The sequence below is a fragment of the Bradyrhizobium sp. MI1.11 genome (assembly GCF_055811255.1).
The window spans coordinates 132,317-188,541 of the sequence record NZ_JBVVPM010000011.1 but is presented as its reverse complement, the minus strand read 5'-3'; the positions used below and the strand labels follow the sequence as shown (position 1 = coordinate 188,541).

The following is a 56,225-nucleotide window of genomic DNA, read 5'->3' as shown; positions in this document are numbered from 1 at the left end:
CATCAGGGTGGTGTGGATTCCCCTAAAGCTGTAGCGGGTCGGTGCGGGCAGCCTGACATCGGGATCCGGCGTGAGATCGGCTGAAAACAGCGGCTGCGGCATCCAGGCGCCGGCGCTTGCCGCGAGCATGCACGTCGCGAGCAAAACGAGGCCGCACGCAAACGCCCACCATCGTGCCGGAACTTGCGCCCCGGACCTTGCCGCCCGCATTTCACTCTCCAGGGTATCGCGCGTCCAGGGTCTCGCGCGTGATGTCATTGCGCGATTGCAACCGGCTGCGTCACCGTCGGCGCCGCCTCCGGCAACTAGTCGCGGCGGAAATGGGGCCGGTTCAACGGCGGCGACTAGCGCCGGGCCGATACCTGTCCGCTTTCGACGTCAAAGATCTCGCCCCCGGCGCCGATCTCGGCGAAGGCGGCGGGGTCTGCGCCGGTCAGCCACACCTGCGCGCCGAGCTTGCGCAACTCGTCGAACAGCGCCGCGCGCCTGCCGGGATCGAGATGCGCGACGACCTCGTCGAGCAGCAGCAGCGGCACGATGCCGGTCATCTCGGCGACCAGGCTCGCATGCGCCAGCACCAGCCCGATCAGCAACGCCTTCTGCTCGCCGGTCGAAGCATCGCGCGCCGGCATGTTTTTCGGCGCGTAGATCACCTGGAGATCGGTGAGATGCGGACCATCCGTGGTGCGGCCGGCGATGGCGTCACGCGGACGGTTGTCGCGCAGGATCTGGCGGTAGCGGTCCTCGACCGACGTTGCGGTCTCGTTGAGCAGCGCGTTCTCCATCCAGCCGTCGAGCGCGATTTGCGCCGAGGGGAAGGCGGAGGCCTGCGCGCGTGCATTCAGCATGCCGGTCAGCCGCGCCGCGGTCTGGCCGCGGGTTGCGGCGACCGCGACCGCAAGCTCCGCGGTCTCGCGCTCGATCGCGTCACACCAATGGTCGTCGTAATTGCGCGTCTCGAGCAGGCGGTTGCGCGAGCGCAGCGAACGTTCGAGCGCGGAGATGCGGCTGGAATGGTCACTGTCGATGGCAAGCACCAGGCGGTCGAAGAAGCGCCGCCGCTCGGACGCCGCGCCCATGAACAGCCCGTCCATCGCCGGCGTCAGCCACACCATGCGGATGTGGTCGCCGAACGACGCCGCCGAATTGACCGGTTCGCGGTCGATGCGGCAGCGCCGGCTGACCGGGCTATCTGCGCGCGGCGGATCGATGCCGGTGCCGAGCGTGGCAAGGCCCAGCGCGCCCTCGACCTGTGCCGACACCGCCCAGGAGCCGTCGCCCTGGTTGTCGGCGACGTCGTCCAGCGTCGCGCGCCGCAGGCCGCGTCCCGGCGACAGGAACGAGATCGCCTCGATGCAATTGGTCTTGCCTGCTCCGTTCGGCCCGACCAGCGCCACCATGTCAGCCTTAGCCTCGAGCCCCGCCGCCCGGTAATTACGAAAATGCGTCAGCGTCAGGCGATGAATGCGGGAGGGGGTCATTGTCTTTGTCGTTGCCGGGCATCCACGTTTGGGTCCTCCAAAGACGTGGATGGCCGGGACAAGCCCGGCCATGACGGATGTAGTCGATGCGAAGGAGCGCCGGTAGCCCTCACACCCGCATCGGCATCAGCACGTAGAGCGCGCTCTTGTCGTCGCGGTCTTGCACCAGGGTCGGTGAGCCCGGGTCGGCGAGCCGGAGCGTTGCGACGTCGCCTTCGATCTGGGCGGCGATGTCGAGCAGATAGCGGGAGTTGAAGCCGATATCGAGGGCGTCGGAAGCGTATTCGACTTCGAGCTCTTCGGTCGCACTGCCGGAATCCGGATTGGTCACTGACAGCACCAGCTTGCCCGGCGACAGCGAGAGTTTCACGGCGCGCCCGCGCTCGCTGGAAATCGTCGAGACGCGGTCGACCGCGTTCTCGAAATCCTTCTTGTCGACGACGAGCTCCTTATCGTTGCCCTGCGGGATGACGCGGCCGTAATCGGGGAAGGTGCCGTCGATCAGCTTCGAGGTCAGCACCACATTGCCGATGGTGAAGCGGATCTTGGCCTGCGACAGCTCGATCGTGACCTCGGCCTCGTTGTCCTCGATCAGGCGCTGCACCTCGCCCACCGTCTTGCGCGGCACGATCACGCCGGGCATGCCCTCGGCGCCCTTGGGCTGGACCAGGTCGAGCTGGGCGAGGCGGTGGCCGTCGGTGGCGACGCCGCGCAGGGTGGCGGCTTTGGCGGAGCCCGCGGCATGCAGATAGATGCCGTTGAGATAGTAGCGGGTCTCCTCCGTGGAGATCGCGAACTGGGTGCGGTCGATCAGCCGCTTGACGTCCTTGGCGGCGAGGCTGAACGAATGCGACATGTCGCCGGCGGCGAGATCCGGAAAATCATTCTCCGGCAGGGTCTGCAGGGTGAAGCGGGAGCGGCCGGCGCGGATCGCCAGCACGGCGCGGTCGCCGTCGGCTTCGAGCACAATCTGCGAACCGTCCGGTAGCTTGCGCACGATGTCGTAGAACATGTGCGCCGGCACGGTGGTGGAGCCCGCGGTCGCGGTTTCCGCCGCGAGCGTTTCGGTGACCTCGAGGTCGAGGTCGGTCGCCTTCAGCGACAATTTCGCATTCTCGGCCCTAACAAGCACGTTGCCGAGGATCGGAATCGTGTTGCGGCGCTCGACCACGCGGTGGACGTGGCCCAGCGACTTCAGGAGTTGCGCGCGTTCGACCGTAACCTTCATTGCACTACTCGCCCGATCCCCAAGGAAACACAAATCTGGAAAAGCCGGGCGGCGGGACGCGCGCCACGGCACCGAAGACCCCGGAAAGCCGGATCATCCAGCCGATATGACCAAAGCCGTCAGGGTCGCGCAAGGTGGCGCGTAAAGTCATCCGTTTCAAGGGATTGCGCGATGGTTCCCCACGATTTACCCGCAAAGACGGGGCCCGCCGCCCAGGCAGAGGAAGGCCGCCGCCCAGGCAGGGCCGGGGCGGCGGGAAGGAAGGAGAAGGCCTAGGCGTTTATTCCTGAAGCTGGCGCTTGAGCGATTCGACCTCGTCCGACAGCGCCGTGTCCTTGGAAACCAGGGCCTCGATCTTGCGCACCGCGTGCAGCACCGTGGTGTGGTCGCGCCCGCCGAAGCGGCGGCCGATTTCCGGCAGCGATCGCAGGGTCAGCGTCTTGGCGAGATACATCGCCACCTGGCGCGGACGAACCACGTTGGCGGTCCGGCGCGAGGACAAGAGGTCGGAGCGGCTGACATTATACTGCCGTGCCACCACGCGCTGGATGTCCTCGATCTTGATCCGCTTCGGCTCCTGCGGCCGGATCAGGTCGCGCACCTCGTGCTCCGCCATCTCCAGCGTCACCGGCCGGTTGTTGAGCTTCGAGTGTGCGAGCAGGCGGTTGATCGCGCCTTCGAGATCCCGGCCGTTATGGGTGATGGCGCGGGCCAGATAGGTCAGCACCTCCTCCGGCACCTCGAAGGTCGCATGATGGGCGCGGGCCGCGGCGACGCGCGACTTGAGAATACCGTGCCGCAGCTCCTCGCCAAGCGAGGCCATCTCGACCACGAGGCCGCCGGCCAGCCGCGAGCGCACGCGGTCGTCGAGGCTTTCGAGATCGGACGGCGGACGGTCGGCCGCGATCACGACCTGGCGGCCGGCATCGATCAACGCATTCAGCGTGTGGCAGAACTCGGCCTGGGTCGATTTGCCCTGCAGGAACTGGAGATCGTCGATCACGAGCACGTCGATGCCGCGCAGCGCTTCCTTGAAGGCGAGCGCCGTCTGCGTCTTCAGCGCGGCGACGAAGCCGTACATGAATTTCTCTGCAGTGAGATAAAGCACCTTGCGCTCGTTGCCGGAATTGCCGGCCCAGGTCACCGCCTGCAGGAGATGCGTCTTGCCGAGGCCGACGCCTGCATGAATGTAGAGCGGATTGAACATGACGGGATCGCCGCGACGACCCTCGGCGACCTGACGCGCAGCCGCATGCGCCAGCGTGTTGGAGCGGCCGACGACGAAGCTTGCAAACGTCAGGCGCGGATCGAGCGGCGAGCCGCCGAGCGCATCATGATTGGCGGAGACCGGCGCGGTCGCGGTCGAACGCAGCTCCGGCGCAGGCGAGCGGCGCGTTTCGACCGGCGCGGGCGCTTCCTTCTGCTGCATCACGGGGCGCACGGCCGTGCGAACGGTGAGATCGATGCGATGCACTTCGGGCATCTCGGCCTGCCAGCACGACAGCACGCGCTCGGCATAATGGGCCTGGATCCAGCTCTTCAGGAAGCGGGTCGGCACCGACAGACGCACGCTCTCGTCCTGGACGCCTTCCAGATCCATGCGCGCAAACCAGCTCGTATAGACGTCCTCGCCAACGTTCGAGCGCAGCCGACTCTTCACGCGTGACCAGCGATCCTGTTCCGGGGTTGTCATCATTTGAGAACTTTTCTTGAGAGATAAGGTTGCGTGGTGAGCGCCATGCAGAGTTCCTGCCAGGGATACCTGCCGGGATATTTGCAATGGCGGGACCTCAAGCGATTTCACCTGCAGGCATGGCTCGACCGTTCGGCGGAAACGCCGCGTCCGATCAGCAATGTCTAGAGATGGAGGGGTCGCGAGGTCAGCGCGTACTCGGCGCTCCGTGACACGCGGGAGGCTTGGTGTCCGACGAATCTAAAACGGCATCGCTGGAAGTCGAAATGCTGGAAGTCGAAATGTGTTTCAATACCGCGTTGAGTTCGTAAGACATGATACCTCCCCATCCTGCCGTGATTGCTCGCGACAAGGTCCTGCGTGTCCAAACGACACCCGCGTCTTCATCGGATGCCCGCCCGTGTACTCGTCGTCCGCTCGGCCTCGCCATCATGCCTGTCGGGGCAGCTTTCAAGATGTCTCTTAAGCGCGAGAGAAAGATCCCGCTTGGAGACATTCAGACAAAGAGCTACCGTTCCCACATTGCTGTGGGTTTTGATCCGACAATCGCTTGTTGAAGCGCCGCCTACGTGCACATCGCCGCCGATTTGCACGCTCGCCCCGTTTCCGATACCGCGCTGGTCTCAAGATCGTGGGCGCCGCTGACGCCTTAAGGAATACACTATGCGGAAAGACTCGCAACGGAATTGATTCAGACTTGAGGCATCAAAAATCTTGATCTGCGTTAACGCCACGCGGACTTGTGCACAGGCTTCAGAGCAAGTTTTTGGATTCGTGCACAGAATCGAAGATGCCGCGTTTGATGTGACAATTCTCCGTCACCGCCAAAAATTTTTTACAAAAGCGTCACGCGCGCGACGCGCGGGCGAGTTTTCCAAATGCTTGGCGTCACTATGTCGATAAGTTGTTAGCGAGACATCGTTTTTTGAGTCTCGTTTCACAGGGTAACTCCATTGCGTCTCGCGATCCGGGGAAACTACGGTGTGCAGAACTCGCAGGCGCGCGAATTCAACTTGTGCCCACCTCGCAAGGACTTTTTGCACCGCGGTGGAAGTTTCCGCTGTTGCAAAACCATTCGCAGGTAAAACTACGGGCGCATCATGGTGCAAACGTCGCAATCCTCCGATCGAAGGTCGCTCGCAGCGTGACTACTTGCGTGAATATGACAGGCAACAAAAAAGCCCGGCGCGATGCCGGGCTGTTTGACGTGTGCGATGTGCGGCCGGATCGTCCGATCGAACGACGCGATCGGACGGCGTGCCAGAACGCTCGCGAGCTTACTTGGCGAGCTTGGCGATCTGCGCGGTAAGCCGCGAGACTTTGCGGCTGGCATTGTTCTTATGAATGATGTTTCGCTGCGCGGCGCGCATCAAGGCGGGCTCGGCATTCGCCAGCGCCGTCACGGCAGCGGCGCGGTCGCCGGTCTTGATGGCTTCTTCGACGTTACGCACGGCACCGCGCATCTGGGTGCGGCGCGACTTGTTGACGGCGGTGCGGCGGGCGATCTTGCGCGTCGCTTTCTTGGCGGAAGTGGTATTGGCCATGGTCTCAATGTCCTTTGCGGGTACCGGTCGCGTCTTGGTCGGGTAGCGCCGGCTTGCTTGACCGCGTAATCGACGCTCGGAATTAGGGTGTTCGGTTGCTAGGCTGTTCCCGGAACGTGAGCGACAGCCTTGCGGGCCGTCTCTGAGGCCCAGGGAGCCTCTCAGCCCAAGGAGCCTGCATCTGCTCAAAGAACAGCGGCGGCAGGATTGCGCCCGCCGCCAGTTGGCGCCCTTATAGAGAGGGTCTTTGGCACCGTCAACGCTTTCCCGGGCTGGACAAGCAGCCCCTCAGGCCAGGGATGAGTGCCGTAACGCCCTGAAGAGGTTGAATTTCTGCCGTCTCCCTTGTATTGGCTGGCGGCGTTCCGAGGGTCGTCCGATCGGACGACTATAGAGGGTGAGGCATGATCCGCGGCTTTTTCCGACTGATTGGGCTGTTGCTGCTCGCCGGCGGGTTCATCTTCATGGTCTATGACGGCGCCCGCTGGGTGGCCGACCAGACCCTGCGGTTCACCCGATTCGGCCAGTTCTGGAACGACATCAATCAGGCCAGCCAGACGGCGTTCCGGACCTGGGTCGAGGCCAAGGCGCCCTGGCTCTGGACCTCGGTGATCCGTCTGGTGCTGGATCAGCCGGTTTTCGCCGTCCTCGGCATTCTCGGTATCCTCCTGATGATCCTGTTCCGCCCGCGCAAGCCGTTGATCGGCTATTCCCGGGATTGAGCTTTCAATTCCCGGGATTGAGCTTTCAATTCGCGCGACTGAAGCGGCCGCGCGCGGCGTAACAGGGCTGCCCCTTTGCGCGTAAAGACCTATATTCCCACCTGATCGCGAGCACGCCGCCTGAGCGCTTGGCTCATCGCCTTGTCTCAATAGCTTGTCCTGGGCGACGGACAGCTCGTTCCCGGAGATCCGTCCATGCTGTTCATGCGCAAGACCACCGCATTGCCGAGCGCCAATGAAGCGCTGCCGGGCCGTGCGCAAGCCATTCCGACCGCGACCACCCATTTCGTCAACGGCACGAAGTTGCAGCCGCCTTATCCAGCAGGTCTCGAGCAGGCGGTGTTCGGGCTCGGCTGCTTCTGGGGCGCCGAGCGCAAGTTCTGGGAGCTTGGCGACGGCGTTTACACCACCGCCGTCGGCTATGCCGGCGGCCACACGCCGAACCCGACCTATGAAGAGACCTGCTCGGGCCGCACCGGTCACACCGAAGTGGTGCTGGTCGTGTTCGATCCGACCAAGGTGTCCTACGAGAAGCTGTTGAAGACGTTCTGGGAGAGCCACAACCCGACGCAGGGCATGCGTCAGGGCAACGACGTCGGCACGCAGTACCGAAGCGCGATCTACACCTATTCAGACGCGCAGAAAAAAGCGGCCGATCAATCGAAGGCGCTCTATCAGAAAGCGCTTGCTGCAAAAGGTCTCGGCACCATCACCACCGAGATCGCACCCGCCGGCCAATTCTACTTTGCCGAGGACTATCATCAGCAATATCTGGCCAAGAATCCCGCCGGTTATTGCGGCCTTGGCGGCACCGGCGTGTCCTGCCCGATCGGCGTCGGTGTGAGCGCGTAAGCCAGCCGCGAAGGTGGTGCACCTCTCCCGCTTGCGGGAGAGGTCGGCGCATTTGAGAGCAGTTTCCTGTGGCCCATCCTTCGAGATGCCCGCTTTAGGCGGGCTCCTCAGGATGAGGACGGCGTCTGCGGCAATAGTGCCAGCAGGCACCGATGCCGATTAGCCTCATCCTGAGGAGACCGCGGAGCGGTCGTCTCGAAGGACGAGGCGCTTGTTCAGCTTGGCCCAAAAGGCCATATGCGCTAGCCGCGCCCGCAAGCGAGAGGGAGCGCAATGCGCCGTAGCCGCATCGTCGCGCCGCCCGCCCCCTCAACGCTTTATTAACCATAACCGGTGCATCACTGGATCTGTCTCGTTTCGAGGGATAAGTCCGGTGCCGGTTGCACGCGCGTTTCGATGGTCGATCTTGGCAGCGTCCCTGGCAGCGTCCGCCGCGCTTGGCCTTGGCGGCTGCATGCAGACCGCCGGCCCCGTCGCGGTGATGCAGCCGCGCGCCGATCTCGACTCCATGGCCTATGGCCAGCCCTATTACGCGCCTCAGCCGGTCGTCGTCGGCGACGGTGGCGGCGCCATCGGGGCGTTGCGCAATTCCTTTGCCTCTTCGCCCGCGCCCATGCCGGTCGGTTATGCCGCGCCGATGGCGGCGCCGGTCCGCTACGATTCCTCCTACCATCTCGACGCCGGCGACAGGCTGCGCGTCGTGGTCTACGGCCAGGAAGGTCTCACCAACAGCTACGCGATCGACGCCGGCGGTTCCATCACGATGCCGCTGATCGGCGGCGTGCCGGCACGCGGCCGCACGCCGGCGGGTCTGGCCGGCGAGATCGCCGCACGGCTGCGCAACGGCTACATCCGCGAGCCCTCGGTCGCCGTCGAGATCGAGGCCTATCGCCCGTTCTTCATTCTCGGCGAAGTCTCCGCGCCCGGCCAGTATCCGTACGTGCCGAACATGACGGTCGAAAGCGCCGTGGCAATCGCGGGCGGCTTCTCGCCACGCGCCAAGCGCGATGTGGTCACCGTCACGCATACCGAAGCCGGCGGCGCCATGCGCGCCGTGGTGCCGCTCGGCACCCCACTGGCGCCGGGCGACACCGTATTTGTCGGCGAGCGCTGGTTCTAGAGCGTTTTCGAGCGAAGTGGATACCGGTTCGCGTGAAGAAAACGCGTCAAAAAAGAATCTAGAGCCTCGGTTCTGATGCAATCAGAACCGAAGCTCTAGCTCACCTTCTGAAATCCAGCCGCCCGTTCGGAAAACATCCATCGATGCGCGCGGCATCGACCACGCGCCCGATCCATGGCCGCGTGATCGCGGGATTGGTTAGGTTGATGTATTTCCCGACCAGGCGCGCGCCCTCGCGCGCAGCATCGATCAGCCCGTGCCGTCGGCCGTGATCCCAATCGAAGCGCAGATAGATGCGTCCGCCTGCGACCCGCACCTCCGCGCGCCCGTCTTTCCACGTCTCCGGCGTATCGCCGGCGATGGTCGGATCGGCGCCGCCATTCCAGCGGCTGGCCCACGGGCCTTCCAGAGGATCGGACGGCGCCTGAATGTCTGCCCAATGCGCCGCGTTGACGTCGGCCGCATCGCCCGAAAGTAAGGCGGTTGCGGCATAGTCCATGACCTCGCGATCGTCAGGACCGGGAACGTCCATGGTGCCGAACGGATTGCGGATGACGATGTTCGTATTGGCCTGCTGCATCACGATCTCCCGGCGTGAGTTGGCTTGATCAGCCAGCTCTATCGCCGCCCGGCAGGATGCAGCCACCCGATTCCTGCTCTCCGCCCTCGTCATTCCGGAGCGCGAGCCCGGAATGACGGTGGAGAGATCAGCCGCGCTATCGCAAATGCTTCGCGAAAAATTCCATGCTGCGCGGCCAGGCGATGTCGGCGCTGGCCTTGTCGTAGCTCGCCCGCTCGTCGCAATGGAAGCCGTGCTGCGCGCCCGGATAGACGAAGATTTCCACGTCCGGCCGCTTCGTCTTGATGGTCTCGACGTCGGTCAGGGGAATGCCGGCATCCTTTTCGCCAAAATGCAGCTGTGTCGGAACTTTTGGTGTTTCGTCGGCAAAGCGCACGACGGCGCCGCCGTAATAGCCGATCGCGGCCTTCAGGCCCGACAGCCGCGTCGCCGCGACGAAGGCGACGCTGCCGCCCAGGCAAAAGCCGATGATGCCGACCGGGCCGACGCTCTTCACCGCATCGATCGCGGCTTGCGTGTCGCGCAGCATCGCGTCCCAGTCGGGATTGGCGACGAATTTGCGCGCTTCGGCGATCTCGTCAGGCGTGTAGCCCGACTGGAAGCCCGGCGAGGTCCGGTCGAAGATCGACGGCGCGATCGCGACATAGCCTTCCCCGGCGAGGCGATCGCAGACCGAGCGGATGTGATGGTTGACCCCAAAAATCTCCTGGATCACCACCACCGCGCCCTTCGGGGGGCCTGCGGGATCAGCGCGATAGGCGCCGAGCTGGAAATTATCGGAGGCGGTCAGTCTGATGTCTTGTCCCACGCGGGTTGTCCTTCTTGTTGATCGTCGATCACGAACTCCGCTCTCTCTCCTCATCCTGAGGAGCGCGCTCTTCGCGCGCGTCTCGAAGGATAGAGGCCGAGATGCAGCAGCGGGGCCTTCATCCTTCGAGACGCTTGCTTTGCAAGCTCCTCAGGATGAGGGGAGGCGGTTGCGCGCCCACCTCACTCCCACATCCAGTTCTCGCCGTAATCCTCCTTCCATCCCGCCAGCCGGCCATGACGGAACTGCAGGAACAGGCGGTGACGGTTGGAGGTCAGTCCGCTGCCGCCGATGTTGCGAAGCGCGAGATAGATCTCGTTGCCGGGGCGTCCGCGCACATATTGCAGAGGCTGGCCGAGGGCGCGCGCGGTTTGCCCCGCATCCATGCCGAAGGCGAGCGGTGTGTTGTTCGACAACGTCGCCACGAATGGCAGGCGGATCGGTGTCCCGCCGAATTGCTCGGCCTGCGCGGATACCGACAGCAACACCGCGCCCGCAGCCAACATCGCTCGCTTCATTGCCGTGTTCCCGTCCGATCGTCCTATTCCGGCAAGTTCTTCAGGAAAGGCAGCACCGCGTCAATAAAAGCCTTGGGCTGGTCGATGTTGACGGCGTGTCCGGCGGCGGGGATCACGACCTTTTGTGCGCCGGGAATTTTCGCGGCCATGTAGTCCGACGCGGCGAGGAACGGTGTGTCGTCGGCGCCGACCACGACCAGACTGGGCACCTTGATCTCCGGCAGCAGCTCGATCACCTTCGCATCGCGCTGGGTCAGCATGCCGCGTGCGGCGAGCGCCAATCCCTTGGCATTGCGATGGCTCGCGGTGGCGCGCTCGCGCGTTGCGGCCTTCAGCACGTCGAGCCCTTCGCGATCGAGCTTGTCGGCAGTGGCGAGCGCCCGCGCGTTCCAGGCCTCGCGTGCATCGTCCTTCTTGAATCCCGGTCCGGTGTCGATGATCAGCAGCGCGCGAACGCGCATTGGATGCGCGCGAGCGAAGGCAAGCGACATATAGCCGCCGAGCGACAGCCCGCCGATGATGGCGCGCTCAGTGCCGACCGCATCCAGGATCGCCGCGATGTCGCCGACCGTGAGCGCTTCGCTGTAGGCGGCGGGATCGTCGGGATAATCGGACTGGCCGTGACCGCGCATGTCCCACAAGATCAGCTTGTGGTCCCTGGCAAGCGCCTCGACCTGCCCATGCCACATCGCCGAGGTCGATGAGTAACCGTGAGTCAGCAGCAGCGGCGGGCCTTCGCCATGGATCTCGTAATAGATTCCGACGCCGTCTCGATCGATCCTCGGCATTGTTTCCACCCTTTTTGTTTTCTTATTCTCTCTCACGACGCCGAAGCCGTGAAGGGCGTGATGAAGACGTAAGGCTAGCGTGCTGAACAAGATGATCCGCCGGAGGTCAACCTCCGGCGGATTAGTTTGCATTTTCAGGCGGCCATGACGGAGAAATTCCCCTTTGTCATCAATGGCCCGCCTACTGTGCATGGGGTTGTTTTCGCCCTTTTTGCGCCATTCCTGCCATGGAACCCGAGATCCCTAAAATTGCACTCAATTCCGGAAGGCTCCATTGAGCACGCCTCTTAAGGGCCGGAGAACCTGATCCGGCTTAGGCTTCTGCCCGAAACACGCCCGTGCTCTTGGGGAAGCCATGAACGCCTCAGCCAAACCCGCCGCCAAACGCCGGCTCCTGCTCGCCTCCGACCGGAGCGACGAGAGCAGCGAACTCGCCAGCATCCTCAAGGCCGTCGGCGACGTTGCGACAGTGACGACGCAGGAACTCCCCGAGCAGCCCTCGCGCGATCTCTCCGGCCTCGTGGTCGACATCAATCTGCGCTCGCCCGAGAGCGTGCAGCGGGTGCGCAACAAGCTGCGCGGCGATGCCTATCGTTCGATGCCTCGTCTGTTCGTGCTTGCGGACGCCCTGCATCACGGCACCATGCAGGCCTGGGCGCTGGGCGCCACCGACACCATCTCGCGGCCGCTTCAGCCCGAGGACATCCTGCAGCGCATCCGCGCAGCCTTCCCCGACACCGCCGTCTATGACGCGACCGATCGCGGCAAGACGCTCAACCGCGGCGTCGAGGCCGCGCATGCGGTGCTGAAGAAGATGTTCGAGAAGCTGCCGCTCGGCGTGCCCCTGACCTTCGACGACGTCATCGCCGCCGAGAGCAAGATCCTGAAGGCGATCAAGCACTCCTCGCTGCGCGAGTGGCTCACCACGGTGGGCTGCCACCATGTCGGCAGCTATCGGCACTGCCTGTTCGTGACCGGATTTGCGGTCTCCTTTGCCCAGCATCTCGGCATGCGCGAGGACGACCAGCGCCGGCTGACTCGTGCCGCGCTGCTGCACGACGTCGGCAAGGCCTTCGTTCCCTCCGCGCTGCTCGACAAGCCCGGCAAGCTCACCGACGAGGAGATGGCCGAAGTCCGCCAGCATCCGCGCCGCGGCTATGACGCGCTCGCAGCTCAAGGCGGCTTCCCGCCGGAGATGCTGGACGTTGTGCTGCATCACCACGAATTCCTCGACGGCTCCGGCTATCCCAACAATCTCTCGTCGAACCAGATCAGCGATATCGTGCGGGTCACGACCATCGTCGACATCTACGCGGCACTCGTGGAGAAGCGCGCCTATCGCATGCCCTTCACCCACTCGCGCGCGTTCACGATGATGGAAGGCATGAGCGGCAAGCTGGACCAGCAGCTATTGCAGGCGTTCCGCCCGGTGGCGCTGGGGTCGTTCTGAGCTCCCGTGTCGTAGCCGTAGGGTGGGTTAGCGTAGCGTAACCCACCATGCTTCCACATTTGCCGGACGAAGTTGGTGGGTTACGCCTTCGGCTAACCCACCCTACTTTACGCCTCACCCCACCATCTTCCTCAGCTCCGCCTTCGCCACCTTCTCCAGCGTCGAGCGCGGCATGTCGTCGACAAAGCGGATCTCGCGCGGCACCTTGAAGTCGGCGAGGCTCTTGCGGCAGGCAGCCATCACGTTGTCATGCAGATCGGGCCGCGCAGCGGTGACGCCGCCCTGCGGGATGATGAAGACGACCGGCACCTCGTCCAGCATCGGATGCGTCTTCGCCACGACGGCGGCCTCGCGCACGCCGGGGACGATTGCGATCACCTGCTCGATCTCGGACGCCGCGACGTTCTCGCCGCCGACCTTGAGCATGTCCTTGCTGCGATCCCCGAAGCGGATATAGCCGTTCTCCAGCCGCACCACGCGATCACCGGTGAGGAAGAAGCCGTGCTCGTCAAAGCTCTCGCGCGTCGCCTTCTCGTTGTGCAGATATTCGGCGAACAGCGACAGGCCGACAATGCCCTTGATCGAGAGGTTGCCGGTGTCGCCGACCTCGGTCGCCCGTCCGTCATCGTCGGTGATGCGGATCTGGTATTCGCTCGCGGCGCGGCCGATCGACATCGGGATGTTGGGCTGGTCGATCTCGCCGACGATGCCGTGGGTGATGGTCTCTGTCATGCCCCACCAGCCGATGATCTTGACGCCGAAGGCGGCGAAGGCCGGCGGTTCGTTGATCGCGGTGCCCCACAGGCGGAATTTGTGATCCCTCGGGATCTCCTGCTCGAGCAGCGCCTTCATGCAGAACGGAATCGTCGAGGTCCAGGTCGACCCGTGCTCGCGCGCGGCGCCCCAGAACCGGCTGGCGGAAAAGCGCGGCTGGATCACGCAGGTGGCACCGACCCATAGCGTCGCCAACATCGAATAGGCCAGCGCGTTGGTGTGGAACAGCGGCAGATAGGCCTGGTGCACGTCGCCGGCGTGCAGGTCCTCATGCGCGGCGTTGATCTTGGCGCCCCACAGCGCGTTGGCGTGGGTCCACAGCACCGCCTTGGGGCGCGATGTCGTGCCCGAGGTGTATTGCACGCTGCACGGCGCGAGCGGATCGGTCGCACGCCTGGGACGGTCGGCGCTGTCGGCGAACAGCGATTCGAAACTATCGCCGCGCGAGACCGGTTTTGCGGGCGCCGTGCCGGAATCATGCGAGGTCACCGCCATCCAGCGGATGTTGCGGCAGTTCTGCGCGACGATCTCGGCATAGGCCGGCTGCGTGATCGCGGCGACTGCGCCGCAATGATCGGCAAAATAGTCGAGCTCGGCCGGTGCCGAGCGCGTGTTGGTGGTCACCGCGATCGCGCCCAACTCGACACAGGCGAACCAGGCCAGCAGCGCCTCGATGCAATTGTCGAGATGGATGAGCACATATTCGCCCGGCTTCACGCCGCGCTTCGCCAGTCCCGCCGCGAGCGCGCCGACCCGCTCGTGAAACTCGCCATAGCTCCAGCGCCGCGCGGGCGCGTCGAACGGCGCCCAGATCAGGAACGGATGTGAGCTGCGCACCTCGGCCCCCATCTTCAGCAGCCAGGGCACGTCGAGCCCGTCGAATGGGCCGACGATTCCGGCGGCGGCTTACGAATTCGGCATATGTCCTCCCGTGCAGCCTGCATCTTGCTCGCGGCTGCGTTTTGATGATTGCGTCTTCCTGCTCTTTCGGCCGTCTTGCGAGCGTAGCGAAGCAATCCAGAATCCCTCCCCGGAGAGAGTCTGGATTGCTTCGTCGCAAGGGCTCCTTGCAATGACGGTGCGTGGGGCAGGCGGCTTGGCCTTACCGGCCGCCGTCCTCGTATGACGAAATTTCGATCAGGCTGCCATCCGGATCCCTGCAATAGACCGAGCGCAGCGTGCCGCGGGCGCCCTGCTTGAGAACCGGGCCTTGTTCGATCGCGACGCCATGTGCCTTCAAATGCGTCACCACCTCGTCGGGGCTTGCTGAGGTGAGGAAGCACAGATCCTCGCTGCCGGCGGTCTGGTGGTCCGCGGTGAACCACTCCACCTTGTCGGCATCGCGCGGCCGGACGTTGATCTTCTGGTTACCGAATTGAAGAGAAGTCCGCGGCGCTTTGCCGCCGCCGGGGTCGAACACCTTGACTTCCATGCCGAGAATCTTGCCGTACCACTCGGCGGTCACTGCGACGTCCGCGACATTGATCACGAGATGATCGAGGGCTTCGACCTTGATCGCCATGCCTTATCCTTTCGTCGTGATGCGCCCCGTGCACTTTCCGCCTGCGGCAAGCTTTGTTACAACCGCGCCGACGCCATTTTCAAGCTGTCTGGCTTCAAGAACAACACGTTGGGAGAACCCTTGAAATGATCACTCGCCGTACCGCGCTGAGCCTGCTCGCCGCCAGTCCGCTTGCAGCCAGCCCGCTGTCGAAGGCCCTTGCCGCCGATTACCCGACCCACCCGGTGAAATGGGTGGTCGGCTATCCGCCGGGCGGGGCGACCGACATCCTGGCGCGGCTGATCGGTCAGCGGCTGTCGGAGAAGTTCGGCCAGCAATTCGTGATCGAGAACAAGCCGGGTGCCGGCAACAATATCGCGACCGAATCGGTCGTCAACGCCGAGCCCGACGGCTACACGTTGCAACTGGTCAATCCGGCCAATTACATCAACGCCTCGCTCTACACCAACCTGAAGTTCAACTTCGTGCGCGACATCGCGCCAGTCGCCTCGTTCCAGCGCGTGCCGAACGTGATGACCGTCAACAAGGACGTGCCGGCCAAGACCGTCGCCGAGTTCATCGAATACGTGAAGGCCAATCCCGGCAAGGTCAACATGGCCTCCTCGGGCAACGGCACCTCGGTGCATCTGTCCGGCGAGATGTTCATGGCGCTGACGGGCTGCAAGATGCAGCACGTGCCCTATCGCGGCGCCGCGCCCGCGATCACCGACATGCTCGGCGGCCAGGTGCAGGTGATCTTCGACAACATGCCCTCGATCATCCAGCACATCCGGTCCGGCTCGCTCCGTGCCATCGGCGTCACCACGGCGGAGCGCTCGCCGCAGCTGCCCGACGTGCCGGCGATCGGCGAGACCGTGAAGGATTACGAGGCGAGCGCGCTGTTCGGCATGGGGGCACCGAAGAACACGCCCAAGGAGATCATTGCCAAGCTCAACAGCGAGATCAACACGCTGATAAAGGAGCCGGACATGGCCAAGCGCCTGGTCGAACTCGGCGGCGAGCCGCGGGCGCAGACGCCCGAGGCGTTCGGCGAGGAGATCAAGGCCGAGACCGAGAAATGGAAGAAGGTCGTCGAGTTCGCCGGCCTGAAGGTCGAGTAGCGATCTTGTGATGTCCGAGATCGGAGCCCTGCCCGTTCGGCAGGGCTTTTTTCTTGCGTGTCAATGTTTCTTGCGTGTCAGCGCCCGTCGATCTGGAATAAAACGGCGTGGCGAAACCTGATGTTATATGGCGCGTATCTCGCGCTGTGAGGATAGGAGTTGGGATCATGCGCAAGACGCAATTGGCACTGCTGGGCCTCGGCGCGACACTCCTTGCCGGCTTCTCCGCCGTCACGCCGGCAGCGGCGCACGACTATCCCTGGTGTGCCCAGGGCGGCGGGTACGAGTATCCCGGCGATTGCACCTACAGCACCTATGGACAATGTCAGGCCAGTGTGTCGGGCCGGCTCATGGCCTGCGGGCCCAACCCGCTCGTCGCCTACGGTCAATCGTCCCTGCCGCAACCGCGGCAGTCGCGGCGCACGCGGCCCGTGGCGCCGTATTAAGGAACTCTCGGTTTGACTGGTAGCCCGGATCGCGTTCGCGCCATCCGCGGCCGCGCAGACGCCGCCTGCCTTGCCGCTACCGCTTCGCCTCAGCCTGCTCCGTGCCGTTGCACGAGATCAGCATCGTATAGGGCCGCGCATTGCCGGCGATGTCGGTGGTCTTGATCTCGCCCTTCGGTTCGGCAGTCTGGTAGGGCACCACGGAGTTGTCGAGGAAGTCGCGCAGCGCGCCGGTCTTGATCGCGAAGTTGATGTTCTCGGGGATGTTGCCGGTCGCAGCGGCGACCCGTAACCCGTCCAGCTTTCCTGTGACGACGCCGACGATCTGCCCGGCGGTGTCGAACAGCGGGCCGCCGCTATTGCCGGGCTGCACCGGCGCACTGATTTGCAGGAAACGCGAATCGTTGCGCATGCCGCTGAGCGAGCTGACGATGCCAGTCGTCACGGTGAAATCCGAAGTCAGCAATCCATGGAACGGAAAGCCGATCGCGACGACGGAATCGCCGGAGCGGATCGAGCGGTCGCGGATCCTGGCGAACTCCTTGAACGTGGTCGTCGACGGCGCCTGCAACAGAGCGAGATCGTTGTTGGCATCGCTCGACACGACGCGCAGCACCATCGAGGCGTCGCCGGTGAGATTGCCCTTGATGTCGCCGACGCAGCCATCGATGACATGGTTGTTGGTGACGATGTGTCCGCCGGCGCTCACGACAAAGCCGGTGCCGCTCTTGGCTCTGGCAGGTTTGCTGCCGTTGGCTGGCGGTGCCTGCTTGTCCGGCGTGGCCTGCGGCTTGGCGGCAACCTTTGTGAAATCGCCGGCCTTGCTCAGCCCGTCGGCTTTGACCTTGGTGACGCAATTGGCCAATGCCGCAATCACGGGCCCGGCCGAGGTCAGGTCGAAATTCAGCACGGTGCGGCCGCTCGTCGCGACCATCAGGCTCGCCTTCTGAAACGTTCGGACCACGTTCGCAGGCATGACGGAGCTGAGCATGTTCGTCTGGTTGGCCGTGGCGAACAGTCTGGCCTGCTCCTGTCCGTCAAAGATGACGTCGATCGCGGTGTTCTCGCCCTTGGTGAAGCGGTAGCTGGGACTCGCAAAGCTCAATATCCACGAGCCCCCAGAATTCTGGCCGACGACGAGAATGACTCCGTTGGCATAAGGCGCCGTCGCGGCACAATGCGAGAAGGCTCCCGTTTCGTCGTTGCTGAACGCACCGCCGACCCAGTTGCCGATTTTGACGCTGCCGAACGGCCCGGCCGCATGCGCTGCGATGACGACGCTCAGCTGCAATAAAGACGCAACGATGAATGACTTAAGCCACATACTTTTCCCCCAGAACGCATTCGCGCGCATCTTATCTGCGGGAGGAGGTGTCGCGCAACCGGCAGTTGTCTGGCGAGGGGCCAGTATATTAAGAGACGACGTTCGGGCTTGCCTTTACTTTGCGATCCGATATACTTTGCGGTACAAAGCACCGGCATTGATAGTCCCGGCAAGCATGGGCGGTACGAGGTTTTGGCGTTGCCAATGCGCGATCTCGACAAGGCACTGGCCGACATTGTGGCGATCCGCAGCCAGATTGCGGCCGGCACGGCATTCCGCGGCTACGGCCCGGCGACGATGGCTGCGACCGGCGCGGTCGCGCTTCTCACCGCGATCCTGCAATTCTGGCTGCTCGGCGATCCCACCGGCGAGCCGCTCGACTTCTTCTTCGGCTGGTTCATTGCCGCCGCACTCTCCGGCCTGATCATCGGCATCGAGATGCGCGCGCGTTCGCGCCGCCATCATTCGGGACTCGCCGATGCGATGATCCACCAGGCCGTCGAGCAGTTCCTGCCTGCAGGCGTTGCCGGTGTGCTGCTTGCGGTGGTGATGTGGAAGTTCGCGGGCGAAACGCTGTGGCTGTTGCCAGGCTTGTGGCAGATCCTAGTGTCGCTCGGCATTTTCGCCTCGGTCCGTTCGCTGCCACGCACCGTGGCGCTCGCCGGCGCATGGTATTTCATGTCCGGTTTTGCGGTGGTGGTGCTCGCGAGCCAAACCCATACGCTGTCGCCCTGGACCATGGGCCTGCCGTTCGTAATCGGGCAGTCGGTGATGGCGGGCATTCTGCATTTCGCATCCGGAGACCATGATGTCGAAGACTGACAGCGCACCCTTCTCTTATGAAGGACTGGACCGCGTGATCCACGAGAAGGCGAGGCTCGGACTTCTGACCTCGCTGATGGCGCATCCGAAGGGTCTGGCGTTCGCCGATCTCAAGCAGCTCTGCGGCCTCACCGACGGCAATCTTAGCCGGCATCTCGCCGTGCTCCAGGAAGCCGGCCTCGTCGAGGTGACCAAGGGCTATGAGGGCAATCGCCCGCACACGACCTGCCGCCTGACCAAGGCCGGCCGCCGCCGCTTCCTCGACTATCTCGCCGTGCTCGAACGCCTGGTGCGCGACGCCGCCAAGGCTGCCGGCCGCGAAGCGGCACCGCTCGGCCGCCTCGGTATCGTCTCGACCTGATCCTCCCCCTTTTTTTGACCGGAGACTTTGCAATGCAAAGTGACCTTGTGTCCCGCAACGAGAAGCTTCACGTCGGCATCATCATGGACGGCAACGGCAGATGGGCGACGCGGCGCGGCCTGTCGCGCCTGCGCGGCCATGAGGCCGGCGTCGAGACGATCCGCCGCATCGTCGAAGCCGCGCCCAAGCAGGGCATCGGCACGCTGACGCTCTACGCCTTCTCCACCGACAATTGGCGGAGGCCGAAGGCCGAGGTCGCCGCGCTGATGACGCTTCTGCGCTTCTATCTCGCCAACGAGGTGCAGAGCCTGGTCAAGAACGGCGTTCGCCTCACCGTGATCGGCCGTCGCGACCGCTTGCCCGACGGCATTGCCAATGCGATTTCGCGTGCGGAAGATGCCACCGCGCACGGAAGCTCGCTTCATTTGCGCATCGCCGTCGACTATTCCGCGCGCGATGCCATCCTCAACGCGGCGGCAAAGGCGGCGGCGCTGACGAGTCTCACCCGCGAGGCGTTTTCGCAGCTCGTCACCGGCGAGGCGGGTTTGCGCGACGTCGACCTCATCATCCGCACCTCGGGTGAGAAACGGCTGTCGGACTTCCTGCTCTGGGAAGGTGCCTATGCCGAGCTGCACTTCACCGAGCGGATGTGGCCCGAATTCGACGCAAGCGATCTCGCCGCGGCCCTGGCCTCCTTCCACGGCCGCGAGCGTCGCTTCGGCGGCCTGCAGGCGATCGTGCCGGAGGAGGTGCCTTCACTCTCTCGCGTGTGACGCTCGGCACCGAGGAACGAACTGTTCGTTTTCGGCCGCAAGATTGGCAGCACCGTCCAAGCGGTCAGCGCGTGGTCTCGGCTAGGTGTGCATTCGATGCAACCTGCCGAGAGCCTCGCGCATGTTACGCTTATTGCTGGATGCCATTGTCGAGTCCGCCGAAGCGAACGCCACGGTCCGTATCAGGCCGGCCAGCGCGTTCGATGTCGAGGGCCTCTCGATCTATTTCACGAGCCTCTCCACGACATCGCGCAACAAGCGCTTCATGGGCGCGCGCGCGGACTTTGCAATGGTCGCGGCCGAATGCGTCGCCAGGATTAGCCATCCCGGTCATTTCACCCTGCTCGCCGAGATCAGGCAGGAAGGGCAAGGCACGATCATCGGCGAAACCAGATACGCCTACGATGTGGCTGCACGGCATGGTGATTTCGCCATCTCCGTTGCCGATGTCTTTCAGCGCAAGGGCGTCGGCCTCCGCATGATGACAGCCATGGAGAAGCACGCGAGCGATCTCGGTCACGAGATGATTGCAGCCGAGACCGCGCGCGTGAACGCCGAGATGCGCGGCCTTGCAAAGAAGGCAGGGTTCGAGGATACCGGTCTAGGAGACTGGCAGTCGGTCCATCTCGCGAAGCGTCTGCGGCGGGTGCGGGGCTTGCCACAAATTTGAGCAAGCGCACGACGCCGATCGTGCCCTAGTATCTCCCTGCGACGGGAGCTTTGGTCGGATGCGCGCAGTTCTGGATTATTGCACCGGTGGGACGGAGCGGCAGGTTGCAGCCGGCACGCTTATCGTCGCCGAGGGCGGCACCACCGGTCATCTCTATGTGCTGATGCAGGGCAAGCTCGAAGTGCTCAAGGGCGAGATGGTCGTCGCCACGGTGGCCGAGCCCGGCGCGGTGCTGGGCGAAATGTCGGTGCTGCTGGGGCAGCCGCACACTGCGACCGTACGGGCCTGCTCCGACTCCGTCGTCTACGAATTCGAGGATGCCGCCTCGTTCCTCAAGCAGGAGGCGGGCGTGGCACTCCTGATCGCCAAGATGCTGGCGCAGCGGCTCAATGTCGCCAACACCTATCTCGCCGATCTCAAGCAGCAATACGCCGGCCACGGCACGCATCTGGCCATGGTCGGCGAGGTGCTCCAGAGCATGATCAACCTGCCGCCGCTCGAGGTCTCGCCAGGCTCGGATCGGCAATCCGATCCAAGAATGTGAGCCAGTCGGGCGGCGTCTCGATCGGAGCGGCGGGCCGATTCAGCGGCGCGCCAAGATCGATCCATTGCGCCTCGCCGGCCGCAAGCCAGAACGCCCTGTCCGCATCGAGGTCCAGCACGATATACGTTGGCGGTCGGTCCGGCTGCAGGCCCGCGTTGAACACCCAGGTCTGGCCGAGCCGGTCGAACCACGAACCATCGGTAATGAACGGCGATTGATGCACATGCCCCGAGATCACCATCGAGGGCTGATACTGCATGATCCATTGCACCAGCTCGACGTCGCCGAAGAAGCGTTTGCCGCCCCAGCTCGTCGGTGAATCCGCCGGCGGCGCATGATGGATCCAGATCCAGCGCCGTGGCCGGCCGGCCGCGGCCGCGCCGAGCTGCGCGACGAGGCGTTGCTTGACTAGAGGCCCATCCCACCATGGGCACACCGTGAACAGCGTGTCGCCGACGGTGAGGCCGTCGCCGTCGCAGGCAATGCCCAACTCGCGCACCTCCGAGATCCAGCGCGAGATCTTTTCGCCTTCCGCATTGCGCTCGTCGAGATCGTGATTGCCGGAGCAGAGGATCACGCGGGTCTTCGCTGCGAGCAGCGCGAGGTACTTCTTCACCACCACGATCTGCGCGCGAAAATCCACCATCGAGCCGATGTCGAGCGCATCGCCGGCGAAGATCACGAGGTCGAATTGCGGAGCGGCGCTGACGAGCCAGTCGAGCTGAGGCAGCGAATAGTGCAGGTCGGCCACGACCAGACAGCGCATTGGAAATCCAGGGGTGAGACGTCAAAAATGCTCGGGATTGCAAAATATCTGAACGCAAGAAGCAGACCAGCCGCGTCTCTCGCCAATTCAACGCGGGCAGTATGCTGCGGCGCATCCGCGGCTGCAAGTATCGAAGCGTCGCCGGGCTGGACCGGATCATCGAATTCTGATGTCGTGGCGTATCCTCAACAGCTCGTGTCCCCAACAGCTCGTCTCCCCATGACCTCCTTCAAGACCATTCGTGCGCGCGCCGAAAAACGCAAGGGCGGGGCCAAGGCGCTGGAAAAGCTGATGCCCGAAAAGCCCGACCTGAAGGGCCTCGCCAAACGCGGTGACGATCGCATCCTCGCCGAGATGACGAAGCGTGTGTTTTGCGCGGGCTTTGCCTGGAGCGTGATCGAGACGAAATGGGACGGGTTTGAAGAGGCCTTCCTGCGTTTCCAGCCGGCCAAGCTCACCTTCCAGCCGGAGGATTATTGGGAGGGCCTGCTGCGCAACGCGCGCATCGTGCGCAACGGTGCCAAGATCATGTCGGTGCGCGACAACGCGGCCTTCGTCTAGGAGATCGCAAGAGAGCACGGCAGCTTCGGCAGGTTTCTGGCGAAGTGGCCGCCATCCGACCAGATCGGCCTGCTCGATCTCCTGAGCAAGCGCGGCAGCCGGTTGGGTGGCAATACCGGCCAGATGCTGCTGCGGTTCGTCGGCTGGGACGGCTTTGTGACGTCCAGGGACGTCGTGGCCTGCCTGCGCGATGCCGGTCTCGACATCGCCGAAGAGGTCAAGTCGAAAGGCGATCTGGCAAAAGTGCAGGCGCAGTTCAATGCCTGGGCCGAGGAGACCGGGCTCCCCTACACATATCTGTCACGCATCTGCGCGCTGTCCGTCGGCGAGAACAGAAGCGAGTAGCGAATTCGGCTCTTGGAATTTGGCTCTTGGATTCGGCTCTGGGGATGCCGAATCATGTGCGTCCTGTGGCGATCTCGTGCCGCAAGCGCGGCAGGGCGCAACCCGTGATCACGAAATGTATTTTTCGGGAACATTTGTGCGGAGCACCTGTTCGGGAGATAGGCCAGGCGAACATCGGCGCAGGGAACGCCCGGTCTGGCTCAGCTCAATGAAACCGACGTGACAGAAACGGAGCAGCTCATGAAGCTCACATCCGAACAGGTGAAGCAGACCGTCAACCAGCTCGGCGCTCAGGTGCTGCCCGACGAGCATCCCGCCATGCCGCAGCTCAACAGCATGTTCGGCGAACACACTTTCTTCGTCGATGAGACAGGGCTGAAGGTCGTCGAGCCCACGGCGCCGCCCGGCACCGAACGCCAGAGCGGCGAAGTCGTCAGCCTCGCCGATTGGGGCGATTCCGAGCTGACACGCCTGATGGCGCACGAGCCCGAGCCGACCGGCGTGATCGTGGTGTTCGAGCACGTGAGGCATTGATCGGGCCCGGCGGACCGATCTTCGGTTGCGAGTCAATCTTGCCACCTGCCTACGCTCTGAAAGCGCGCTCTATGCGGCTGTCCGCGTTCGCCGAAAGCCCGTCAGATTGGTTCAGATGCCGAGAGTCAGCTGCGGCGGCTCCGCATCGTCCCCGGCCTGGAGGGAAGACAGCGATACGCCCAGCAGCCGGACGCTCTTGGGCAGCGGCATCTCGACTTCGAGCAGGCCGCAAGCCAGCCGCTCGAGATCGTCGCGGCCTGCGACCGGCGAAGGGGCCGACCTGCTGCGCGTGATGATCTCGAAGTCGGCAAACTTGATCTTCAAGGTGACGGTGCGGCCGCGGTTGCCGGTCGCCTCGCAATGGCGCCACACCTTGTCGACGAGCGGCTTGAGCTCGGCGACCAGCGTGTCGAATTCGGTGAGATCGCTTGAGAACGTGGTCTCCGCGCCGATGGACTTGCGGACCCGGTTGGCCCGGACCGGCCGTTCGTCGACACCGCGCGAGATCCAGTAGTAATAGGCACCCGACTTGCCGAAATTCGCATTCATGAACTCCAGCGTCTGACGACGAATATCGAGACCGGTGAACATGCCGAGCGCGTTCATCTTCGCGCCCGTAGCCGGGCCTATCCCATGGAATTTTCCGACGGGCAGCGTCTCGACGAAGGCGGGACCCATCTCCGGTGAAATCACGAACTGACCGTTGGGCTTGCGATGATCGGAGGCGAGCTTGGCCAGGAATTTGTTGTAGGAGATGCCGGCCGACGCGTTGAGACCCGTCTCGGCCTTGATCCTCTCGCGGATCTTGAGTGCAATGTCGCGTGCCAGCGGAATGCCTTGCAGGTTTTCGGTCACGTCGAGATAGGCCTCGTCGAGCGACAACGGCTCGATGATCGGAGTATGCTCCGCGAAGATGTCGCGGATCTGCCTGGAGATCGCCTTGTAGACCTCGAAGCGCGGCTTGACGAAGATCAGATCGGGACATTGTCGCTTCGCCGTCACGGACGGCATGGCGGAGCGAACGCCGAACGCGCGGGCCTCATAGCTGGCGGCGGCGACGACGCCACGTTCCGCGGAGCCTCCGACCGCGACCGGCTTTCCGCGCAGCTCCGGATGATCGCGTTGTTCCACGGACGCGTAGAAGGCATCCATGTCGATATGGATGATCTTGCGGACGGGCGAGGTCTCGCCGGTCACCGTGTCGGATTCGCTCATGGCAAGATGATACAATTGAGCGATGAGAAGCGCGAGGTGATGTGATTCAGCGGTCGACACAGGCTGGCCGCCGCTGCGGGATGTACCAGTCCATCAAAAAGCAATCTCAGGCTTGTGAGTGGCAAGCATGGGCATGCGCTCTAATATGAGGTCGCGGAGGACAGCCCATGCAATACAGCTCCGAACTCATTCGAACGATGCGTCAGGCGCTGGAGGCCGTGATGGCCAGCGTGCCGCCCGATCAGTCGGTGTTCGGCCTGAAGGCGGCCGTCGCCGAATGCATCCTGAAGGCCGCTGCACACGGTCAGACGTCGTACGACGGACTGGTCACGTCAGCTTCCGACCAGGTCCAGGCGATCATCTCGATGCTGAATTGAGCGTGGGCTTGCGCTGAGCAGGCGATGATTCCGGCTTGCATTGGAAGAGACTGGCGCACCCGACACGATTCGAACGTGTGACCTTTGCCTTCGGAGGGCAACGCTCTATCCAGCTGAGCTACGGGTGCAACGAGGGTTCATTTAGCCGATTGGCGAGGGGCGGGCAACCGCTTCCGCCGTCTCCTGCCAGGCTGATTTGGGCTAGGCTGTTTTACGGCCCACGCGGCCAGGAACCGGCACGCCGTCCCGCCCGAGCTTGGCGAACTCGGCGAGCAGCCGTTCGGAGCTCATGACGCGGTTGCGGCCGAGCCGTTTGGCGGCATAGAGCGCCTCGTCGGCCGCGGCCAGCAGGCGGTCGGGGCTGCCGTCGGTTTCGTCCGGAATGTGGCTGGCGACGCCGACACTCAGGGTGACGTGGTCGCCGGCCCCGATGGCGCCATGGGCAATCCGCAAGGCCATCACGGCGCAGCGGATCTCGTCCGCGATGACGCAGGCGGCATCGCAATCCATGTCCGGCAGGATCAGCGCGAATTCCTCGCCGCCATAGCGGCTGGCGAGATCGAGCGGGCGCACGGCATGCCGGCTGACGACGGACGCGACCGCGCGCAGGCATTCGTCGCCGCTCTGGTGGCCGTGGCGGTCGTTGAACAGCTTGAAATGATCGACGTCGACGAACAGCAGCGCCATCGCCTTCTGCGTCCGCTGGGCGCGGGCCCATTCGCTCATCAGCATCTGGTCGAACGCGCGGCGGTTCGACAGGCCGGTCAGCCCGTCCTTGGTGGCAAGCTCCTTCAGGGCCATCTCGGCGCGCTTCTGGTCGGTGAGGTCGCGCAGCGTCTCCACCACCGCGATCAGATGGCCGGCCTCGTCGTGGATAGGACCGGCGTCGATCGCGAGGTAGAGCTGGCTGCCGAGCTTCGGCATCACGCACCAGTTTTCGGCGCTGAAGCCGAGCCCGTTATGGCCGCGCGCGGCATATTCGGAATAGAACTCCGGCAGCTGCTCCGGGCGGTCGAGCGCGACGAGGTCGGCAAGGCAAGGGCGCCTGGTCTCGTAGAAGGCCTGCCAGTGTTTATTGGTGCCGATCACCTCGGAGGCGGCAACGCCGGTCAGCCGCTCGCAGGCTCTGTTCCAGATCACGACGCGGCGTTTCGGGTCGACCACGAAGGTCGGCACCACCAGATGCTGCATCAGCCGCACGGCGTAGGAATCCGCAACGTCGACCGTCTTGGCTGACGTTTTCCCCGGCTTCGCCATGTCAGGCCACCGCCGCCACCGGCAAGGCATGGTTTGGGCCGAACAGCTTTCGCACTTCGCTGGCCGGCTTCGGTCTGCTGAAGAGATAGCCCTGCATCTCCGTGCAGCCGAGCGCGCGCAGCATCTCGCGCTGCGCCTCGGTTTCGACGCCCTCCGCGACCGTGGTCATGTTGCTGGCGGCGGCGATGTTCACCACCGCCTGCACGATCACGGGCGCGCCGCTCGTCTCGGCGATATCAGCGACGAAGCAGCGGTCGATCTTGATCTTGTCGAACGGGAAGCGCTTGAGATAGCTGAGCGAGGAGTAGCCGGTGCCGAAATCGTCGAGCGCGATGCGCACCCCGATGGCGCGGAGCTGGTGCAGGATCGAGAGCGCCGCCTCGTCGTCGCGGATCAGCACGGCCTCGGTGATCTCGAGCTCGAGCCGGCACGGGGCAAGTCCGGAATCCGCGAGCGCGCCGGCGATCCGCAGTGCCAGCGTCTCGCATTTGAGCTGCACCGGCGAGACGTTGACCGCGACACGCACATGCGCCGGCCAGGTCGCGGCCTCGTTGCAGGCCATGCGCAGCACCCAGTCGCCGAGCTCGTTGATCAAGCCGGTGTCCTCGGCAATCGGGATGAACTCCGCCGGCGACACCATGCCGCGCTCGGGATGCCGCCAGCGCAGCAGCGCCTCGCATCCCGAGACTTCGTTGGTGCGCAGGTCGACCAGCGGCTGATAGTGGATCTCGAAACCGCCGTTCACCAGGGCTTGGCGCAGATCCTGCTCCAGGCTCAGGCGCGCCTTGGCGCTCGCATCCATCTCCGGCTCGAAGAAACGGTGAGTGCGGCGTCCTTCGGCCTTGGCGCCGTACATCGCGAGATCAGCATTCTTGATGAGCTGGTCGAGATCGGTGCCGTCCTGCGGTGCCATGGCGATGCCGATGCTGGCGTCGGTGGAGAGCTGATGGCCGAAGCAATGATAGGGCCGGCGGATCGCCTCGAAGATCCGCGTCACGAATGACACCACGTCGGCGGATGATTTGATCCCGGTCTGGATCACCGCGAATTCGTCGCCGCCGAGCCGCGCGATCAGGTCGCCCGGTCCGAGGCAGCTGCGGATGCGGGCCGCGATTCCCTTCAACAGCTCGTCGCCGACGTGATGACCGAGCGAATCGTTGATGCCCTTGAACTCGTCGACGTCGATATAGAGCAGCGCAAACTGGCTGCCGCCGCCGACCTTCTCCAGTTCGCGCTCGATCTGCTCGCGGAACAGCGCCCGGTTGGGCAGGTCGGTCAGCGCATCGTAATGCGCCATATGCGCGATCTTCTCGTCGGCGCGCCGCCGTTCGGTGACATCTTCGACGACGTTGATGAGGTAACGCGGCTCGCCGGATTCGTCGCGGATTCCGATCCGGGTCGAGGTGATGTAGCGCATCCCCTTGGCCTGGCTCTGCCAGGCATGCTCGTCCTTGAACAATCTCTCGCCCGACTTCAGCGCCTTGCTGTCATCGTCGGTGACGACTCGGGCGGAGGCATCCGGGTATATGTCGAAGGGAGTCTTGCCAACGATGTTTTCACTCGATTGGCCGAATTGCTCTTCGGCGGTCCGGTTGACCAGCAGATATTGCCGCGTTTGAGCATCCTTCACGGTGATCTGCGACGGGATGTGGTCGATGATCTCGCGCAGGAACATGTAGTTGCGGTCGCGTTCCTGCTCCAGCTTGCGCCGCTCGGTGATGTCTTCGATCGTGGCCACCCATCCGCCCTGCGCGAGCGGAGTGTTGATGACCTGGAAAGCTCGGCCACTCGGCAAGTGATGGCTTCTCGTGGAGACCGTGCCCTCCGCGACGATCCTCATGACGTCGGCGCAAAATGCCTCGACATCGCCTTCGAACGCGCCGCGCTCCTTGCGATGATACATCGCCTCGCGGATGTGACAGCCGGGCTTGATGACATCGTGAGAGAGGCCGAACATATCGGCGTAGCGGCGGTTGCAGGTGACGATGTAGCCGGCGGCATCGTACAGGATCAACCCTTGCGACATGTTGTTCAAGGCGGTGTCGAGCCGCCCGCGCTCCGCTTCCAGCCGTTGCTGCGCCTCACGGTTCTGCCGGTTGATCTGGCGAACGATCAGGAACAGGATCAGCGCAATCACGGTGGCCGAAAGCGCAGCGGTGGTGACCATGAAACCGGTCTGCTGCCGCCAGTCGGCCAGCGCGGCTCTCGTGGTGTTGGTCGCGACGATGACCAGCGGGAAGTGCGACAGCGAGGCCCCGGAGCCGAGGCGCTCGTCGCCGTCGATCGGGCCCCTGACGCGCAGGGTGTGCCGGCCACCTTCGGCCAGCATCTTGCGCATCAGCGGTGCGTCCTTGAAGTCCCTGCCGATCAGCTCTTCGACATGCGGGTAGCGCGACAGCATCTTGCCATTGCGGTCGAACAGCGAGATCGCCGTGCCCTCCGCAAGCGCAACGGACGCGAAATAGTTCTGGTAGCTGTCCGGATCGATCCGGCGGACCATCGTGCCGAGGAAGCTGCCGTCCGCGCCGCTCAGCCGACGCGCGACAATCGTGGTCCATTTTCCGATGATGAAGCTGCGGACCGACTCCAGCGCCACCGGTTCGGCCATCGGATTCGATTTGAAGGTCTGAAAATAGGCGCGTGAGGAGATGTTGATCTTGGGCAGCGGCTGGGGCCGCGACCAGTTGATCAGTTCGCCGTCGGCATCGTAGATCGCGATGTCGCCGAGGTAGGACACCGGGCCGATCTTGCTCCGCAGCATCTGGTTCGTCGCGGGTCCGGACATGCGCTCGCGGAACATCGCGGCCGAACTGATCTCCGGCAGGTTCATCTGCCCGATCACATCGGCGGCGACGATGTCGGAATCCTCGAATTGCTGATCGAAGTGCCGCGCGATCAGCTGCACCGTATTTTCCAGCTCGCGCTCGCGATTGGCCAGGGTGCGTTCGCGAAATTCGCCGACGGCCATGGCGGTCACCGCGAAGATCCCCGCGACCAGCAACACGCCGCACAGGGTGAGCCACAGCACCGGTCCGCGCCGAATGGCTGCCTCCCAGCCGTGCTTCGCGGCTAGGAACATTCCGGCTGCAATTCCTGCAAAGACCTGGCGCATTCCCCCTCCCTGGAGGGACAGGAATACAGCACACAAATGGCGTAAAGCTTAGGAAAGCCAGTTACCTGAGCGTTAATCTCGTTGCGTGATCGCAGTCGTGTCCAGCGAGCCGCCGCGCTGCATCATGAATCGCGCGTTAATGCGAGCTGCCCGCGCTCTTGTCGCTGCCGAGATTACGCAGCCGCCCGACCACGCCCGTCGGAAAGAAGTAGACGCTGGCGATGAAGAGCAGCCCGAGCCACAGCAGCCATCGGTCGGGATGCAACAGTCCGGGCAGCAGCGGCAGGCCGGCTTCCGACGCCGCCTTGGAGGCGACGCCCATCAGCGACTGCAGATAGTTCTGGGCGAGGATGAAGATGGTGGCGCCGATGATCGCGCCGTAGATCGTGCCCATGCCGCCGATCACGACCATCAGCAGGATGTCCAGCATGATCGAGAAGCTGAGCGAGGTATCGGGGCCGGCATAGCGCAGCCACAGTGCATTAAGAATGCCGGCGCCGGCGGCGACCAGTGCGGCGATGCAGTTGGCGTAGCTCAGGTGGAAGACGGTGCGGAAGCCGAGCGCCTCGGCGCGGAAGCGGTTCTCGCGGATCGCCTGCAGCACGCGCCCGAACGGCGAGTTCACCACCCGCAGCAGAGCGAGGATCATCAGGGCCGAGACGGCGAACACCAGATAGTACGTCAGGATGCGGCCGTTGAACTCGAATCCGAGCACGTTCTTGGAGATCAGCACCGTGCCGGGCCTGAGCAGCTCGGGCAGCTGAAAGCTGCGTCCGTCCTCGCCGCCGGTCAGCCAGGACAGCTGCGAGGCCAGCACCTGGAAGGCGGATGCGACCGCGAGCGTGATCATGGCAAAGAAGATCGCAGCCACCCGCAGCGAGAACAGCCCGATCGCAAGCGCAAGCAGCGCGGCAAGCGGCAGGCCGACCACGATGCCGGTTGCAACCGCGCCCCAATGCGGACCCATCCCGTACAGCGCGATCGCGATCGCGTAGCTGCCGATCCCGTAGAACATGGTGTGGGCGAACGACACCGAGCCGGTATAGCCGAGCAGCAGATCGTAGGAGGCGACCAGCGCGGCGAAGACGCAGATCTTGGCCGCGACGTTCAGCGCCTTCGCCCCGGGGAACAGGAACGGCGTCGCCAGCAGCGCCAGGATGATGAGGACGAGAACGAGCGTGAGCACGCGGTTGCGCGGCGGGTCGCCTGACAGGATCATCATCGGCTGGTCACCGCATAGAGGCCGCGCGGCCGCCACATCAGAATGGCGACCATCAGCAGGATGTTGGAGACGAGGGCGAGCTTCGGCACCAGGAAGCCGCCGTAATTGGCAATCATCGCCACCAGGATCGCGCCGATGAAGCAGCCGCCGATCGAGCCGAGGCCGCCGATGATGACGACGATGAAGATCAAGACGGTGAGGTCGTCGCTCATGGAGGCGTGGACTTGCTCGCGATACAGTGCCCACATCACGCCGCCGAGGCCGGCCAGCGCTGATCCCGTCATGAACACGCCGAGGAACAGGCGGCGAATGCGATAGCCGAGCGCCTCGACCATCTCGCGGTTCTCGACGCCGGCGCGGATCAGAAGCCCGAGCTTGGTTCTGTTGAGCACGAGCTGAATCGCGATGAAGACGGCAAGGCCGATCAGCGTCGCCAGCACGCGGTATTTCGCGATCGCGACGTCGCCGAGGATGAAGGAGCCGCGCAGCGACGTCGGCAGCGGCGTCGGGATGATCTGCGGTCCCCACACCGCATAGAGCGTCTGCTCGGCGACGATCAGGCCGCCCGTCGTCATCAGGATCTGCTTCAGATGCTGGCCGTAGACGGGCAGGATCAGCACCCGCTCGACAATCAGGCCGAGCGCGCCGGAGACCGCCATCGACAGCAATGCCGCCGGCGCCAGCACTGCGAGGTTCATCCACAGCGAATCCACCTGGAGCGAGGTCGCGAACGGCGCCAGCACCAGGGTCGCGACATAGGCCCCGACCGCGATGAAGGCGCCATGGCCGAAATTGAGCACGTCCATCAGGCCGAACACGAGCGTGAGTCCGGAGGCCATGATGAAGATCATCATGCCCATCGCGAGGCTCGCGGCCGTCAGCGTCAGCCAGGTGCTGGGCGAGCCGATCAGCGGAATCATCACCAGGGCGACCGCGATCGGCAGCAGGATCGGCGCGATGTCGCGCTTGGGCTTCGGCAGCGGATCGGTTGCGGCGAGCTCGGTCATTGATGCGTCTCCAGGCTCAGGCCGAGCAGTCGCTCCTGCAGCGGCACGTCGGCCGCCAAGGCCGCCATCTCGCCGCGATGGACGATGGTGCCGTTGTCCATCACCAGCACGTCGTCGCCGAGCTCGCGGGCCGCAAAGAAATTCTGCTCGACCATCAGGATGGTAGCGCCCTTGCGCTTGATCTCCTTCAGACACTCGATCAGCGCCATCACGATCGCGGGCGCCAGCCCCTTGGTCGGCTCGTCGATCAGCAGGAGCTTGCGCGGTTCGATGATGGCGCGGGCAATCGACAACATCTGCTTCTGTCCGCCCGAGAGACTTCCCGCGCGCGACAGCCAGAACCGGCGCAGCGCGGGGAAGAAGCCGAAGATCCAGTCGAGCTGGGTGTCGTCGAGCGGCCCGTCGCGCGCCGCCAGCACCAGATTTTCCTTCACCGTGAGATCCGAAAACACCGCCATGCTCTCCGGCACGTAGCCGACGCCGAGCCGCGCGATGTCGGGCGTCGCGCGGCTCTCGATGCGCTCGCCGGCGAGTCTGATCTCGCCGGAGGAGGCCTGCCAGAGGCCCATGATGGTGCGCAACGTCGTGGTCTTGCCGGCGCCGTTGCGGCCGAGCAGCATCGTTGTCTGCCCCTGCGCGACAGCGAGATCGATGCCCTGGAGGATGTGATAGCGGCCGATATGAGTGTGCACACCGGAGAGCTTCAACAGATCGGTCATGCTGCGCTCCCTCCAACTTTATTGGGCGCGACGCCGAGATAGGCTTCCTGCACGATCGGTGATGCGATCACCTCGGCCGGAGGGCCGTCCGCAACAAGCTGCCCGTTATGCAGCACGATGATGCGGTCGGCGAGCGATCGCACCACGTCCATCTTGTGCTCGACGAGGAGGATGATCCTGCTCTTGTCCTGCTTGAGCTGCGCGATCAGGTTCAGCACGACCGGCACCTCGTCGATGCTCATGCCTGCGGTCGGCTCGTCGAACATGAACACCTTTGGTTCGAGCGCCATCATCAGCGCGACCTCGAGCTTGCGTTGGTCGCCATGCGACAGTGCGGTGGCGGCGACGCCGCGGCGGCCGCCGAGCGCGACCTGATCCAGGATCGTATCGGCGCGCGCAATCAGATCACGGCGGACCATCCAGGGCCGCAGCATGTCGTAGTGAGTGCCGTCAGCGGCCTGCACGGCGAGGCGGACGTTTTCCTCCACCGATAGATTCGGAAAGAGATTGGTGAGCTGGAAGGCGCGCCCCAGGCCTGCGCGCGTCCGCATCGGCGCGGAATGCTGGGTGATGTCGGTGCCGTCGAACAGGATGCTGCCGCTCGATGCGCGGAGCTGACCGGAGATCAGGTTGAAATAAGTGGTCTTGCCGGCGCCGTTCGGGCCGACGATCGCGGTGAGCTCGCCCGGCCGGAAGCTGCAGGTGACGTTGTTGACCGCGACATGGCCGCCGAAGCGGATGGTGAGGTCGCGGGTTTCGAGGGAGAGCGTCATCGAAACTTTCGATCGGGTTTGGTTGGAAGTGTATCCGCGATCACGCTGCGCCCCCTCCCTCGCTTGCGGGGGAGGGCTGGGGAGAGGGTGCCTCCTCAGGCGAGAACCCCCAAGAGGACAGCGCCCTCTCCCGGCCTCCCCCGCAAGCGGGGGAGGTGAAGGAAGAAAGATCAGCGCTTGTTCTTGATCGGAACGTCCATGTCCTCGATCTTCAGCTCGCGCACCGGCTCGAGCACGGCCCAGGCGACATTCGGATCGACCCTGACCTTGAAGTGATACATGCTCTGGAGCGCCTGATGGTCTTCCTTGCGGAACATCATCTTGCCCTTCGGCGTGTCGAACTCCAGGCCTTCCATGGCCGTGATCAGCTTCTCGGTGTCGGTCGACCTCGCCTTGGTGACGGCGGCCACGACAGACATCGCGGCGGCGAAACCGCCCGCGGTGAAGAAGTCCGGCGGCGCGTTGAAGCGCTTCTGGTGTTCGGCGACCAGCCAGTCGTTCACCGGGTTCTTCGGGATCGAATAGAAGTAATAGGTGGCACCTTCCATGCCGGGCAGACCCTTATAGGCGGCGAGCGCCGGCAGGATGTTGCCGCCGGTGGACAGCTCGATGCCGTAGCGCTTCGGATCCATGTCCTGGAGTTTCGCCAGCGGATTGCCGGCGCCGGCCCAGATCACCCAGATCACCTTGCGGCCCGGCTTGTCCTTTAGCGCGTCGAACAGGCGCTGGCCGACCGCGGTGAAGTCGGTGGTCGAGGTCGGGGCATATTCTTCGGCGGCGAGCGTCGCGCCGGTCTTGCCGAGCGCCTCCTTGAAGGCGGCGACGCCGTCGCGGCCGAAGGCGTAGTCCTGCGCCAGCGTTGCGACGGTGATGCCCTGCTTGCCGATCGCGACCGCGTTCGAGATCGCGTCTTGCGACGAGTTGCGCGCCGTGCGGAAGATGTAGCGATTCCACTTCTCGCCGGTAATCTGATCCGCGACCGCGGGCTCCACGATCAGGATCTTCTTGTTCTCCTCGGCGACCGGCAGGATCGCGAGTGCCGCGGCCGACGAGGTCGTGCCGATCGCGATGTCGGCCTTGTCGTCCTGATAGGCTTCCGCAAGCGCGGCCTTGGAGAGATCGGGCTTGCCCTGGTCGTCCTTGGTGATGACGACGATCTTGCGCCCGTCGAGCGTCATGGTGCCCTTGGTGGCGTATTCAAAACCCATCTGCAGGCCGGTCTCGGTCTGCTTGGCATAGGCTTCGAGCGGGCCGGTCTTGCCATAGATCAGCGCGACCTTGAGATCGTCGGCCTGTGCGGAGGTGCCCGCGGCGAGGGCGAGGATGGTGGTTGCCATGACGAGTGATCGACGCACGGTGGTCCCTCCTGATGAAATGCTTTGGTCATAGCGATTTGCACAACCGTGCGGACATTGCAATTCCACCTTCCGGCGGACCACGCGACGGGCATGTGTGACATTGTCCCGGCCCGGCCGCGCCGGATCGCTTCCGCCGAGGAAATCGGCAGATGCAATTGTTGACCTCACCCCCGGAACGGGCTGCTCAGGCTTTGCAAAGTAACCAAAGGCGCGGGGTTACCGCCGGTATCCGTTCGCCCGGGAATAGCCCTGCCGGTTCTGTTGCGTCGAGCGGTTTGTGACACTGGCGCGTGCTTCGCTGGAGATCGGCGTTGCGAGCTTCAGCTCCTCCAGGAAGATCGGCCGGGAGAAATAATAGCCCTGCGCGTAGCGGATCTTGGTCGCAGCCTGCAGGTAGGCGAGCTCCTCGTAGGATTCGATGCCTTCGGCGATCACGGTCATGCCGAGCGCTTCGCTCAGGGATTCGATCGCGCGCAGGATTCCCTGGTTGCGTGGGCGCTTATGGATATCGGTAATGAAGGAGCGGTCGATCTTGATCTCGTCCGCGGTGATGTCGGCCAGCGCCGACAGTGAGGAATAGCCGGTGCCGAAATCGTCGATCGAGATGGCGACGCCGAGCTTGCGGAACATCGGCAGGATCTCGGCCTGGAAATGATTCTTGGCGACGAAGGCGTCTTCCGTAACCTCGATCATGAAGCGCTGCGGAAAGCTGGTGTCGTCGAGCGCCTGGGCAAAGCTGCGCATGAATTCGGGGTTGCCGGCCTGCTTGGCCGCGACGTTGATGCTGATGGTCGCTTCCGCACCGAACGTCTCGTTGATCAGGTCGATCGACTTGACGATCTCGGCGAGCACGAGATGGGTCAGCTCGTCGATCAGCCCGAGTTCGGTGGCAAGATTGATGAACGAGCCCGGCGCCTGGATCACGCCCTCGTCGTCGCGCAGCCGAACCAGGGCCTCGATGCCCTTCACCTCCTGCGTGCGGATGTCGACCTTGGACTGGAAGGCGCAGCAGAAGCGCTTCTCCAGGATGGCCTGCCGCAGCGACTGCTCGATTTTCATCCGCGCCAGCGCCTCGCGCTCCATGCTGGAGTCGAAGAAGGCCGCCGATCCCTTGCCGTCGTTCTTGATGCGGTACATCGCGATGTCGGCGTTCTGGCGCAGTGTCTCGAAGCTGCTTCCGTGATCGGGGTAGAGGCTGATGCCGACCGAGGTTGAGGCGAACACTTCCGAATTGTCGATGAAGAACGGCGCGGTCAGCCGCTCCAGCGTCGACTGCATGAATTCGGCGACTTCCTCCTGGTTCTGGATCGGCGACAGCAGCAGCAGGAATTCGTCGCCGGAGATGCGCGACAGCATGTCCGAATCGCGCAGGCCGCGTCCAAGCCGCTTCGACAGCTCGACCAGCAGGGCATCGCCCACGGTGTGACCGTAATAGTCGTTGATGTGCTTGAAATTGTCGACGTCGAGAAAGGCGAGCGCAAAGCGCTCGCCGGCGCGACCCTGCGCGAGCAGGCTGGTGGCGCGATGTTCGATCACCCGCCGCGAGGGCAGGCCGGTCAGCTCGTCGAAATAGGCCGAGCGGAACAGCTGGTCCTCGAAATTCTTCTGCTCGGTGATGTCGGAGGAGGCCGAGATCAGCAGCTCACGTCCGTCAAGGCGGATCGGGCGATGGGTGGTCAGCAGCACCTGGCGTGCGGCTCCGTCGTGGAGCGCTTCCTCGGCGACCACCGCCTGACCGGAGCTCAGGGCCTGCCGGCAGGCTTTCTGGCGCGGCGCGAGATCGCGCGAGGGGCGGCTGCCGTCCATGCCGAGCTGGGCGGCCGCGACATCGTTGACCAGGAGAAGTTCGCCTTGCGCGTCCTGCACGGTCAGGCCGGCAGGCAGCATTCTAACGATTTCCTTGAGGAATCCGAGTTCGGCTTCGCTCGCGCCGGAATATTTGTTGTCGTTCATAGAAGTCATGAATCTTGTTGTTTCAGCGCGCCTTTGCAATGGGCGCGATCTTGCGCGGTTCCCTCTTAAGTTTGGTTAAGGGGCCCGGAGAATTACGGTGGTGTTTTGCGGCGATGCGACGCGCGCAGCCCATCGTCATTAACGGGGCGTCAACGCGTCCGGCGAAAAGTCGAACGACGCGCGCGAGCGGCTTTGGTTTGCGCCGTGTCTAACCGTCCTTGGGAATACGGCATTGCATGGTGCAATGAAGTCCGGTCCTGAGATAGGAGACCTCCGTCTTGCCGTCGAAGGCCGACAGCGCCGACTTCAACAGCTTGGTGCCGAAACCCGGCTCGGAGATCTTGTCGACACTCGGGCCCTCGGTTTCATCCCAGGTCACGGTCAGACGGTCGTCGCTGACGGTCCATGACACCTGCAACAACCCGCGCGGCGCGGAGAACGCGCCATATTTCCCCGCGTTGGTGGCGAGCTCGTGAAACATCAGGGACAGCGTGACCGCAAGCTTCGGCGGCAGGAACAGCCGGTCGCCGTTGAGCGTGAAGCGGACATGGCCGTAAGGGCCGAGCTCGGAGATCAGCAGGTCGCGGATGTCGCAGCCGGCCTTGTCGATCCGCGAAATCAAATCGTCGGTCGCTGCAAGCGACCGCAGCCGCGGATCGATCCGGGCCCAGATTTGCGGCTGATCGTGCAGCACCTGATGCAGCACGGCATGCACTGTCGACAGCTTGTTCTTCAGCCGGTGCTGGAGTTCGTCGACCAGCAGCTTGCGGTAGTCTTCTTCCTCGATCAGGCGCCTGGAAATCCGGCGCTGCTCGACGAGGAGCGAGCGATAGTGCTCGACGCCCCAGATGGTGAGCGCGCAGACCGCCCAATAGAGTGCCAGCAGGGCGAATCGCGCGTTATCGGCAAGCGCATCGTCAAAGTTCACGACGACGCCGAGCACACCGCCGACCAGCGCCGTGATGATGCCGATGCGGAAGCCGCCGAACGCGGCCGCAAAGAACACGGCCGGGAAATACGGCGTGAAATAGACGTCGGGCCGCACATGGGCGAGAGCCCAGCGCGCCAGCGTCGCAACCAGCAGGCAGGCGACCGCAAACGCAAGGCTGAGGCCGAGCGATGGCGGTGCCACGCCCTGCCAGCCCTTGCGGAATTCGTCGATCAGCTTCGCCATGCGCAGTCCGGTCGCGATATGCGTTCGACAATCGAGCGGTCGCCAGGAATGTTACGCATGTCGCCGGCCCCAAGCAAAGCTTGCCTTGTCGGAAGCCGGCAGGAATAGTGCCTGCTGCGGCGCCGACCGTCGCGGCGCCGTCGTCGATCGGTGTCCGCCATTTGGCGTCAAGGGGTTCGAAAACAGGGACATTCCATGGGCAGGCTGGATGGCAAGGTCGCGGTGATCACGGGCGCGACGAGCGGGATCGGGTTGCGGACTGCAGAAGTCTTCGTTGCCGAAGGTGCCAAAATTGTGATCGCGGGGCGGCGTGTACCGGAAGGCGAGGCGCTGGCGAAGCAGCTCGGGTCGAATTGCGTCTTCCGCCAGACGGATGTGACGGCGGAAGCGCAGATGCAGGCGTTGATCGCGCTCGCGATCGAAAAATTCGGCCGCATCGACTGCCTGTTCAACAATGCCGGCGGCCCGGCGCAGACTGGCGGCATCGAAGGCCTCGAGGTCGAGCGCTTCGATGCGGCGATGGCGACCCTGCTGCGCAGCGTCATGCGCGGCATGAAACACGCCGCACCCCACATGAAGAAGCAGGGATTTGGCAGCATCATCAACAATGGCAGCATCGCCGGCCGTCTCGCCGGCTTCTCGTCCTCGATGGTCTATGGTGCGGCCAAGGCGGCGGTGATCCATCTCACCAAATGCGTGGCGATGGAGCTCGGCGAATCCAATGTCCGCGTCAACTCGATCTCGCCCGGCGCCATCGCGACCGGCATTTTCGGCAAGGCGCTCGGGCTTTCGACCGAGGCGGCGGAGAAGACGCAGGCGGTGATGCGCGAGATCTACAAGACCGCGCAGCCAATCCCGCGCGCCGGGCTTCCCGATGACATCGCCCATGCAGCGGTGTTCCTGGCCAGCGACGAATCCAGCTTCATCAACGGCCATGACCTCGTCATCGACGGCGCGATGACCGGCGGCCGCAACTGGAGCCAGCAGCAGCAGGGCTACGTGGCCCTGCGCAAGGCGTTCGATCAGGGGGCCGGATAGTTTTCGTCATTGCGAGGAGCGAAGCGACGAAGCAATCCAGGCCGCTTCCGCAGAGGCAGCCTGGATTGCTTCGCTTCGCTCGCAATGACGGCTGCGGTGCTCACACCGCCTTCACCCGCACCCGCAATCCGTCGCGCGGCTTCGGGATCGGCCACATCTGCCAGTCCGGCTTGTAGCCGGGCTCCAGCGATACCTCGATGTTCTGCAAGAAGTGCCGCGCGAAGCATTTGGCCTGCATGTAGGCGAAGTGCAGGCCGAGGCACATATGCGCGCCGCCGCCGAACGGCACCCAGGCGAAGCGGTGGCGGTTGCGCTGGGCCTCCTCGGTGAAACGCAGCGGATCGAAGCGGTCCGGCTCCGGCCAGATGTCCTTCATGTGGTGCGTGTAGAGCGGATTGACGCCGATCGCGGTGCCGGCGGGAATCGAAAAACCCTTGAAGGTGAAATCGCGCATGGCGCGGCGCGGCATCGAGGGCACCGGCGGCTTGATCCGCAGCGCTTCCTTGAACGCCATCTCTGACAGCGGCATCTTTTCGAGATCGTCGAAACTGCTCGGCGCGTCAGGGGCGAGCCCCAGTGCCATGACTTCCGCGCGAAGCTTGTCCTGCCAGCCGGGATTTGCCGCGAGCTCGCCGATGAACGACGTCAGCGACGAGGTCAGCGTGTCGTGCGCCGCCATCATCAGAAAGCTCATGTGGTCGATGATGTCCTGTTCCGAGAGCAGGGCGCCGTCCTCGTGGGTTGCGCGGCAGAGCTGCGAGAACAGGTCATCGCCGCCGTGATTGCCGCGTCGCAGCGGAATCTGCTCGCGGAAATAAGCGACGATGCGCTTGCGCCCCCTGACGCCGGCCGCCATCTGCGTGCCGGGCAGCGGTCGGCGGATCGGGGCGACGGCCGCGGCGACCATATCGACGAAGGCGCGGTTGATCTCGTCGACCTCCGGCCCGATATCGGCGCCGAGAAAGGATGCGGCGGCGAGATCGAGCGTGAGCTGCTTCATCGCCGGATAAAGCTGCATCTCGCCGGGTTTCGCCTTCCACTGCGTGACGCGGGCGGCGATGCCGCGGTCGAGATCGCTCAGATACGACTTCATCGGGCCGGACTTGAACGCGACCGACAGCGCCTTGCGATGCAGCCGGTGCTCCTCGAAATCCAGCAGCATCAATCCGCGCGGGAACAACAGGCCGAGCACCTTGTTCCAGCCATGGGTCGAGGAGAACAGCTTTTGCTGGTCGAACAGCACGAGCTCGTTGGCCTCGGGGCCGAGCAGCACGACATTGGTCTCGCCGAAGAAATGCGTGCGATAGATCAGGCCGTATTTGGCGCCGTTCGCCTCGATGTGCCCCTTGGGGTCGGCGAGGACCTGAAAGGTCTTGCCGATGATCGGCCAGCCTTCGTCGCCGGGGATATGTGTCAGCTCGTTGCGCCTGGGCGGAGTGAAGCCGAGCGCAGGGGCGGCCACATTCTGCATCGACATGACGATTGCTCCGGTTGGCTGGACCCAACATAACACAATCCGGGTCCGCTGATGCGCCGGTGCTTCGCTGCGGCCATCCTTCGAGACGCCCGCCTTTGGCGGGCCCTCAGGATGAGGACAGAGTGTGCGGCAGCAGTTTCAACGGACTCCGGTGCCGCTTAGCCTCATCCTGAGGAGACCGCGGAGCGGTCGTCTCGAAGGACGAGGCGTTCGCCGAAGCCCGGGCGGACCCTGAACCTATCGTTTCGCCGCTTCCTTCTGCAAATCCGGGGCATTGACGGCCGGAATCGCAACGCGACCGGCGCCGGTCACCTTCAAAGCCTCGGCGGCCTTCTCGTTTTCCATGATCTTGGCCATCACGGCCTGGCCCGCACGCTCGAAGATCGCGCGGTTCTCGATCACGAATTTTTGCGACTTGCGCAAGCCGTCGATGTAGCCGTTGATCTCGGGCACGACATAGCGCGCGACAAGGTCCCAGCTCCGGCGCGTGTTCTCCGGGTTAGCCCAGTCGTGCACGAAGCCGATGACGGCGCCGACGCCGCCGGAGACCTGCATCACGTTCTTGATCATCTTGACGAGGTCGTCGGGCGTGCCGATGACGGAGGCCGCGCCGTCGACGAACGCGGTCTTGTCCACGGCCTCGTCGGGTGAGGCGAACGCGGTGAGGCCCGGCCGCTGCAACGTGCCGACATTATATTCATTGTGCCAGCGCATCAGCCCGGCGCCGGCCTCGCGCCGGGCCTGCTCGCGAGTCTCGGCGATATGCCAGGTCAGCAGAACGCGCCAGTTCGCGCGATCGACCTTGGTGCCGTGCTTTTTCGCTGCGTCCTCGGCGAACTGCCATTGCTGCTGCAGCGACATCAGCCCCTGCGTCGTCATCGAACCCAGCGAGATGATGCCAATGCCATATTTGCCGGCGAGCGTCATGCCGGAGGGCGAGATCTGCGAGGCCACCACAAACGGCATCTCTTCCTGCAGCGGCAGGAGCTGCAGCGCGGCGTCGTTCATGGTGAACCAGTCGCTCTTCGCCGTGACGCGCTCGCCATTGAAGAGGCGGCGGATCACGCCGATCGCCTCGTCCTGGCGGTCGCGCTGCGTCATCGGATCGATGCCGAGCGTATGCGCATCGGAGGCGAGCGCGCCGGGACCGGAGCCGAAGATGGCGCGGCCGCCGGTCATGTGGTCGAGCTGCACCATGCGCTGCGCGACGTTGTAGGGATGGTGATAGGGCAGCGACACCACGCCGGTGCCGAGTTTGATCCGCTTGGTGCGCTCGCCGGCCGCAGCCAGGAACATCTCCGGCGAGGCGATCATTTCCCAGCCGGAGGAATGATGCTCGCCGCACCAGAACTCGTCATAGCCGAGTGCATCGAGCTGCTCGACCAGATCGAGATCGCGCCGGAACTGGAGCATCGGATGCTCCCCGATCGGATGATGCGGGGCAAGGAAGGCTCCGAACTTCAGGCGCGCCATGGCGTTCTCTCCGGCTTACATTTTTTGTTTGTTTGTGGCGCGAAGCTACGTGCTGGAGGCAGCGAACGCAATCGCGCGATGTCCCGCACGGCGGAATGCAGCCATGCATGTGTCGTCTCCCTCTCGCGGGCACGCGGAGAGAGGCGGAGCGCGCGAGGATCCTACCTTCGAGGTAATCGCGGCGCCGCATTGGGCCTGCGATGATCGGCAAGGACATCCGAAGGGTCGCGCGCCGATGCACCAAACCGTCACAAAGCAGGTCGATACGTCCTGTCGCTGGTGGGTGCTGGCGATCGTCGTGGCCGCCCAGTTCATGTTCGGCGTCGATGCCTTCGTGGTCAACGTCGCCATTCCGACCATCGCGGTCGAGTTGAAGGCGTCGCCGGCGCAGATCGAATCCGTCATCGCGATCTACCTGATCGCCTATGCCACGCTGGTCGTCACCGGCGGCCGGCTTGGCGACATTCACGGCACCAGGAACGTGTTCCTGGCTGGCCTGCTCGGCTTCACCCTGACGTCGCTGTGGTGCGGACTGGCGCGATCCGGTGCGGAGTTGATCGTGGCGCGGTTGACGCAGGGTGCCTCCGCCGCGCTGATGGTGCCGCAGGTACTGGCAACGCTGCATCTCCTGTTCACCGATGAACAGCGCAGCCGCGCCTTCGCCATCTACGGCATCGTGCTGGGGCTCGCGGGTGCCGCGGGCTTTCTGCTCGGCGGTCTCCTGGTCACGATTGATCTCGCCGGCACCGGCTGGCGCTCGGTGTTCTTCGTCAATGTGCCGTGCGGTCTCGTCATCGCGGTGGCGGCTTGGCGCATCATGCCCTCAGTGCCGCACCGCGCCGGCACGCGGCTGGATATCACGGGCAGCATCGTCCTGTTTGCCGGATTGCTGTGCATGATCGGTCCGCTGCTGCTCGGTCACGATGTCGGCTGGGCACCGTGGTTGTGGCTGGTGATGGCGATCGGCGCCGTGATCCTCCTGGCGTTCCCGAAACTGGAGCATGCGGTGGCACGCGCCGGCGGCATGCCGCTGATTGATCTCTCCCTGCTGGCGGACGCCGCTTTCCTGCGCGGTCTCGGCGCCGCGTTCTTTTTCTTCTTCGCCAATCTCTCGTTCTATCTGGTCATGACGCTGTTCATGCAGCGAGGGCTGAAAATCCCGCCGCTCGCGGCCGGCATAGCCTTCATTCCGCTCGCGCTCGCTTTCGTCGTGGCCTCGCGCCATAGCGGCGCACGGGCGCGCCATCGCGGCACCAGGGTCTTGATCGAAGGTTGCGCGCTTCAGATCGCGGGCCTCGCGGCGCTTGCGCTTGTCGCGTTCTCTGTCGATGCGCCGTCCGCGCTCTTGCTCGCGCTCACCATGATCGTGTTCGGCTACGGTCAGGGGCTGGTGATGGCGCCGCTCTCCGGCGCGGTGCTCTCGACGGTGAAGCCTGTGGCCGCAGGTTCTGCCTCCGGCATTTACGGCACCACGGCGCAGATCGGAAATGCGGCCGGAGTGGCCGCAATCGGCGCCGTGTTCTTCGCCGTCGAAGCCGTGCAATCAGCGCGCGCAGGATTTCTCGTCTCGCTCGCGCTGTTTGTGACGTTAATCATGATCTGCGCCGCATTCCTGGCGTGGATGCGCCGTGTATCTGCACGAAGTTGAGGCATTGCGGTTAATACGTGCGGATTTCTGCAGGTTTTCCCGCGATTTACTCGTCATTGACAGCACACGGTCTTTTTATTTTGCGCTGCAGCAACTATTTGGTTTGGGTGGACGTTGGGACGTCGCCTGCCAGGAGCTGCCGTGTCGTTAACCAGAAATGTCGACCTCTTGAGACGTCTGCCAAAGCTGGATGGATTGCGCTTCGCCGAGTTTGGCCGGAGCGCCGATGCCTCCAGTCCGTTGCAAGAGGTTACGGGCTTCGGTGACAATCCCGGCAATCTGCGCCTGTTCGCGTTCGTGCCGCCGCAACTGCAGAAGCCGCGCGCGCTCGTCGTCGTGCTGCACGGCTGCGGCCAGACGGCGGCAAGCTACGATCTCGGTGCCGGATGGTCGACGCTCGCCGAGCACTACGGCTTCGCGCTGTTGATGCCCGAGCAGCAGCGCGTCAACAACAGCAACACCTGCTTCAACTGGTTCAATCCGGAAGACACGGCACGGGACAGCGGCGAGGCGTGCTCGATTCGCGAGATGATCGCGCACATGATCGAAACGCATCGCGTCGATCCCAAGCGCATCTTCATCACGGGCCTGTCGGCCGGCGGCGGCATGACATCGGTGATGCTCGCGACCTACCCTGAAGTCTTCGCGGCCGGGGCGGTCATCGCGGGACTTCCCTACGGCATTGCGACGAATCTGCGCGAGGCGCTCGACGGCATGTTTCATTCCCCGGAGCGGCCGGCGCGCGAACTTGGCGATCTGGTGCGGCGGGCCTCGAATCATCGCGGGCCCTGGCCCAGGATCTCGGTGTGGCACGGCAGCGCCGATCGCACCGTCAATCCCGGCAATGCCAACGAGATCGTCAAGCAATGGCTCGACCTGCACGATTTGCCTGACGCGCCGATGGCAGAAACCAACATCGACGGCTATCCGCGCCAGGCCTGGTGGAACAAGGACGGCGAGACTCTCGTCGAATCCTACGCCATCACCGACATGGCCCACGGCACGCCGCTCGGCCTTGCCGACAACGACCAGCGCTATGGCGTGGAAGGCGCGTTCCTGATCGAGGCAGGCATCTCCTCGTCCTATCACATCGCCAAATTCTTCGGCCTCACCGGCTGGATTCCCGACGCGGCGAAGAAGGCCGAACCAAAGCCGACGCCGGCCCGCTCGCCCGCGCCGCATCTGGCACGCTCGATCCGCGCCGCGGTCGCCGAAGAGACGGCCGAGCCGAAGCGCGAGGAGGCCCGCGGCTTCGATCTCGGCCAGATCATCACGCGCGCGCTCACGGCCGCGGGATTGATGAAGTAACTCAGGCCGTCGCGCCGATAAGGCAAGAGTTTTGTGCCCGTCGTCGCTGCGATCCGCGAATGGGGCGACCGCAACCTGAACCAGCCCGCGGCGTTCGCAGACGCCGCGGAATAGAGCATGATCCGGAAAAGTGTGAAGCGGTTTTCCGAACAGATCATGCTCAAACAAAAGCTACATCTCGCCGGTGATGAACGGATTGGTCATCCGCTCCTGGCCGATGCTCGAGCCGGCGCCGTGGCCGCAAATGAAGCCGACATCGTCGCCAAGCGGCAGCAGCTTGGTCTTGATCGAGTCGATCAGGGTCGCGTGACTGCCGCCGGGCAGATCGGTGCGACCGACCGAGCCCGCGAACAGGACGTCGCCGACATGGGCGAAGCGCAGATCCTTGTTGAAGAACACCACGCTGCCGGGCGAGTGGCCGGGGCAATGATAGATCTCGAACTGGAGATCGCCGATCGCCACGCTGTCGCCTTCGTCGAGCCAGCGGTCCGGCTCGAAATTGCGCACCCCCGTCATGCCGAAGCGCGCGCCGCTCTCGACCACGTTGTCGAGCAGGAATTTGTCCGCGACATGCGGGCCCTCGATCGGCACCTTCAGCGCGTCGCGCAGTTCAGCCGCGCCGCCGACATGGTCGATATGGCCGTGAGTCAGCCAGATCTTCTCCACGGTGACGCCGGTCTGTTTGATGGCGTCGAGGATCTTCGGCACGTCGCCGCCGGGATCGATCACCACGGCCTTCTTGGAAGGCTCGTCCCAGATGATGGTGCAATTCTGCTCGAACAGCGTCACGGGGACGATGATCGCGCCCGCTTTCGCGCCTGCCTCGGCTTGTGTCTCGTTTTGCTCTGTCATGGTGTCACAATGCCGATTTTTGCCATGCCGCCAAGCAAAAGATTTGTCCCCGGGGCACGGGAACAGCCGCGGACATCGTCACACGGCGGTCTCAATTCGCCTGCTGTTTTGAACCGGGGCGCTCCTTCCGCGTTCTCCCGCGCGAGAAGCAGTTTTTGGATGGATTTCCCGCATGACTCAGGGCGGCAGCAATTGGTGGCGCGACGGCATCTTCTATCAGGTCTACCCGCGCTCCTTTCAGGATTCAAACGGCGACGGTGTCGGCGATCTCGCCGGCATTTTGCAGCGGCTGCCCTATGTGAAATCGCTCGGCGTCGACGCGATCTGGCTGTCGCCGATCTTCCCCTCGCCAATGGCCGATTTCGGCTACGACATCTCCGACTACACCGGCATCGAGCCGCTGTTCGGCACGATGGCGGATTTCGATGCGCTTCTCGCCGCCGCGCATGACAACGGCCTCAAGCTGATCCTCGACCTCGTGCCGAACCACACCTCGGACCAGCATCCCTGGTTCGTCGAGAGCCGCTCCTCGCGCGACAATCCCAAACGCGACTGGTACATCTGGCGCGACCCGGGCGAGGGTGGCGGCGTGCCGAACAATTGGCTGTCCGAGTTCGGCGGCAGTGCGTGGCAGTTCGACGAGACCACCGGTCAATACTACTATCACGCCTTCCTCGCTCAACAGCCGGATCTCAACTGGCGCAATCCCGATGTCCGCGCCGCGATCTATGACGTGATGCGGTTCTGGCTGGAAAAGGGCGTCGACGGCTTTCGCGTCGACGTGATCTGGCACCTGATCAAGGACGCCGAGTTCCGCGACAATCCGCCGAACCCGCATTATGTCGAGAGCCGGCCGCCGAACGAAAAGATCCTCACGCAATATTCCACCGACCAGCCCGAGGTGCACGACGTCATCGCCGAGATGCGCCGCGTCACGGATGCCTATGATGCCCGCGTCCTGATCGGCGAGATCTATCTGCCGCTGCATCGCCTGATGGCCTATTACGGCAACGACCTCACCGGCGCGCAGATGCCGTTCAATTTCGCGCTGCTCTCGACCTTCTGGAGCGCGCGCTCGATCGAGAAAATCGTCGAGGACTACGAGAAGGCGCTGCCGAAGGGCGCCTGGCCGAACTGGGTGCTCGGCAACCACGATCGCCCACGCGTCGCAAGCCGCGTCGGGCCGGAGCAGGCCCGCATCGCCGCCATGCTGCTGCTGACGCTGCGCGGCACGCCGACGCTGTATTACGGCGACGAGATCGGCATGCATCAGCTCGCGATCGCGCCTGAGGACGTGCGCGACCCCTTCGAGAAGAACGTGCCCGGCATTGGTGTCGGCCGCGACGGCTGCCGCACGCCGATGCAGTGGGATTCGTCCAACTTCGCCGATTTCTCGGAGGTCAGGCCATGGCTGCCGCTGCCGGAGGATCACATCCGCAACAATGTCGTCGATCTCGAGGCCGATTCACGTTCGATCCTGACGCTCTACAGGCGCCTGATCGCGTTGCGGAAGGGGTGTCCGCCGCTGGTCGCAGGCGACTATCATCCGATCGCGGCGCAAGGCGATCTCCTGATCTATCGCCGCGAGGCCGTGGGCAGGGCGGTGATCGTGGTGCTCAATCTCGGCCCCGAGCCGATCGCGGTCACCACCAGCGCGATCAAGTTCGGCAGCGAGGTTCTGCTGTCGACATTCCTGGATCGCGAGGGGGAGCGGCTCGAAGGCGTGCTGGATTTGCGCGGCAATGAGGGCGTGATCATCACGCCGCCCTGACCGTCGTCCTGGACAAGCGAAGCGCAGATCCAGGACCCATTACCCCAGGGAGTAGTTTGGCGAAGATCGTGGTTATCACTTCGTACGACAATCACCTATTGGGGTAATGGGTCCTGGCTTTCGCCGGAACGACAACGGAGTGTGTGGTCGCACCTCCTATCCCGGATGCTTGTTACGCCGCAACGTCTTGTCGATATCACTCCTCTTCAACAGATAATCCAATCCACCGACGCGATACCAGCGATACCCATAAGGCTCCAGCACGACCCGATGCTGGCCGCGCTTGTCGGCGTGGCTGTGGTCCTCCGCGAGCAGATTGATGAGGTGCGCGCCGGCCTCGCCCGGCAGCCCCACCGAGAACGCAGTCTCGCGCGGCTTCTCGTCGAGATTATGCACGAACAGCACGGAATTGTTGCGCCAGTCGTAGCGCATGATGAACACGGCGGGATCGCGCGTCGCGATGATCGAAAAATCGCCCCAGCCGATCTCCGGCACCTCCTTGCGCATCCGGACGATGCGCTCGGTCCAGTTCAGCATCGAGTTGGGATCGCGCCGCTGCTTGGCGACGTTGACGTGCGGATAGCCGTACGGTCCTTCGTCGATGACGGGCAAGGCCGGCTTGTCGCTGGTGGTGAAGCCGCCATGCGGCTCGGTCGACCATTGCATCGGCGTGCGCGCGCAATTGCGTTCCGGCAGCGACAGATCATCGCCCATCGCGATCTCGTCGCCATAGCGGATCACCGGCGTCCCCGGCAGCGTGCACATCAAGCTGTAGGCGAGCTCGAGCCGCCTGCGGTCGCCACCCAGCATCGGAGCCAGGCGACGGCGAATGCCGCGGTCGTAGAGCTGCATGTCCTTGTCGGGACCGAAGCTTTTGAACACGGTGTCGCGCTGCGCCGGGGTCAATCGCCCGAGATCGAGCTCGTCATGATTGCGCAGGAACAGGCCCCATTGCGCCGAGGCGGGCCGCGGCCTGGTCGCCTTCAGCGCTTTCCCCAGCGGGCGGGAATCGGACGAGGCCAGCGCATAGAACAGATGCTGGTTGACCTGGAAATTGAACATCATATGCATGCGGTCGGCATCGCGGCCGAAATATTCCATGTCCGTCTTTGGCAGCACGTTAGCCTCGGCGAGGATGATGGCATCGCCCTGCCGCCATTGCAGGAATTCACGAAACGTCCGCAGCATGTCGTACTGCTCGGCCGGCTTCTTCACCTTGGCGCCTTTGGTCGCGATGACGAAAGGCACGGCATCCATGCGAAAACCCGAGACCCCGAGCTGGATCCAGAAGCCCATGATCTTCAAGATCTCGGTCTGCACACGCGGGTTCGAGGTGTTGAGATCGGGCTGGAAATCGTAGAAGCGGTGGAAGTACCAGGCGCCGGCTTCCTTGTCGCGCGTCCATGTCGATTTCTGAACGCCGGGAAACACCATGCCCTGATTGGCGTTGGCCGGCTTCTTGTCGGACCAGACATACCAGTCGCGGTAGGGCGAATTCCTGTCGCTCCGCGCGGCCTTGAACCAGGGATGCTGGTCGGAGGTGTGGTTGACGACGAGATCGATGATGACGCGAATGCCGCGCTGCTTGCAGCCATGGGTGAACTCGACGAAATCGCCGAGCGTGCCGTAGCGGGCATCGACACTGTAGTAGTCGGCGACATCGTAGCCATCGTCGCGGCCGGGCGAGGTCTGGAACGGCATCAGCCAGATCGTGGTGATGCCGAGGCCGTGCAGATAATCGAGCCGGCGCAACAGGCCCTTGAAATCGCCGATGCCATCGCCGTTGGCGTCCATATAGGTGCCGACGGACAGGCAATAGATGATGGCGTTCTTGTACCAGAGATCGTCGATCATGCGCGCGCAGCCTCGGTGGTTCCGCCGAGGTGCGGCGGCTGCGTGATAAGTGCGTAGGGGAGGGGAGGTTCCGCGCCACTGTCGTCCTGGACAAGCGAAGCGCAGATCCAGGACCCATTGCCACAGGCCAAAATTTGACGAGGACTGGTGGTTATTAGCTCGTGCACCAACGAACTCTTGGGGTAATGGGTCCTGGCTTTCGCCAGGACGACGACGGAGGAATCGGTTATCCTCTCCCCATGGACAATCCCGCCCGCATTGCCCTCGTGCCACCACCCGACCGCCGTCAATCCGAGACGGCGCTGGCGATCGCGCGCGGCACGGCGCGGTTGCTGCGCTCGCTCGGCTTCACCTGCATCAGCGAATTGCCGCTGCCCTCGGGGCGGCGCGCCGATCTCGTCGCGTTGAATGAGCGCGGCGAGATCTGGATCGTCGAGATCAAATCGTCGGTGGAGGATTTGCGCGCCGATCAGAAATGGCACGAATACCGGGCGCATTGCGACCGGCTGTTCTTCGCCTTCACGCAGGACCTGCCTTGCGAGATCTTTCCGCAAGACACGGGTCTGATCATCGCGGATGCCTATGGCGCGCACCTGCACTGCGAGGCGCCCGAGCACAAGCTCGCTGCGGCCACGCGCAAGCAGATGACGTTGCGATTTGGCATGGCTGCGGCGTTGCGGATCAACCGGCTGGTCGATCCGCAGGGGCATGCGGAGTTTTGGGAGTAGCGGCGCCGCGCGCGGGATGTCGTAAGGTGGGCAAAGCGTAGCGTGCCCACCATCCAGGTCAAAGATTGAAGCAGGCACGGTGGGCACGGCGCTTTGCGCCTTTGCCCACCCTACGACACCGTTATCGTGGCGCGCGCTTGGCCAAAATCCGCTGCAACGTGCGCCGGTGCATGTTGAGCCTGCGTGCCGTCTCGGAGACGTTGCGGTTGCACATCTCGTAGATGCGTTGGATGTGTTCCCAGCGCACGCGGTCGGCCGACATCGGGTTCGCCGGCAATTCGGACTTGTCCGAGCCGGTCGACAGCAGCGCCGCGACGACGTCGTCGGCGTCCGCGGGCTTCGAGAGATAATCGACCGCGCCCATCTTCACCGCGGTGACGGCGGTGGCGATGTTGCCATAGCCGGTCAGCACGATTGCGCGGGCGTCGGGGCGCTTCTTCTTCAGCGCCGAGACCACGTCGAGACCGTTGCCGTCACCGAGTCGGAGATCGACCACGGCAAATGCCGGCGCCGCCTTGCCGATCTGCGCCAGGCCGTCCGAGACGGTGTCGCATGACGTCACCGCAAAGCCGCGCGTTTCCATGGCGCGCGACAGCCGCTCCAGAAACGGCTTGTCGTCCTCCACGATCAGCAGCGAGCGGTCGGTCTGTTCATTCAGTTCGGCGATGGCGTTCAAGGTTTGTCCTCTCTCCAACGCATCTACATATGGCCTTGCAATCGGGCGGTGCCAAGGCCGCCAATGGTCGATCGACCCCGTCGTGCGACGCAAGGTCGCGGCCTATCCTATTGTTTCTTCAAAGGTCTCGATAGCCTCAAAACGCTCTCTCGGCCACGTGATCTGGACCACTGCGCCGTGGTCAGGAAAGGTCCGGTTGGTAAACGAGACCTTGGCGCCGGTGCGCTCCAGCAAGGTGCGCGCGATGAACACGCCGAGCCCGAGGCCGCCGCCTTCGTCCTGGTTGCGCCGCCGCGACAAATAGGGCTCGCCGATCCGGTTCAGGATGTCAGGCGGAATGCCGGGACCGTCATCGGAGATCACGAGCTCGATCGTGTCCTTGTTCCACCACGCATTTACTTCAACAGTGGTGCGGGCAAAATCGACCGCGTTCTCGACGATGTTGCCGACGCCGTAGAGGATCGCCGGATTGCGCGAGCCGACCGGCTCGGCCACGATGGCGACGGCGATGCGCACCTTGATATCGACGCCGAAATCGCGGTGCGGCGCCACCACCTCCTCGATCAGCTCCGACAGCTTCATGCGGTCGAACGGCGCGCCGGTGGAGGAGAGCTGGGTGATCTTGCTCAATATGTCGCGGCAACGCTGCGTCTGCTCGCGCAGGGTCTTCAGGTCGGCGGCAAAGTTCGGTTCCTTCACCGTCTTCTCGAGCTCGCGCGAGATCAGGAAGATCGTCGCGAGCGGCGTGCCGAGCTCGTGCGCCGCGGCCGCCGCCAGGCCGTCGAGCTGGGTCAGATGCTGCTCGCGCGTCAGCACCAGCTCGGTCGCGGCCAGCGCGTCGGCGAGCTTGCGCGCCTCCTCGGTTACCTGGAACGAGTAGAGGCTGGTGACGCCGATCGCGAGCGCGATCGAGAGCCAGACGCCGACGAGATAGATCGGCGGCAGCACCAGCGGATCGTCGGAATCCCAGGGCAGCGGCAGATGGAAGAAGAACAGGATCGAGGCGCAGGCGACAGCCAGCACGCCAAGGCCGAAGGTGAAGCGGGCCGGCAGCGCGGTCGCCGAGATCAGCACGGGCGCGAGGAACAGGAACGAGAACGGGTTCTGGAGTCCGCCGGTGAAGAACAGGAGACCCGCCAGCTCCACGATGTTGAGCGCGAGCAGTCCGGCCGCCTGCATTGGCTCCAGCCGCTGCAGCGGATTGGACACGGTCTGGAGCGCCAGATTGAGCGCCGCCGACAGAGCGATGATGCTGACGCAGGGAACGATCTCGACATTGAATTCCAGCCCCTGCGCCACGATGAAGATCGCGGCGAGCTGGCCCAGTACCGCGAGCCAGCGCAGCCGCAGGATCGTATCCAGGCGGATATGCCGCTGCGCGGGGCGAAAGTCGGAAGCGGCAAGTTCGGTCATTTCGGCCAAGGGGGCGGTGCCTTCTCGATCACAAGCGCGCGGCTCACGGAACCACCGGATTACAAGCCTTGCGCTCTCCGCTGCAATAGCAGAAGAACGCCCAGCATGACCGAGAATGACCAGGGTTCAAGCTGGCCGACTGTCGCGGATCGCAGCCTCTCCGCGGCCATCGCGGTCGATCACCTCGTCAAGGTCTACAAGCAGACCCGGGCCGTCGACGACATCTCCTTTTCGCTACCGCGCGGCAGCATCACCGGGCTGCTGGGCGGCAACGGCGCCGGCAAGACCACGACCATCGCGACGATCATGGGCCTCGTGCTGCCGACCTTCGGCCGCGTGCAGGTGCTCGGGCATCGGATGCCGGAGGACAGCGCTTCCGTGCTGGGACGGATGAATTTCGAGAGCCCCTATGTCGACATGCCGATGCGGCTCACGGTGCGTCAGAACCTCACCGTGTTCGGCAAGCTCTATGCGGTGAAGAACCTCTCCGACCGCATCGCTGAGCTGGCCTGCGATCTCGATCTCACCGAGTTCATCGACCGCGCCAACGGCAAGCTCTCCGCAGGACAAAAGACGCGCGTTGCGCTTGCCAAGGCGCTGATCAACCAGCCCGAGCTGCTGCTGCTGGACGAGCCGACCGCCTCGCTGGATCCCGACACCGCCGACTGGGTCCGGGGTCATCTGGAGCGTTATCGCAAGGCGAACAACGCCACCATCTTGCTGGCCTCGCACAACATGCTCGAAGTCGAGCGGCTCTGCGACCGCGTCATCATCATGAAGCGCGGCCGTATCGAGGACGACGATACGCCCGAAGCCATCATGGCGCGCTACAACCGCACCACGCTGGAAGAGGTGTTTCTGGACGTCGCGCGCGGAAGGGTGAACGGCGCACAGGAGGCGGCACGATGAGAAGGCCGTATGTTGCGAACGTAGCCCGGGTGAGCGAAGCGATACCCGGGAACGCCGCCAGCAAGGTCCCGGGTATCGCTTCGCTCATCCGGGCTACGGGAGTGCGCGATGAGTGAGGCCTCCCTCCACCGCGGCATCTCCCTCCATCGCATCGGCGCGATGATCCTGCGCTATTGGTACCTCCTGCTGTCGTCCTGGCCGCGGCTGCTCGAGCTGCTCTACTGGCCGGCGCTGCAGGTCATCACCTGGGGCTTTCTTCAGCTTTATATCGCGCAGAATGCAAACTTCTTCGCACGTGCCGGCGGCACCCTGATCGGCGCGGTCATCCTCTGGGACATCCTGTTTCGCGGGCAGCTTGGCTTTTCGATCTCGTTTCTGGAAGAGATGTGGGCGCGCAACCTCGGCAATCTCATGATGAGCCCGTTGAAGCCGATCGAATTTCTGCTTTCGCTGATGATCATGAGCCTGATCAGGCTCGCGATCGGCGTCATCCCGATGACGCTGCTTGCGCTGTTCCTGTTTCACTTCAACGTTTATGCGCTCGGTGTGCCGCTGATCGCGTTCTTCTGCAACCTGATCTTCACGAGCTGGTCGGTCGGCATCTTCGTCTCTGGCCTGGTGCTGCGAAACGGCCTCGGCGCCGAGAGCATCGTCTGGACCTTGATGTTCGGCATCATGCCGCTCGCCTGCGTCTACTATCCCGTCAGCGTGCTGCCGGTCTGGCTGCAATATGTTGCCTGGACGCTGCCGCCGACCTACGTGTTCGAAGGGATGCGCGCGCTGCTGATCGAAAACACCTTCAGGACCGATCTGATGCTGAGCGCGTTGGCCATCAATGCGGTGCTGTTGATTGCATCTTTTGGGGCATTCCTTGCCCTTTTGCGCAGCGCCAGGATGCAGGGCTCGCTGCTGTCAGGCGGCGAATAACGTAACTTTCTCGTGGATTCAGCCCGGTTTGGGCGACCGGGCCACGTAAATGTACGGAACCATGCATTGACGCAATATTACGCATTCGGCAGTATGCTGCGATGCGAAGAGGAATATAGCGATGCCGATTGGCGAGTTTGGCGGCGCGCCGCCCCTGGTGGCCGAAGGCAGTCCGGTCCTGACGACGCCGATGTACTGGATGTACGAGATGGGGCAAGCCTCTCTCAATCCGGCGCGTGCGATCACGGACGCGACCAAGCTGCTGTTTCAGAATCCCCTCAATCCATGGGCACGCACCGAGGTCGGCAAGTCGGTTGCCGCGGCCTGCGAATTGTTCGAACGCACCACGCGCCGTTACGGCAAGCCGGAATGGGGCCTCAACGACACCGAGGTCAACGGCATCCGCGTTCCCGTCGAGGTTCGCTCGGTCTGGGAAAAGCCGTTCTGCCGCCTGCTCTACTTCGATCGCAAGTTCACCCGTCCGCTGCGCAGCCCGCAGCCGCGCGTGCTGATCGTAGCGCCGATGTCCGGCCATTACGCGACGCTGCTCCGCGGTACCGTCGAGGCTTTCCTGCCGGGGCATGAGGTCTACATCACCGATTGGGCCGATGCCCGCATGGTGCCGCTCAGCGACGGCCGTTTCGATCTCGACGATTACATCGACTACGTCATCGAAATGCTGCATGTCCTCGGCGGTAACACGCATGTGCTGGCGGTTTGCCAGCCCTCGGTTCCCGTCGTCGCTGCCGTTTCCATCATGGAAGCGCTGCGTGATCCCTTCGTGCCGACTTCGATGACGCTGATGGGCGGCCCGATCGACACCCGCCGCAATCCGACCGCGGTGAACAACCTCGCCCAGGAGCGCGGTATCGACTGGTTCCGCAACCACGTCATCACCAAGGTGCCGTTCCCGCATCCGGGCATGATGCGCGACGTCTATCCGGGATTCCTGCAGCTCAACGGCTTCATCAGCATGAATCTCGACCGGCATATGGATGCCCACAAGCAGCTGTTCGCCAATCTGGTGAAGGGCGACGGCGACCTCGTCGACAAGCATCGCGACTTCTACGACGAATATCTCGCGGTGATGGATCTCTCCGCCGAGTATTACCTGCAGACCGTCGACACCGTGTTCGTGAAGCATTCGCTGCCGAAGGGCGAGATGACCCATCGTGGAACACGCGTCGATCCCTCCAAGGTCACGCGCGTCGCGTTGATGACGGTCGAAGGCGAGAACGACGACATCTCCGGCATCGGTCAGACCGAAGCAACGCACACATTGTGCAGCTCGATTCCCGATCATCGCCGCGTTCATTACGTCCAGAAGGGCGTCGGACATTACGGCGTGTTCAACGGCTCCCGTTTCAAATCGGAAATCGTGCCGCGCATCCATGACTTCATGGTCTCGGCGGCGAATCCGAGCTCATTGCAGGCTCTCGCGGCCGAATAATCGCGCATTTCGGCTTTCCCGCTGAAAATCGACGCCCTGTCGGAGGCTCCGACAGGGGCGAGTCCCCGCCAGATTCGCGGTATTTAGGTAGCTTTGTAGGAGTGAGTCCAACCTCACCCCTTGGGGGCGCCGCATGCGCCGAACGGGGGCGAAAAAAGCCGGTTCCAACCCCAGTCTGTAGGGTCTGCCGGACGCCAGACCCCTGTATATTGGGCAAATGATTTGTTTTTGCGCCGAGCGCTTTCCCTGGCGGCGGTTATGGCAGAATCCGGGCGCTCTCCTGCCCCCCGGACTGACAGACATGGCCACTCGCGCACTCCTCTATCGGCGGCCCCACGAGCCGAAGACCCTCCTGATCACCCATGGATCGCAATATTTTGCGATTCGACTGCGCCGGCATCGCCGCGCGCGCCGTTACACGCTCAGAATTCATCCGAGTGATCGCGAAGCCATCCTCACCATGCCGCCGCGCGGCACGCTCGCCGAAGCAAAAGACTTCGCGCAGCGCCACGGCGCATGGATCGCGGCACGTCTCGGCCGTTTGCCGAAGGCCGCACCGTTCCAGCCTGGCACAGTCATACCGCTTCGCGGCGTTTCTCATCGCATCGTTCATCGCGCCGGCACGCGCGGTACGGTGTGGACGGAAGTGCGCGATAGCGGTGAACGCATTCTCTGCGTCGCCGGCGGCGTCGAGCATGCGGATCGTCGCGTCAGCGACTTCCTCAAGCGCGAGGCTCGCCGCGACCTTCAGCGTGCGGCGGAATCCTATGCCGGCGAGCTCGGCGTCAAGGTCAAGCGGCTCTCGATCCGCGATCAATCGAGCCGCTGGGGCTCCTGCACCTCGGCCGGGTCGCTGTCGTTCTCCTGGCGCCTGATCCTCGCGCCGCCCTACGTGCTCGACTATCTCGCCGCGCACGAGGTCGCCCATCTCGTCGAGATGAACCACTCGGCGCGGTTCTGGCGCGTCTGCGGCAAGGTCTGCCCGTCGATGGAGCGCGCCAAGAAGTGGCTCGATACGTACGGCAACGATTTGCACCGGTACGGGGTCGAGGATTAGAGCTCGCGCTGCCAACCCCATCCGATGCTGTCATGGGCCCCGCCAGCCGGGGGGGCGGGTTTTGAGAGGCCGGATTTTTGAAAAGAGAAAACCCCGCGGGATTGGTGGTGTGTGTTTTTAAAAAAATAAGCAGCCCGCCAGCGCAAAAAAT

The 56,225-nt window shown here is 63.9% G+C and carries 51 protein-coding genes, 1 tRNA gene and 1 pseudogene (1 of these 53 cut by a window edge); 23 read left to right on the top strand and 30 right to left on the bottom strand.

The annotated features are described in order from the left end of the window. The 5 genes from AC0L30_RS14405 to rpsT form a co-directional block, all read right to left on the bottom strand. Positions 1-210: the beginning of a hypothetical protein gene (locus AC0L30_RS14405; protein WP_219679898.1), read on the bottom strand. Its footprint begins 528 nt before the window's first position; 210 of the gene's 738 nt are visible here — the first part of the coding sequence; its start codon is at positions 208-210; its stop codon lies beyond the left edge, outside the window. A 134-nt stretch (positions 211-344) separates the two neighbouring features. Then, positions 345-1,481, bottom strand: coding sequence for a DNA replication/repair protein RecF (gene recF, locus AC0L30_RS14400; RefSeq protein ID WP_473404513.1), 1,137 nt, complete (start codon positions 1,479-1,481; stop codon positions 345-347). 109 nt (positions 1,482-1,590) lie between these two features. After that, positions 1,591-2,709 (bottom strand): DNA polymerase III subunit beta, encoded by a 1,119-nt coding sequence (dnaN, locus tag AC0L30_RS14395; protein ID WP_007598262.1) that lies wholly within the window; start codon positions 2,707-2,709, stop codon positions 1,591-1,593. A 280-nt stretch (positions 2,710-2,989) separates the two neighbouring features. After that, positions 2,990-4,402: a chromosomal replication initiator protein DnaA gene (gene dnaA / locus AC0L30_RS14390; protein ID WP_035995355.1), complete on the bottom strand. Its 1,413-nt coding sequence runs from the start codon at positions 4,400-4,402 to the stop codon at positions 2,990-2,992. 1,277 nt (positions 4,403-5,679) lie between these two features. Continuing rightward, the gene (gene rpsT, locus AC0L30_RS14385; protein WP_007598259.1) at positions 5,680-5,946 is read right to left on the bottom strand and encodes a 30S ribosomal protein S20; all 267 of its coding nucleotides are present in this window, start codon (positions 5,944-5,946) and stop codon (positions 5,680-5,682) included. A 404-nt stretch (positions 5,947-6,350) separates the two neighbouring features. Between rpsT and AC0L30_RS14380 the strand changes: the two genes are divergently transcribed. The 3 genes from AC0L30_RS14380 to AC0L30_RS14370 all read left to right on the top strand — a co-directional run bounded on the left by AC0L30_RS14380 (position 6,351) and on the right by AC0L30_RS14370 (position 8,640). Beyond that, positions 6,351-6,668: a hypothetical protein gene (locus tag AC0L30_RS14380; RefSeq protein WP_007616084.1), complete on the top strand. Its 318-nt coding sequence runs from the start codon at positions 6,351-6,353 to the stop codon at positions 6,666-6,668. Positions 6,669-6,863: 195 nt separating this feature from the next. After that, positions 6,864-7,520: a peptide-methionine (S)-S-oxide reductase MsrA gene (gene msrA / locus AC0L30_RS14375; RefSeq protein ID WP_007598255.1), complete on the top strand. Its 657-nt coding sequence runs from the start codon at positions 6,864-6,866 to the stop codon at positions 7,518-7,520. A gap of 373 nt (positions 7,521-7,893) precedes the next feature. Continuing rightward, complete coding sequence (locus AC0L30_RS14370) at positions 7,894-8,640, top strand: polysaccharide biosynthesis/export family protein (protein ID WP_035993830.1); 747 nt, start codon at positions 7,894-7,896, stop codon at positions 8,638-8,640. Between the two features lie 100 nt (positions 8,641-8,740). On the opposite strand, the gene AC0L30_RS14365 is transcribed toward AC0L30_RS14370, so the two are convergent. The 4 genes from AC0L30_RS14365 to AC0L30_RS14350 form a co-directional block, all read right to left on the bottom strand. After that, complete coding sequence (locus AC0L30_RS14365) at positions 8,741-9,220, bottom strand: hypothetical protein (RefSeq protein WP_007598251.1); 480 nt, start codon at positions 9,218-9,220, stop codon at positions 8,741-8,743. Between the two features lie 136 nt (positions 9,221-9,356). Next, positions 9,357-10,028: a dienelactone hydrolase family protein gene (locus tag AC0L30_RS14360; RefSeq protein ID WP_007598249.1), complete on the bottom strand. Its 672-nt coding sequence runs from the start codon at positions 10,026-10,028 to the stop codon at positions 9,357-9,359. 182 nt (positions 10,029-10,210) lie between these two features. Next, entirely contained in the window at positions 10,211-10,546 is a 336-nt protein-coding gene (locus AC0L30_RS14355; RefSeq protein ID WP_473404512.1) for a hypothetical protein, read from the bottom strand. A 23-nt stretch (positions 10,547-10,569) separates the two neighbouring features. Further along, positions 10,570-11,334, bottom strand: coding sequence for an alpha/beta fold hydrolase (locus AC0L30_RS14350; RefSeq protein ID WP_354200252.1), 765 nt, complete (start codon positions 11,332-11,334; stop codon positions 10,570-10,572). A gap of 355 nt (positions 11,335-11,689) precedes the next feature. Between AC0L30_RS14350 and AC0L30_RS14345 the strand changes: the two genes are divergently transcribed. Beyond that, positions 11,690-12,784, top strand: coding sequence for an HD-GYP domain-containing protein (locus AC0L30_RS14345; protein ID WP_007598238.1), 1,095 nt, complete (start codon positions 11,690-11,692; stop codon positions 12,782-12,784). Between the two features lie 114 nt (positions 12,785-12,898). Here the strand turns inward: AC0L30_RS14345 and AC0L30_RS14340 are convergent, their stop codons facing one another. Then, a complete protein-coding gene (locus AC0L30_RS14340; RefSeq protein ID WP_473404518.1) occupies positions 12,899-14,452 on the bottom strand; it encodes an ATP-dependent acyl-CoA ligase in 1,554 nt (517 codons plus the stop codon). 208 nt (positions 14,453-14,660) lie between these two features. Beyond that, entirely contained in the window at positions 14,661-15,080 is a 420-nt protein-coding gene (locus AC0L30_RS14335; protein WP_473404511.1) for a VOC family protein, read from the bottom strand. A gap of 125 nt (positions 15,081-15,205) precedes the next feature. Here AC0L30_RS14335 and AC0L30_RS14330 point away from each other — a divergent pair, with 125 nt between their 5' ends. Together AC0L30_RS14330 and AC0L30_RS14325 are read left to right on the top strand one after the other, a co-directional pair. Continuing rightward, positions 15,206-16,180 (top strand): Bug family tripartite tricarboxylate transporter substrate binding protein, encoded by a 975-nt coding sequence (locus AC0L30_RS14330; protein ID WP_354200249.1) that lies wholly within the window; start codon positions 15,206-15,208, stop codon positions 16,178-16,180. 167 nt (positions 16,181-16,347) lie between these two features. Next, positions 16,348-16,626 carry a DUF3551 domain-containing protein gene (locus AC0L30_RS14325; protein WP_007598233.1) on the top strand — a complete coding sequence of 93 codons (279 nt, stop codon included), beginning with the start codon at positions 16,348-16,350 and terminating at the stop codon, positions 16,624-16,626. Between the two features lie 76 nt (positions 16,627-16,702). On the opposite strand, the gene AC0L30_RS14320 is transcribed toward AC0L30_RS14325, so the two are convergent. Then, positions 16,703-17,950 carry a S1C family serine protease gene (locus AC0L30_RS14320; RefSeq protein WP_007598231.1) on the bottom strand — a complete coding sequence of 416 codons (1,248 nt, stop codon included), beginning with the start codon at positions 17,948-17,950 and terminating at the stop codon, positions 16,703-16,705. Between the two features lie 204 nt (positions 17,951-18,154). On the opposite strand from AC0L30_RS14320, the gene AC0L30_RS14315 reads away from it, so the two are divergent. The 5 genes from AC0L30_RS14315 (at position 18,155) to AC0L30_RS14295 (ending at position 21,120) form a co-directional block, all read left to right on the top strand. After that, on the top strand, positions 18,155-18,772 hold the full coding sequence (locus tag AC0L30_RS14315; protein WP_354200247.1) for a hypothetical protein: 618 nt from the start codon (positions 18,155-18,157) through the stop codon (positions 18,770-18,772). After that, positions 18,759-19,133: a winged helix-turn-helix domain-containing protein gene (locus tag AC0L30_RS14310; RefSeq protein WP_007598229.1), complete on the top strand. Its 375-nt coding sequence runs from the start codon at positions 18,759-18,761 to the stop codon at positions 19,131-19,133. The genes AC0L30_RS14315 and AC0L30_RS14310 overlap by 14 nt, the downstream gene beginning before the upstream one ends. Before the next feature lie 32 nt (positions 19,134-19,165). After that, positions 19,166-19,906 carry a di-trans,poly-cis-decaprenylcistransferase gene (locus AC0L30_RS14305; RefSeq protein ID WP_354200246.1) on the top strand — a complete coding sequence of 247 codons (741 nt, stop codon included), beginning with the start codon at positions 19,166-19,168 and terminating at the stop codon, positions 19,904-19,906. A gap of 121 nt (positions 19,907-20,027) precedes the next feature. Next, on the top strand, positions 20,028-20,576 hold the full coding sequence (locus tag AC0L30_RS14300) for a GNAT family N-acetyltransferase (RefSeq protein ID WP_473404510.1): 549 nt from the start codon (positions 20,028-20,030) through the stop codon (positions 20,574-20,576). Between the two features lie 58 nt (positions 20,577-20,634). Then, positions 20,635-21,120 carry a Crp/Fnr family transcriptional regulator gene (locus tag AC0L30_RS14295; RefSeq protein WP_007598226.1) on the top strand — a complete coding sequence of 162 codons (486 nt, stop codon included), beginning with the start codon at positions 20,635-20,637 and terminating at the stop codon, positions 21,118-21,120. Here the strand turns inward: AC0L30_RS14295 and AC0L30_RS14290 are convergent. Beyond that, the gene (locus tag AC0L30_RS14290) at positions 21,059-21,886 is read right to left on the bottom strand and encodes a metallophosphoesterase family protein (RefSeq protein ID WP_473253888.1); all 828 of its coding nucleotides are present in this window, start codon (positions 21,884-21,886) and stop codon (positions 21,059-21,061) included. The two genes, AC0L30_RS14295 and AC0L30_RS14290, sit on opposite strands and share 62 nt — an antisense overlap. A 219-nt stretch (positions 21,887-22,105) precedes the next feature. Between AC0L30_RS14290 and AC0L30_RS14285 the strand changes: the two are divergent. Both AC0L30_RS14285 and AC0L30_RS14280 read left to right on the top strand, forming a co-directional pair. Continuing rightward, positions 22,106-22,792: pseudogene (locus AC0L30_RS14285) on the top strand (DNA-3-methyladenine glycosylase I). A 240-nt stretch (positions 22,793-23,032) separates the two neighbouring features. Continuing rightward, positions 23,033-23,326, top strand: a complete 294-nt coding sequence (locus AC0L30_RS14280; protein ID WP_007598221.1) for a hypothetical protein — start codon at positions 23,033-23,035, stop codon at positions 23,324-23,326. Positions 23,327-23,437: 111 nt separating this feature from the next. Here the strand turns inward: AC0L30_RS14280 and dinB are convergent, their stop codons facing one another. Further along, on the bottom strand, positions 23,438-24,541 hold the full coding sequence (gene dinB, locus AC0L30_RS14275; RefSeq protein ID WP_473404509.1) for a DNA polymerase IV: 1,104 nt from the start codon (positions 24,539-24,541) through the stop codon (positions 23,438-23,440). A 167-nt stretch (positions 24,542-24,708) separates the two neighbouring features. Here dinB and AC0L30_RS14270 point away from each other — a divergent pair, with 167 nt between their 5' ends. Beyond that, entirely contained in the window at positions 24,709-24,918 is a 210-nt protein-coding gene (locus AC0L30_RS14270) for a hypothetical protein (RefSeq protein ID WP_007598219.1), read from the top strand. A gap of 51 nt (positions 24,919-24,969) precedes the next feature. On the opposite strand, the gene AC0L30_RS14265 is transcribed toward AC0L30_RS14270, so the two are convergent. The 10 genes from AC0L30_RS14265 to AC0L30_RS14220 all read right to left on the bottom strand — a co-directional run bounded on the left by AC0L30_RS14265 (position 24,970) and on the right by AC0L30_RS14220 (position 37,493). Further along, positions 24,970-25,046 (bottom strand) — tRNA-Arg (locus AC0L30_RS14265). Between the two features lie 73 nt (positions 25,047-25,119). Next, the gene (locus tag AC0L30_RS14260; RefSeq protein WP_473404508.1) at positions 25,120-26,175 is read right to left on the bottom strand and encodes a sensor domain-containing diguanylate cyclase; all 1,056 of its coding nucleotides are present in this window, start codon (positions 26,173-26,175) and stop codon (positions 25,120-25,122) included. Position 26,176: 1 nt separating this feature from the next. After that, the gene (locus tag AC0L30_RS14255; RefSeq protein ID WP_473404507.1) at positions 26,177-29,287 is read right to left on the bottom strand and encodes a bifunctional diguanylate cyclase/phosphodiesterase; all 3,111 of its coding nucleotides are present in this window, start codon (positions 29,285-29,287) and stop codon (positions 26,177-26,179) included. Positions 29,288-29,423: 136 nt separating this feature from the next. Further along, on the bottom strand, positions 29,424-30,509 hold the full coding sequence (locus tag AC0L30_RS14250; protein ID WP_473404506.1) for a branched-chain amino acid ABC transporter permease: 1,086 nt from the start codon (positions 30,507-30,509) through the stop codon (positions 29,424-29,426). Continuing rightward, positions 30,506-31,516 (bottom strand): branched-chain amino acid ABC transporter permease, encoded by a 1,011-nt coding sequence (locus AC0L30_RS14245; protein ID WP_219679842.1) that lies wholly within the window; start codon positions 31,514-31,516, stop codon positions 30,506-30,508. Before AC0L30_RS14245 ends, AC0L30_RS14250 begins: the two co-directional genes overlap by 4 nt. Then, complete coding sequence (locus AC0L30_RS14240) at positions 31,513-32,235, bottom strand: ABC transporter ATP-binding protein (protein ID WP_219679838.1); 723 nt, start codon at positions 32,233-32,235, stop codon at positions 31,513-31,515. Before AC0L30_RS14240 ends, AC0L30_RS14245 begins: the two co-directional genes overlap by 4 nt. Then, entirely contained in the window at positions 32,232-33,008 is a 777-nt protein-coding gene (locus AC0L30_RS14235; RefSeq protein ID WP_007598207.1) for an ABC transporter ATP-binding protein, read from the bottom strand. The genes AC0L30_RS14240 and AC0L30_RS14235 overlap by 4 nt, the downstream gene beginning before the upstream one ends. 170 nt (positions 33,009-33,178) lie before the next feature. Continuing rightward, a complete protein-coding gene (locus tag AC0L30_RS14230; RefSeq protein WP_473404517.1) occupies positions 33,179-34,345 on the bottom strand; it encodes a substrate-binding domain-containing protein in 1,167 nt (388 codons plus the stop codon). Positions 34,346-34,582: 237 nt separating this feature from the next. Next, positions 34,583-36,319: a putative bifunctional diguanylate cyclase/phosphodiesterase gene (locus tag AC0L30_RS14225; protein ID WP_473404505.1), complete on the bottom strand. Its 1,737-nt coding sequence runs from the start codon at positions 36,317-36,319 to the stop codon at positions 34,583-34,585. 208 nt (positions 36,320-36,527) lie between these two features. Further along, positions 36,528-37,493: a sensor histidine kinase gene (locus AC0L30_RS14220; protein ID WP_473404504.1), complete on the bottom strand. Its 966-nt coding sequence runs from the start codon at positions 37,491-37,493 to the stop codon at positions 36,528-36,530. Between the two features lie 195 nt (positions 37,494-37,688). Here AC0L30_RS14220 and AC0L30_RS14215 point away from each other — a divergent pair, with 195 nt between their 5' ends. Beyond that, complete coding sequence (locus tag AC0L30_RS14215; RefSeq protein WP_473404503.1) at positions 37,689-38,531, top strand: SDR family NAD(P)-dependent oxidoreductase; 843 nt, start codon at positions 37,689-37,691, stop codon at positions 38,529-38,531. Between the two features lie 100 nt (positions 38,532-38,631). On the opposite strand, the gene AC0L30_RS14210 is transcribed toward AC0L30_RS14215, so the two are convergent. Then, the gene (locus AC0L30_RS14210; protein WP_219679830.1) at positions 38,632-40,008 is read right to left on the bottom strand and encodes a cytochrome P450; all 1,377 of its coding nucleotides are present in this window, start codon (positions 40,006-40,008) and stop codon (positions 38,632-38,634) included. 237 nt (positions 40,009-40,245) lie between these two features. Then, entirely contained in the window at positions 40,246-41,481 is a 1,236-nt protein-coding gene (locus AC0L30_RS14205) for an LLM class flavin-dependent oxidoreductase (RefSeq protein ID WP_007598192.1), read from the bottom strand. Positions 41,482-41,716: 235 nt separating this feature from the next. Here AC0L30_RS14205 and AC0L30_RS14200 point away from each other — a divergent pair, with 235 nt between their 5' ends. Both AC0L30_RS14200 and AC0L30_RS14195 read left to right on the top strand, forming a co-directional pair. Continuing rightward, a complete protein-coding gene (locus tag AC0L30_RS14200) occupies positions 41,717-43,129 on the top strand; it encodes an MFS transporter (protein WP_473404502.1) in 1,413 nt (470 codons plus the stop codon). 141 nt (positions 43,130-43,270) lie between these two features. Beyond that, positions 43,271-44,437 carry an extracellular catalytic domain type 1 short-chain-length polyhydroxyalkanoate depolymerase gene (locus tag AC0L30_RS14195; protein ID WP_473404501.1) on the top strand — a complete coding sequence of 389 codons (1,167 nt, stop codon included), beginning with the start codon at positions 43,271-43,273 and terminating at the stop codon, positions 44,435-44,437. A 171-nt stretch (positions 44,438-44,608) separates the two neighbouring features. On the opposite strand, the gene AC0L30_RS14190 is transcribed toward AC0L30_RS14195, so the two are convergent. Beyond that, complete coding sequence (locus AC0L30_RS14190; RefSeq protein WP_007598186.1) at positions 44,609-45,289, bottom strand: MBL fold metallo-hydrolase; 681 nt, start codon at positions 45,287-45,289, stop codon at positions 44,609-44,611. Positions 45,290-45,461: 172 nt separating this feature from the next. Here AC0L30_RS14190 and AC0L30_RS14185 point away from each other — a divergent pair, with 172 nt between their 5' ends. Beyond that, complete coding sequence (locus tag AC0L30_RS14185) at positions 45,462-47,060, top strand: alpha-amylase family glycosyl hydrolase (RefSeq protein WP_473404500.1); 1,599 nt, start codon at positions 45,462-45,464, stop codon at positions 47,058-47,060. Positions 47,061-47,216: 156 nt separating this feature from the next. On the opposite strand, the gene AC0L30_RS14180 is transcribed toward AC0L30_RS14185, so the two are convergent. Further along, the gene (locus AC0L30_RS14180; RefSeq protein ID WP_354200230.1) at positions 47,217-48,914 is read right to left on the bottom strand and encodes an alpha-amylase family protein; all 1,698 of its coding nucleotides are present in this window, start codon (positions 48,912-48,914) and stop codon (positions 47,217-47,219) included. A gap of 239 nt (positions 48,915-49,153) precedes the next feature. On the opposite strand from AC0L30_RS14180, the gene AC0L30_RS14175 reads away from it, so the two are divergent. Next, a complete protein-coding gene (locus AC0L30_RS14175) occupies positions 49,154-49,642 on the top strand; it encodes an MmcB family DNA repair protein (RefSeq protein ID WP_035993816.1) in 489 nt (162 codons plus the stop codon). A 121-nt stretch (positions 49,643-49,763) separates the two neighbouring features. On the opposite strand, the gene AC0L30_RS14170 is transcribed toward AC0L30_RS14175, so the two are convergent. Both AC0L30_RS14170 and AC0L30_RS14165 read right to left on the bottom strand, forming a co-directional pair. Continuing rightward, positions 49,764-50,318 (bottom strand): ActR/PrrA/RegA family redox response regulator transcription factor, encoded by a 555-nt coding sequence (locus AC0L30_RS14170; protein ID WP_007598178.1) that lies wholly within the window; start codon positions 50,316-50,318, stop codon positions 49,764-49,766. Between the two features lie 102 nt (positions 50,319-50,420). Further along, positions 50,421-51,731, bottom strand: a complete 1,311-nt coding sequence (locus tag AC0L30_RS14165) for an ActS/PrrB/RegB family redox-sensitive histidine kinase (RefSeq protein ID WP_007598177.1) — start codon at positions 51,729-51,731, stop codon at positions 50,421-50,423. A gap of 105 nt (positions 51,732-51,836) precedes the next feature. Between AC0L30_RS14165 and AC0L30_RS14160 the strand changes: the two genes are divergently transcribed. The 4 genes from AC0L30_RS14160 to AC0L30_RS14145 all read left to right on the top strand — a co-directional run bounded on the left by AC0L30_RS14160 (position 51,837) and on the right by AC0L30_RS14145 (position 56,074). Then, positions 51,837-52,640 carry an ABC transporter ATP-binding protein gene (locus AC0L30_RS14160; protein WP_354200228.1) on the top strand — a complete coding sequence of 268 codons (804 nt, stop codon included), beginning with the start codon at positions 51,837-51,839 and terminating at the stop codon, positions 52,638-52,640. A gap of 108 nt (positions 52,641-52,748) precedes the next feature. Continuing rightward, a complete protein-coding gene (locus tag AC0L30_RS14155) occupies positions 52,749-53,567 on the top strand; it encodes an ABC transporter permease (protein WP_007598174.1) in 819 nt (272 codons plus the stop codon). Between the two features lie 121 nt (positions 53,568-53,688). After that, positions 53,689-55,017 carry a polyhydroxyalkanoate depolymerase gene (locus AC0L30_RS14150; RefSeq protein ID WP_007598173.1) on the top strand — a complete coding sequence of 443 codons (1,329 nt, stop codon included), beginning with the start codon at positions 53,689-53,691 and terminating at the stop codon, positions 55,015-55,017. A gap of 217 nt (positions 55,018-55,234) precedes the next feature. Continuing rightward, entirely contained in the window at positions 55,235-56,074 is an 840-nt protein-coding gene (locus tag AC0L30_RS14145) for a M48 family metallopeptidase (protein ID WP_473404499.1), read from the top strand. Positions 56,075-56,225 lie beyond the last annotated feature (151 nt).

Excerpts from the sequence above, each read along its gene's own strand:
- AC0L30_RS14380 (WP_007616084.1), top strand. The coding sequence starts at position 6,351 with ATGATCCGCGGCTTTTTCCGACTGATTGGGCTGTTGCTGCTCGCCGGC.
- AC0L30_RS14320 (WP_007598231.1), bottom strand. The coding sequence starts at position 17,950 with ATGTGGCTTAAGTCATTCATCGTTGCGTCTTTATTGCAGCTGAGCGTC.
- AC0L30_RS14175 (WP_035993816.1), top strand. The coding sequence starts at position 49,154 with ATGGACAATCCCGCCCGCATTGCCCTCGTGCCACCACCCGACCGCCGT.
- AC0L30_RS14145 (WP_473404499.1), top strand. The coding sequence starts at position 55,235 with ATGATTTGTTTTTGCGCCGAGCGCTTTCCCTGGCGGCGGTTATGGCAG.
- AC0L30_RS14180 (WP_354200230.1), bottom strand. The coding sequence starts at position 48,914 with ATGATCGACGATCTCTGGTACAAGAACGCCATCATCTATTGCCTGTCC.
- AC0L30_RS14205 (WP_007598192.1), bottom strand. The coding sequence starts at position 41,481 with ATGGCGCGCCTGAAGTTCGGAGCCTTCCTTGCCCCGCATCATCCGATC.
- AC0L30_RS14315 (WP_354200247.1), top strand. The coding sequence starts at position 18,155 with ATGCGCGATCTCGACAAGGCACTGGCCGACATTGTGGCGATCCGCAGC.
- AC0L30_RS14160 (WP_354200228.1), top strand. The coding sequence starts at position 51,837 with ATGACCGAGAATGACCAGGGTTCAAGCTGGCCGACTGTCGCGGATCGC.
- recF (WP_473404513.1), bottom strand. The coding sequence starts at position 1,481 with ATGACCCCCTCCCGCATTCATCGCCTGACGCTGACGCATTTTCGTAAT.
- AC0L30_RS14270 (WP_007598219.1), top strand. The coding sequence starts at position 24,709 with ATGCAATACAGCTCCGAACTCATTCGAACGATGCGTCAGGCGCTGGAG.
- AC0L30_RS14190 (WP_007598186.1), bottom strand. The coding sequence starts at position 45,289 with ATGACAGAGCAAAACGAGACACAAGCCGAGGCAGGCGCGAAAGCGGGC.
- AC0L30_RS14255 (WP_473404507.1), bottom strand. The coding sequence starts at position 29,287 with ATGCGCCAGGTCTTTGCAGGAATTGCAGCCGGAATGTTCCTAGCCGCG.
- AC0L30_RS14350 (WP_354200252.1), bottom strand. The coding sequence starts at position 11,334 with ATGCCGAGGATCGATCGAGACGGCGTCGGAATCTATTACGAGATCCAT.
- AC0L30_RS14260 (WP_473404508.1), bottom strand. The coding sequence starts at position 26,175 with ATGGCGAAGCCGGGGAAAACGTCAGCCAAGACGGTCGACGTTGCGGAT.
- dnaN (WP_007598262.1), bottom strand. The coding sequence starts at position 2,709 with ATGAAGGTTACGGTCGAACGCGCGCAACTCCTGAAGTCGCTGGGCCAC.
- AC0L30_RS14245 (WP_219679842.1), bottom strand. The coding sequence starts at position 31,516 with ATGACCGAGCTCGCCGCAACCGATCCGCTGCCGAAGCCCAAGCGCGAC.
- AC0L30_RS14325 (WP_007598233.1), top strand. The coding sequence starts at position 16,348 with ATGCGCAAGACGCAATTGGCACTGCTGGGCCTCGGCGCGACACTCCTT.
- AC0L30_RS14365 (WP_007598251.1), bottom strand. The coding sequence starts at position 9,220 with ATGCAGCAGGCCAATACGAACATCGTCATCCGCAATCCGTTCGGCACC.
- AC0L30_RS14240 (WP_219679838.1), bottom strand. The coding sequence starts at position 32,235 with ATGACCGATCTGTTGAAGCTCTCCGGTGTGCACACTCATATCGGCCGC.
- dnaA (WP_035995355.1), bottom strand. The coding sequence starts at position 4,402 with ATGACAACCCCGGAACAGGATCGCTGGTCACGCGTGAAGAGTCGGCTG.
- AC0L30_RS14165 (WP_007598177.1), bottom strand. The coding sequence starts at position 51,731 with ATGACCGAACTTGCCGCTTCCGACTTTCGCCCCGCGCAGCGGCATATC.
- AC0L30_RS14295 (WP_007598226.1), top strand. The coding sequence starts at position 20,635 with ATGCGCGCAGTTCTGGATTATTGCACCGGTGGGACGGAGCGGCAGGTT.
- AC0L30_RS14335 (WP_473404511.1), bottom strand. The coding sequence starts at position 15,080 with ATGGCGATCAAGGTCGAAGCCCTCGATCATCTCGTGATCAATGTCGCG.
- AC0L30_RS14280 (WP_007598221.1), top strand. The coding sequence starts at position 23,033 with ATGAAGCTCACATCCGAACAGGTGAAGCAGACCGTCAACCAGCTCGGC.
- AC0L30_RS14210 (WP_219679830.1), bottom strand. The coding sequence starts at position 40,008 with ATGTCGATGCAGAATGTGGCCGCCCCTGCGCTCGGCTTCACTCCGCCC.
- AC0L30_RS14230 (WP_473404517.1), bottom strand. The coding sequence starts at position 34,345 with ATGGCAACCACCATCCTCGCCCTCGCCGCGGGCACCTCCGCACAGGCC.
- AC0L30_RS14200 (WP_473404502.1), top strand. The coding sequence starts at position 41,717 with ATGCACCAAACCGTCACAAAGCAGGTCGATACGTCCTGTCGCTGGTGG.
- AC0L30_RS14155 (WP_007598174.1), top strand. The coding sequence starts at position 52,749 with ATGAGTGAGGCCTCCCTCCACCGCGGCATCTCCCTCCATCGCATCGGC.
- AC0L30_RS14185 (WP_473404500.1), top strand. The coding sequence starts at position 45,462 with ATGACTCAGGGCGGCAGCAATTGGTGGCGCGACGGCATCTTCTATCAG.
- AC0L30_RS14300 (WP_473404510.1), top strand. The coding sequence starts at position 20,028 with ATGTTACGCTTATTGCTGGATGCCATTGTCGAGTCCGCCGAAGCGAAC.
- AC0L30_RS14220 (WP_473404504.1), bottom strand. The coding sequence starts at position 37,493 with ATGGCGAAGCTGATCGACGAATTCCGCAAGGGCTGGCAGGGCGTGGCA.
- AC0L30_RS14215 (WP_473404503.1), top strand. The coding sequence starts at position 37,689 with ATGGGCAGGCTGGATGGCAAGGTCGCGGTGATCACGGGCGCGACGAGC.
- AC0L30_RS14345 (WP_007598238.1), top strand. The coding sequence starts at position 11,690 with ATGAACGCCTCAGCCAAACCCGCCGCCAAACGCCGGCTCCTGCTCGCC.
- AC0L30_RS14235 (WP_007598207.1), bottom strand. The coding sequence starts at position 33,008 with ATGACGCTCTCCCTCGAAACCCGCGACCTCACCATCCGCTTCGGCGGC.
- AC0L30_RS14290 (WP_473253888.1), bottom strand. The coding sequence starts at position 21,886 with ATGCGCTGTCTGGTCGTGGCCGACCTGCACTATTCGCTGCCTCAGCTC.
- dinB (WP_473404509.1), bottom strand. The coding sequence starts at position 24,541 with ATGAGCGAATCCGACACGGTGACCGGCGAGACCTCGCCCGTCCGCAAG.
- AC0L30_RS14310 (WP_007598229.1), top strand. The coding sequence starts at position 18,759 with ATGTCGAAGACTGACAGCGCACCCTTCTCTTATGAAGGACTGGACCGC.
- rpsT (WP_007598259.1), bottom strand. The coding sequence starts at position 5,946 with ATGGCCAATACCACTTCCGCCAAGAAAGCGACGCGCAAGATCGCCCGC.
- AC0L30_RS14250 (WP_473404506.1), bottom strand. The coding sequence starts at position 30,509 with ATGATGATCCTGTCAGGCGACCCGCCGCGCAACCGCGTGCTCACGCTC.
- AC0L30_RS14305 (WP_354200246.1), top strand. The coding sequence starts at position 19,166 with ATGCAAAGTGACCTTGTGTCCCGCAACGAGAAGCTTCACGTCGGCATC.
- msrA (WP_007598255.1), top strand. The coding sequence starts at position 6,864 with ATGCTGTTCATGCGCAAGACCACCGCATTGCCGAGCGCCAATGAAGCG.
- AC0L30_RS14225 (WP_473404505.1), bottom strand. The coding sequence starts at position 36,319 with ATGAACGACAACAAATATTCCGGCGCGAGCGAAGCCGAACTCGGATTC.
- AC0L30_RS14150 (WP_007598173.1), top strand. The coding sequence starts at position 53,689 with ATGCCGATTGGCGAGTTTGGCGGCGCGCCGCCCCTGGTGGCCGAAGGC.
- AC0L30_RS14330 (WP_354200249.1), top strand. The coding sequence starts at position 15,206 with ATGATCACTCGCCGTACCGCGCTGAGCCTGCTCGCCGCCAGTCCGCTT.
- AC0L30_RS14355 (WP_473404512.1), bottom strand. The coding sequence starts at position 10,546 with ATGAAGCGAGCGATGTTGGCTGCGGGCGCGGTGTTGCTGTCGGTATCC.